The organism is Morganella sp. EGD-HP17 (assembly GCF_000512315.2).
In the GTDB taxonomy this organism is placed as follows: domain Bacteria; phylum Pseudomonadota; class Gammaproteobacteria; order Enterobacterales; family Enterobacteriaceae; genus Morganella; species Morganella morganii.
Map to the genome: position 1 here is coordinate 173,015 of NZ_AZRH01000002.1, position 57,671 is coordinate 230,685.

A 57,671-nucleotide genomic window follows, 5' to 3' on the forward strand; every position below is an offset into this window, starting at 1 on the left:
TTTTATCCTCTGTGATTCTGCCTTTTATGTCCGCACTGCGGATAGTCACTGAACCATTGGTGCGGACTACCGCACAAATCGTCACAACATTCTTTTCTATCCGTTATGATACAGGCATAATTTATCCCATTAAAGCACCACTTCCGGTGTTACTGATGAATGAAGGAGCTTTTCATGTATACCGTTATTTTTGGCCGTCCGGGTTGTCCTTATTGTGTTCGTGCGAAAGAACTCGCAGAAAAACTGAAAAATGAGCGTGATGACTTCGATTATCGCTATATTGATATTCACGCTGAAGGCATCAGCAAAGAAGATTTATCTGTCACTGTCGGCAAACCGGTTGAAACGGTTCCTCAGATTTTTATCGATGAAAAGCACATCGGCGGCTGCACTGATTTCGAAGCTTACGCGAAAGCCAATCTTGGTCTGTTCAGCTAAGCTATCCGGCCGTTTCCCGCCCGGGAAGCGGCTTATTTATTCCTCCCTATCCCGCTGATTTTCAACACCAAAAAATTATTTTCATTTTTTTGAATCTTTTTTCGAACTTTCTTACCGGGGCGCAGTCTGAATAAGTGCCACTGCTTTTCTTTGAATATCCCCAAGATTGAGGAAGCCCGATAGTCACCAATTTGGTTTTAACTATCGGGTTTTTTATTGCCTGCTGTTTATCCCGCCTGTTGTTATTTCAGATTTTGTCAGTTTTCTGCAATGTTACGTAATAGCACGATTAACCAAGACATTTTTACTTTACCTTGATGCACAAGACGGCTACCCTGACCCGTCATTTTATTACCGGGTATATACAGGTGTGTTTTTTAAGGAGTCTGCTGTGCTGGAAAATCTGAATCATTCGCTTTTTCTCCTGATTAATGCCACGCCGGAAACGTCTCATGCCATGATTATTGCCGCCACTTTCGCGGCTAAATATCTGGTTCTGCTGTTTCCGGTTGTCGCCGCAGGGTTCTGGCTGCGGGGAACACCGGAGAATATGGTCCGCCAGCGCCGCGCTGTCTGCAAAAGTGCCATTGCTCTGCTGATTGGTTTCGCGGCCTCCTGGATTATCGGCACACTCTGGCCGCATGCCCGTCCGTTTGCCGAACCGTTCGGCCACAGTTTCCTTGATCACGCACCGACGGCCTCATTCCCGAGCAACCACGGCATTATCGTGTTTACCTTTGCACTGGGCTGCCTGTTCTGGTGCAATGTCCGTGCAGGATTGCTGCTGATGATCCCGGCACTGATTGTTGTTTGGTCGCGGGTTTTCCTCGGCGTTCACTGGCCGGTGGATATGCTGGGTGCCTTTATCACTGTGCTGATTGCCTGTGCGCTGACAGAGCTGCTCTGGAGCCTGTTCGGCCCGGCACTGCAAAACCGGCTGCAGGTGCTCTACCGGCACTGTTTTGCCATGCCTATCCGTAAAGGCTGGGTGCAGGGATAACAATACAAAGGTAAATCAAACAATACCGGCCGTGTGCCGGTATTTATTTAACATTTCTGTTTTATTCTTCATCAATATCACTCAGGCTACTTAATTCGCGATTAAAAAAATTATTTTAATCATCAGGGATATACAATGGGCTCATTATATAATCCCTGTTTTATACTATCGGATTCCCCGCATTCTCTCTTAATCACCACAAACTCAAAAGCACAGTAATTTATCGTTAAAAAACAATGAATAACATAATTATTCATATTCCTGAAATGATTTTCACCCAGTGATAAACGTTTTTATCTCTGTTCTGTAATAATGCGATATTGTGCAGCACATATACTAATTCACATCTGAATAAATAAATTTGTTTAAATAAAAAACAGGCGAAAACGATATTATTGCAGAATATCTGCTCTCCTATGCCGTTTCGGCATACATCATTCCTCAAAAACCGATTAACATCATTATTAAATGTTGCAACATAACCACTTTTAATGATATTTATAGCAATTGAGATACAGATCACAGCGTTTTTCACTATAAAACGGTACATTTTCACTACAAAAAGATAGTTATCAATCTCAGATTCTTTTGAATATGAATTAATGCAGAGACCTTATTTGCCCGGTGCAGATATCAGGTCGCTGCTGTTTATTATTTTTACCGGTAAGCAATTACAGGTAATTTTCCCGTTTTACTTATTTTTATCCGGTTGCGTACATAGACCCTGCTTCAGAGACACATTTTGTGCACAGCTCACCGTGCAATTTTTCGTTGTTATTTGTTGCAAATTTGGAGACATCTATGGAAACAACACATCCGCAGGCTGTGGTCAGCAAGACTGACACCGGCAATGATTACCGCAAATGGCGTAAATCCGATACCGTCTGGATGCTCGGACTGTACGGCACAGCCATCGGGGCCGGTATCCTGTTTCTGCCGATTAACGCCGGTATCGGCGGGCTGCTTCCGCTTATCATCATGGCGGTACTGGCCTTCCCGATGACCTTTTTCGCGCACCGTGGTATGTGCCGCTTTATATTGTCCGGTAAAAATCCGGGTGAAGATATTACTGAAGTGGTGGAAGAGCATTTCGGCGCCAAAGCGGGAAACCTTATCACCCTGCTCTATTTCTTTGCTATTTATCCGATCCTGCTGGTCTACAGTGTGGCTATCACCAACACCGTGGAAAGTTTTATCGTTAACCAGATGCATATGACGGCGCCGCCGCGCATTATTCTGTCCCTGGTACTGATTGTCGGGATTATGTGTATTATCCGCTTCGGTGAAGCCGCGATTGTCAAAGCGATGAGTGTGCTGGTGTTCCCGTTTGTGGCCGTTCTGATGGTGCTGGCGCTGTATCTGATCCCGCACTGGAATACCGCGATATTTGATACGCTATCTTTCAGCAGTCACTCTGCCGGTGATACCGGACGCGGTCTGATGGTCACGCTGTGGCTGGCGATTCCGGTGATGGTATTTTCGTTCAACCATTCTCCGATTATTTCAGCATTCAGTGTCGCAAAACGTCAGGAATATGGTGATAACGCAGAGAAAAAATGCTCCCGCATTCTGGCATGCGCCCACATTATGATGGTACTGACAGTGATGTTCTTTGTGTTCAGTTGTGTACTGAGCCTCTCCCCGCAAAATCTGCAGGAAGCAAAAGATCAGAACATCTCCATTCTGTCTTACCTGGCAAACTTCTTCCATAATCCGATGATTGCCTATATCGCACCGTTAGTCGCCTTTATTGCGATCACCAACGCGTTCCTGGGTCACTATATGGGTGCCCGTGAAGGCTTTAATGGTCTGGTTAACAAAGCACTGCGCGCCAAAGGTAAAAGCATTGCACCGTCTAAGCTGAATAAACTGACTGCACTGTTTATGCTGGTGACCTCCTGGATTGTTGCCACACTGGACCCGAGCATCCTGGGCATGATTGAAACCCTGGGCGGCCCGATCATCGCCATGCTGCTGTTTATCATGCCGATGTACGCTATCCGCAAAGTCCCTGCGATGCGTAAATATGCCGGTCACCTGAGCAACCTGTTTGTGGTTGTGATCGGTCTCATTGCCATTTCAGCAGTGTTTTACAATCTGTATCAGCTGTTTTTTGGCTGATAAATACATGACTGTTGCCCTCTCCGGCGGGCAACCTGCCGGGTTCTGTTGGTACCGGCGCGATACCGGCCTGCACGCCGGTATTTTTTTATCGCTGTTTTATTTCTGCCGCCGGCGATTTTTTTAACCGCATTTTTCACTGCCGGCAGTATTATTTTTGTTCACAGAATATTATTCTGGTATTTATTTAACATTTCTGTTTTATATGACACCAGTATCACGCAAGTGACTTAATTCGTGATTAAAATAATTATTTTAATCATCTGAGACAGACAATGTGATCATTATATAAAGCCATATTTTATACTGCCTGCCTTTCAACATACTTCCGGTACAGTCACATACTTAATCAGAAAATATTTTTTACATTAAAAACAACAGATAACACAAATAAACCATACTTTAAACAGGGTCTTTAATCCTGTAAAAATCAGGCTTGCCACTATTTTTAAATAATGCGGTTTGTGCGGGTGATATATTTATTAATATATGAATAAATTAATTTAATTAAATAAAATACAGACAAAAACCGCATTATTACAGAGCACACAATCCCTCTATGCCGTTTCGGCATACTCCATTCCGTAAACCCGGATTAACAATTTTATCAAATCTTGCAACAGAGCCTGTTTTACTGTGATTTATAGCATTTGAGACTGTGATCACGGTGTTTTCCACTGAAAAACAGTATATTTTCACCATCAGAAAGAGAGTTATCAATTTCGGGTACTTTTGAATATGAATTAATGCAGAGACCTTTATTTATCCATTACAGATATCAGGTCGCTGCTGTTTATTATTTTTACCGGTAAGCAATTGCCGGTGACTTTTTAGCTTTACTTATTTTTTATCTGGTTACGTACATAGACCCTATTTCAGAGACGAATAAATGCACAGATCAGCGTGCAAAATTTTAATTGTTGTTATTGTTGTACATTTTGGAGACTTCTATGGATACAACACAACCGCAGGTTGTGGTCAGCAAGACTGACACCAGCAATGATTATCGTAAATGGCGCAAATCCGATACCGTCTGGATGCTCGGACTGTACGGTACCGCTATTGGTGCAGGCGTACTGTTTCTGCCGATTAACGCCGGTATCGGCGGGCTGATCCCGCTTATCATCATGGCCGTGCTGGCCTTCCCGATGACCTTTTTCGCACACCGCGGTATGTGCCGCTTCGTGCTGTCCGGTAAAAATCCGGGCGAAGATATTACTGAAGTGGTGGAAGAGCATTTCGGCGCCAAAGCCGGCGGCCTTATCACCCTGCTCTATTTCTTTGCTATCTATCCGATCCTGCTGGTCTACAGTGTGGCAATCACCAACACCGTGGAAAGCTTTATCATTAACCAGATGCATATGACAGCGCCGCCACGCATTATTCTGTCACTGGTACTGATCATCGGGATTATGTGTATTATCCGCTTCGGTGAAGCCGCGATTGTCAAAGCCATGAGCGTGCTGGTATTCCCGTTTGTGGCGGTTCTGATGGTGCTGGCGCTGTATCTGATCCCGCACTGGAGCACTGATGTATTCAAAACCCTCACTTTCGACAGCAATACGGCCAGTGTCACCGGTCATGGTCTGCTGATAACGCTGTGGCTGGCGATTCCGGTAATGGTGTTCTCCTTTAACCATTCCCCGATTATCTCTGCCTTTGCTGTCGCCAAGCGTGAAGAGTACGGCGAAAATGCGGAGAAAAAATGCTCCCGCATTCTGGCGTACGCTCACATTATGATGGTACTGACTGTGATGTTCTTTGTGTTCAGCTGCGTGCTGAGCCTCTCCCCGCAGAACCTGCAGGAAGCAAAAGATCAGAACATCTCTATTCTGTCTTACCTGGCAAACCACTTCCAGAACCCGATGATTGCCTATATCGCACCATTCATCGCGTTTATTGCTATCACCAAATCATTCCTGGGTCACTACTTGGGTGCCCGTGAAGGCTTTAACGGTCTGGTTAACAAAGCATTACGCGCCAAGGGCAAAAGCATTGCACCGTCTAAACTGAATAAACTGACTGCACTGTTTATGCTGGTAACCACCTGGATTGTTGCCACATTAGACCCGAGCATTCTGGGTATGATTGAAACCCTGGGCGGCCCGATCATCGCTATGCTGCTGTTTATCATGCCGATGTATGCCATCCGCAAAGTACCTGCGATGCGCAAATATGCCGGTCACCTGAGTAATCTGTTTGTGGTTGTGATGGGTCTCATTGCAATTTCAGCGGTGTTCTACAATCTGTATCAGCTGTTTTTTGGTTAATAAATAAATAAATGACTGTTGCCCTCTCCGGCGGGCAACAGCAACAACAATAATCAGCCGGAACTGAAAAGTAACGGCTTCGTGAATCTTCACGACACTATTAATCCACGCCTTAACATAGGGGGCGAGCAATATGGTCAGTGTATTTGACATCTTCAAAATTGGTATTGGTCCGTCGAGTTCTCACACGGTCGGTCCGATGAAAGCAGGTAAACAGTTCGCTGATGATCTTATCGCGGCCGGACTGCTGGAAAAAACCACCCGCATTCAGGTTGATGTGTACGGCTCTCTGTCTCTGACAGGGAAAGGTCACGCAACAGATATCGCTATCATTATGGGTCTTGCGGGTAACCTGCCGGATTCTGTTGATATTGACGCGATACCGGGCTTTATCAGGGATGTTGAAGAACGTGAACGCCTTTTGCTGGCAAACCAACGCCATGAAGTGGATTTCCCGCGCGATAACGGGATGAACTTCCATAAAGAAAACCTGCCGCTGCATGAAAACGGCATGTCCATCAGCGCATTCGCCGGTGATGAATTACTGTACAAGAAAACCTATTACTCCGTCGGCGGTGGTTTTATCGTCGATGAAGAGCATTTTGGCCAGGCTGCGGACAGCGAAACCAAAGTGCCTTATCCGTACCAGTATGCAGCTGATCTGCAGAAACACTGCAATGAAACCGGGCTGTCTCTGTCAGCACTGGTTATGCAGAATGAATTGGCGCTGCACAGCAAGGAAGAGCTTTCTGCTCACCTGGCGGCAGTCTGGGACGTGATGAAAGCCGGTATCGAGCGTGGTGTGAACACCGAAGGTCTGCTGCCGGGGCCGCTGCGTGTACCACGCCGTGCCGCTGCACTGCGCCGTCAGCTGGTTACCAGTGATAACACCTCCACTGACCCGATGCAGGTTGTTGACTGGATCAACATGTTTGCCCTCGCCGTTAACGAAGAAAACGCCGCCGGCGGCCGTGTTGTTACCGCACCAACCAACGGTGCCTGCGGGATCATCCCGGCAGTACTGTCGTATTACGATAAATTCATCCGTCCGGTGAATGAAAACGCCTATACCCGCTATTTCCTGGTATCCAGCGTGATCGGTTCACTGTACAAAATGAACGCCTCTATTTCCGGTGCGGAAGTGGGTTGTCAGGGTGAAGTCGGTGTTGCCTGCTCCATGGCGGCAGCCGGCCTGACCGAACTGCTGGGCGGCAGCCCGATGCAGGTCTTTATCGCGGCGGAAATCGCGATGGAACACAACCTCGGTCTGACCTGTGACCCGGTCGCCGGGCAGGTACAGGTACCGTGCATCGAGCGTAACGCCATTGCCGCTGTTCAGTCTGTCAACGCCGCCCGTATGGCGCTGCGCCGTGTCAGCGAACCGCGCGTTTGTCTCGATAAAGTTATCGAAACCATGTATGAAACCGGTAAAGATATGAACGCCAAATACCGCGAAACCTCACAGGGCGGCCTGGCAATCAAAGTGATCCCGTGTGACTGATTAACCCCGGTCTCCGGAAAGTCAAAAAACCCCGCATATTGCGGGGTTTTTTGTATCAGGACATCAGCAGCAGTGTTTTGGGTCCGAACCCGAACAGCCCGGCCACCAGGGTGTCCGGATAGTGCTGAACCGCAATATTGTACTGAAGTACCGCCTCATTAAAAGCACGGATGCCGGGATTCAGGGCATCCTCAACATCACATATCCCCAGCTGAATACGGACAAACTGCGGATCCGCAATCAGCACCGGGAATGTCTCTGTCAGCGTCATAATATGATAAAAAGCACTGCTGATATCATTTGCGGCACTGACACTCTCATCCAGTGTCGCCGCCTCTGTATAGCGCGGATACGCATCCTGCCAGGAATAAAACAGCGTTGCATCCCGGATACCGGCTTTTTCCGTCATATCCACCAGCTGGCCGATCCTCTCCGCCCGCTGATGCAGCATGCCGTCAATCGCCGCATAAGCTTCGGTGATTGGTGCCTGAAGGCGGTTTATCCGGAGATATACCCGCCGGATCCATACAATTCCGGCCACGGCAATGACCAGTGCGATAAACACAATTGTCCCCATATCTTTAATCCTTTATTGACCGGTGTGTAAAAATACCGGTCCTTTTTTATAAAAAAATCCGATATCAGGATGTAATATCGGATCTTATACGGATTTCAACAGGGTAATTCAGCAGACAGCATGATAAATTGCCGCCTGAAAGGGGAATAACCTTATGATGATAGCGGCATTTGCGCCATTTCCTCCCCGAAATCCATCATCTGCACCACCTTAAAGCCGAAACGCTGATAAAAGTGTTTTACGAATTCATTTTCCGGCTCATAACTCAACCGCAGCCAGGGCAGCGGCTGCTCCCGGGCGTTATTCATCGCGGTGATTTTTTCCAGTAAAGCAGCAAATGCGGCTTTACCCAGCCCTTTGCCCTGAAACTGTGCATCCAGCATAAAGCGCCAGATCCAGAACATGCCATCATCGTCATCAATACCGTACATGGCAAAACCGATCATGGTTTCATCGTCATAAATCACATCGGCACTGAAATTATTCACAAACTGAAGCTGTGCCAGGGAATACACATTGGAGGCCACAAAATCCTCCTGATCCTCCCGCACTTCCAGATCCACACACGCTTCCCAGTTATCTTTACTGACCGGACATAAACGAATCATCGCCTCTCCTGTTGTTACCGCTGTTTTTTTCTGCCTGTCTATTATTGCCGCTCTGATAAAAAATAGCCGCACGGGATGGTGCATTCCGTGTTTTTCTTTCTTAATTCAGATTAAATTCCGCAGGAAGATACCTTCGCGGGTCACTGAGGTTACATACAACAATGGCAGCAGTAAGAATGGAGGCGTGATTTCAGGAGTACTGTCTGAACGTGATACCGGAATTACCGGTAAACGGAGAGAAAACCTGCCGGTCAGTTAACCGGCAGGCTGTTGTGATTAACCGAAGACGGAATGCCACAGTCCGGCAAAGAAGCGGACAATATAATCCCAGATACGGCCGAAGAAACCGGCTTCCTCAACCTGCTGCTGAACTACCAGCGGACGCTGTTCAACGACTTTATCATCAAGGATAAAGTTGATTTTCCCGACCACCTGGTTTTTCGCCAGCGGCGCTTCCAGCGTGGTGCTGTCCAGCTCAAAAGTGGCTTTCAGATCTTTGAGTTTGCCTTTCGGGATCGTGACATAAATGTCTTTTTCCGCGCCCAGCGGCACTTCTGAAATATCCCCGAACCAGACACGCTCAGTGGTCAGCGGGGTATCGGCTTTCACCGGTGCCACGGTTTCAAAGAAACGGAAGCCCCAGGAGAGGATTTTTTCGCTTTCAGCAAAGCGGACACGGTCACTCGGTGCACCCAGTACCACAGAAATCAGACGCATCGGACCGTCGGTCGCGGAAGCCACCAGGTTATGTCCCGCACCGCTGGTGTGACCGGTTTTCACACCATCCACATTGAGATTAGTGCTCCACAGCAGGCGGTTGCGGTTCGGCTGACGGATCTTATTAAAAGTAAATTCTTTCTCTTTATGGATAACATATTCATCCGGCACATCGGTGATCAGCGCCTGGGTCAGCAGCGCCATATCTTTGGCGGTACTGTACTGCCCTTCGGAATCAAGCCCGTGAACCGTTTTAAAATGGGTATTTGTCAGGCCAATCTGTTTGGCATAACTGTTCATCTGCGAAACAAAGGTTTCCTGGCTGCCCGCGACATATTCCGCCAGCGCAATACTGGCGTCATTGCCGGACTGAATAACCATCCCTTTGTTCAGATCGATTAATTTTACGCGGTCATCGGGCTTGAGGAACATCAGGGAAGAGCCTTTCAGCACCGGGTTACCGGTTGCCCAGGCATTGATGCCGACGGTGACGATATCATCCGGTGTCACTTTTCCGGCTTTAATCGCCTGTCCGACCACATAACTGCTCATAATTTTTGTCAGTGACGCCGGGTCAAGGCGCTCATCCGCATTCGCGGATGCCAGGATTTTCCCGCTGTTGTAGTCCATCAGCACATACGCTTTTGCATCCACCTGCGGTGCAACCGGTGTTTCCTCCGCAAACGCGTGGCCGATGCTTAAGAATCCGAAAGCAAGCCCGCCGATTAAACCGGTTACCCGTGAACTGATTACTGTCTGCATTACTCTTCCCTCTTTAAACCCGGTACATCGTGACAAAAATAAGAGTGATAACTCTGTGATAATGAATACTATATTCATTTCATGAATGGTAAGCCAATGACACTTTAACGCGATTCTTCCTGTTACGGGGATTTCGTGTAAAAATTTACACTTCATGACACAAAATAACCGACAATACGCACACGTCATCGCATATCTATCAACAGGAGTCACTATGATAACCGTCTGGGGCAGAAAAAACTCGTCTAACGTCAAGAAAGTCTTATGGTGTCTGACTGAACTGGGGCTGACTTATCAGCAGAAAGATGCGGGCGGGCCATTCGGCGGTCTCGATACCCCGGAATACCTCGCCATGAACCCGAATAAAACTATTCCGACCTATCAGGACGGTGAATTTATTCTCTGGGAATCCAATGCCATTCTCAGTTATCTGGCGGATAAATATGATGACGGCACACTGCTGCCGCACAATGCGGAATTTCGCGCCCGGGCGGCACAATGGATGTACTGGTCAGACGGCAGTCTGTTCCCGTATATCAAAGCGATGATGGGACTGCTGGTCAGAACTCCGGCAGAGCAGCGCGATCCGGCGCGGGTGGAGGAGCTGAAACAATCTCTGAATCGCCTGATTGCCATGCTCAATGATGACCTTGCACAGCGTGATTATATCGCCGGTGATACCTTCAGTATCGCGGATATGGCACTGGCGCCGCTGCTCTATCCGTGGCGGGAAGTGTGTCATGACCGACCGGACTTCCCGCATATCGAGCGCTGGTTTGCACTGATTGAAACCCGCCCGGCGTACCGCGATATCGTGGCACTGCCGGTCAGTTAATACTTACTCCGTCATCGGCATCCGGCCGGGATCAGGGTACTGATACTCAAAGCCCAGTTCCCGGCAGATGCGGCTGCCGTCAATCTCTTTTCCTTCAGTGATATCTTCTTCTCTGAACACCGGCGGCAGCAAATTAATCTGACGGGACATATCCGGATAAAATTCAGCCCGTGACGGGTGCTGCGGCGCACACAGATTATACAGATGACCGCCGTGCGGACGCTGGATCAGCAAACGGATCGCGGCAATCACATCATCCTGATGCACCAGATTGACCGGCTGATTCGCCCCTTTCACCGCCGTTTTACCCGCAAGGAAACGCCCTGCATGACGGGATTCCCCCACCAGCCCGGCCAGACGCAGAATATCCGCTGAAACACCCGGCAGCTCATTCAGCCAGTGTTCAATCTCAACAATCGCTTTGGCGGATTCTGTCACCGGATCGACCTGCGAGTTCTCTGTCAGCTTACCGGTCTGATTACCGTAAACCGCTGTTGAACCGGTAAAAATCACCCGCGACACACCGCGCGCCGCCGCCAGATCCACCAGATTCTGCACCGCCTTCACATACAGGTAACCACCGCCCGCCGTTCTTGATGCCGGTAGTGTGATCACCAGAATATCTGTCTGCAAAAAAGCATCCAGATCATCAGCGTTACATTCCGGCTCTGGTGTCAGATTCAGCATATAACACTCAATACCGCACATCCTCGCCGCCTCTGTGCCGTCCGGCGTGGTTTTGGTACCTTTGACACGGATACCGATATCCGCAAGATGCAGTGCCAGCGGCATTCCCAGCCAGCCCAGCCCCGCGATGGAAACTGTTTTCATCGTGCATGACCTCTCTGTGGCTTATTTTTCTTTAATTTCAGTAAATTATCTTAATTTCTGTTTTCTTTGCAAAAAAGGGGTTGCAAAGTCAGGGTGAGTTCTATAGGTTGAAAGACAAGCAATTTATAAACATCGTTATCACCATAATGACAACATTATCCGTGATAGCAACAGGCAGATAAACGACGAGAGATTATCATGACACGCATCCAGTTCAGCCATCACCACCACCATCACCCTGACTAGTCTTTCAGGCGATTGGTGCCGGAAGACGTTCAGAGCTTCCGGTGGCATGCGTGCTAAGAGAGAACCCCCGGAAGAATCTTTTTTCCGGGGGTTTTTTTATACCTAAAGAATTATAAAATCAAAGGATAATCAAAATGTTAGATAAAACGCGCTTACGGATAGCCATTCAGAAATCAGGTCGCTTAAGTGAAGACTCCCGCGAGTTGCTCGCGCGCTGCGGCATAAAAATCAACTTACAACAGCAGCGCCTGATTGCTTACGCAGAGAATATGCCGATTGATATCCTGCGGGTCCGTGATGACGATATTCCCGGTCTGGTGATGGACGGCGTGGTTGACCTCGGTATCATCGGCGAAAACGTACTGGAAGAAGAGTTATTAAGCCGTCAGGCACAGGGACAAAACCCGCGTTACTTCACGCTGCGCCGCCTGGATTTCGGTACCTGCCGCCTTTCGCTGGCCGCCCCGGTGGATTTCAGCTACAGCGGCGCGGAATGTCTTCAGGACAGCCGTATCGCGACTTCCTATCCATTCCTGCTCAAGCGCTATCTCGATCAGAAAGGTATCCGCTTTAAATCCTGTCTGCTCAACGGCTCGGTGGAAGTGGCACCGCGCGCCGGTCTGGCCGATGCCATCTGTGACCTGGTCTCCACCGGTGCCACGCTGGAAGCCAACGGTCTGCGCGAAGTGGAAGTGATTTACCGCTCCAAAGCCTGCCTGATTCAGCGCGACGGTGACATGCCGCCCGCTAAACAGCAGCTTATCGACAGAATGATGACCCGTATCCAGGGTGTTATCCAGGCACGTGAATCCAAATACATCATGATGCACGCCCCGTCAGAACGTCTGGACGAAGTGATCGCCCTGCTGCCGGGCGCAGAGCGTCCGACCCTGCTGCCGCTGGCCGGTGAGCCGGAACTGGTGGCGATGCACATGGTCAGCAGCGAAACCCTGTTCTGGGAAACCATGGAGAAACTGAAAGCCCTCGGTTGCAGCTCCATTCTGGTTCTGCCGATTGAAAAAATGATGGAGTGATGACAATGACCGCAATGACCTTTAATACCTTGATCCGCTGGGAAAACCTTGATGCACAACAGCAGGCGGATGCCCTGATGCGCCCGGCGATGGCGGCATCCGGTGATATCAGCCGCGTTGTCAGTGACATCATCCGCGATGTGCGGGAAAACGGCGATGATGCCCTGCGCGCGCTGAGTGCCCGCTTTGACAAAACACAGGTGACAGAACTGCAAATCAGTGCTGCGGAGATTGCCGCCGCCGCTGACCGACTGCCGGATTCGCTGAAATCCGCCATGGCGACTGCGAAAGCTAATATCACCCGCTTTCACGAGGCGCAGATCCCGGATGTGATTGATGTGGAAACCCAGCCCGGCGTCAGCTGCCAGCTGGTGACCCGTCCGGTGGACAGTGTCGGGCTGTATATCCCGGGCGGCAGCGCGCCGCTGATTTCCACTGTCCTGATGCTGGCTGTCCCGGCAAAAATCGCCGGTTGCCGCCGGATCATCCTCTGCTCGCCGCCGCCGGTGGCCGATGAAATTTTATATGCTGCGCAACTTTGCGGTGTGGAGACCATTTATCAGGTGGGCGGTGCCCAGGCAATTGCCGCGATGGCATTCGGCACAGAAACCATTCCCGCCACCGACAAAATTTTCGGGCCGGGCAACGCCTATGTGACCGAAGCGAAACGTCAGGTCAGCCAGACTATCGGCGGTGCAGCCATTGATATGCCTGCCGGGCCTTCTGAAGTACTGGTGATCGCCGACAGCGGTGCCAACCCGGCCTTTGTCGCAGCAGACCTGCTCTCCCAGGCCGAACACGGCCCTGATTCTCAGGTGGTGCTGGTCACCCCGGATGAAGCAATGGCACAGCGCGTGGTAGCGGAAACCAATTCACAACTGGAATTATTATCACGCAAAGAGATTGCCCGTCAGGCCCTGTCCGCCAGCCGCATTATTATTGCCCGCGACCTGGACACCTGTGTGGCGATCAGCAATCAGTACGGTCCGGAGCACTTAATTATCCAGACCCGCGACCCTGATGCCCTGCTGCCTGCTATCAACAGTGCCGGTTCCGTGTTCCTCGGTGACTGGTCGCCGGAATCGGCGGGTGATTATGCCTCCGGCACCAACCATGTTCTGCCGACTTACGGTTATACCTCGACCTATTCCAGCCTCGGACTGGCGGATTTTATGAAACGGATGACCGTGCAGAAGCTGACCCCGGCCGGGTTATCCGGTCTGGCAGACGCGATTGAAACCCTGGCGGCGGCAGAACTGCTCACCGCGCACAAAAATGCCGTGACACTGCGGATGAATGCCCTGAAAGCGGAGGAAAACAACCGATGAACAAACCATTCAGCGCGATGGCACTGGCCCGCGAAAACGTGCAGTTACTGACGCCGTATCAGTCGGCACGCCGTCTCGGCGGTAACGGGGATGTCTGGCTGAACGCCAACGAATATCCGCAGGCACCGGATTTCACCTTTACGGATCGCAACCTGAACCGCTATCCGGAGTGTCAGCCTGCGAACGTGATCAACCGCTATGCGGCTTACGCCGGTGTCAGTCCGGAGCAGGTTATCGCGGGGCGCGGCGCAGATGAAAGCATTGAATTACTGATCCGTGCCTTCTGCGAACCGGGAAAAGATGCCGTGCTGTTCTGCCCGCCGACATACGGTATGTACAGCGTCAGTGCGGAAACCTTTGGTGTCGCACAGAAAGTGGTGCCGGCACTGGATGGCTGGCAATTGGATCTGGACAGTATCGCGGCCAGCCTTGATAACGTCAAAGTGCTGTATGTCTGCCACCCGAATAACCCGACCGGTAACCCGATCCGCGAACAGGATCTGCGTTATCTGTTTGATATCGTTGATAACCGCGCACTGATTGTGGTCGATGAGGCCTATATCGAGTTCTGCCCGGAGTTCAGTGTGGCATCGTGGCTGAAAGAATACCCGAACCTGGTGATCCTGCGCACGCTCTCCAAAGCATTTGCTCTCGCCGGACTGCGCTGCGGCTTCACACTGGCCTCTGCGGAGATTATTAATGTGCTGATGAAAGTGATCGCGCCGTATCCGCTGTCATCCCCGGTGGCCGCCATTGCCGCCGAAGCGCTGCTGCCGGAGGGCATTGCCGTCATGCAGGCACGCGTCAGCGAAATCCGCAGCAACCGGCAGATGCTGTGTGATGAGCTGGGCAAACTGCCGCTGACGGAAACCGTTTTCCCGAGCGAAACCAACTACATTCTGGTGCGTTTCCGTGACGCGGAACGGGTTTTCCGCAGCCTGTGGAATGAAGGAATTATTTTACGCGACCAGCGTAAACAACGCGGACTGGAAAACTGCCTGCGTATTACTGTCGGCACCCGGGCAGAATGCCTGCGGGTGATCGCCGCCATCGCCGCGCTTGAAATGCCATAATCTGAGGACAACGGATATCATGACACAGAACGTTTTATTTATTGACCGCGACGGCACCCTGATCACCGAACCACCGGTGGATTTCCAGGTGGACAGATTAGACAAGCTGGCCTTTGAGCCGGATGTGATCCCCGCACTGCTGAAGCTGAAAAAAGCCGGATACCGCTTTGTGATGGTCACCAACCAGGACGGGCTGGGCACAGACAGTTTCCCGCAGGCGGATTTCGAGGCACCGCACCAGCTGATGATGCAGATTTTCACCTCTCAGGGCATTACCTTTGATGAGGTCCTGATTTGTCCGCACAAACCGGCGGATAACTGCAACTGCCGCAAACCGAAAATCACGCTGGTGGAAAAATACCTGCTGCCGGATGTCATCGACATGCAAAACAGCTATGTGATCGGTGATCGTGAAACCGATATTCAGCTCGCGGAAAACATGGGGATTACCGGGCTGCGTTACGGCCAGCCGGACACTGACTGGAACAGTATCGCAGAGCAGCTGACCCGCCGTGACCGTTACAGCCGCGTGGAGCGCAAAACCAAAGAGACCGATATTCTCACCGAAGTGTGGCTCGACCGTGAAGGCGGCAGCACTATCCGCACCGGAGTCGGCTTTTTCGACCACATGCTGGATCAGATTGCCACCCACGGCGGTTTCCGCCTCAATATTCAGGTCAGCGGCGACCTGGTGATTGATGATCACCACTCCGTGGAAGATACCGGGCTGGCGCTGGGCGAAGCCCTGAAACTGGCACTCGGCGATAAGCGCGGCATCACCCGTTTCGGTTTTACCCTGCCGATGGATGAGTGTCTTGCCCGCTGCGCTCTGGATATCTCCGGCCGTCCGCACCTGGAATACAAAGCCGATTTTAAATATCAGCGTGTCGGCGACCTGAGCACCGAGATGATTGAGCACTTCTTCCGCTCGCTCTCCTACACCATGGGCTGCACGTTACACCTGAAAACCAAAGGGAAGAACGATCACCACAGAGCTGAAAGTCTGTTTAAAGTGTTCGGACGGACACTGCGCCAGTCCATCCGTGTGGAAGGTAATGTTCTGCCGAGTTCAAAAGGGGTACTGTGATGCGCATCGTGATCACCGATACCGGCTGTGCCAATATCGCCTCCGTCCGCTACGCGGTTGAGCGTCTGGGTTATCAGCCGCTGGTCACCGCCGACCCTGATCTTATCCGTCAGGCAGATAAAGTGTTTCTGCCGGGGGTCGGGACAGCGGGTGCGGCCATGCAAAATCTGACAGCTCGCGGCCTGGTGAGCACTATCCGCTCCCTGACACAGCCTGTTCTGGGGATTTGCCTCGGCATGCAGCTGCTCGGCACCACCAGCGAAGAGGGAAATATCGGTCTGCTCGGCCTGATTGATACCCCCGTACAGAAAATGACGCCGGATGGTCTGCCGGTGCCGCACATGGGCTGGAATACCGTGGAATTTACCGCCGATCTGCCGCTGTTCCGTGATATCACACCGCAGAGCTATTTTTACTTTGTTCACAGTTACGCCTGCCCCGTCAGTGAAGCCACAGCAGCCACCACCACGTACGGTGAAGCTTTCAGCAGTGTTCTCTGCCGCGATAATTTTTACGGCGTGCAGTTCCACCCGGAACGTTCAGGTAAAACCGGCATCACACTGATTAAAAATTTTCTGGAGATGAAAGCGTCATGATCATTCCCGCACTGGATTTAATTGACGGACAGGTAGTGCGCCTTCACCAGGGCGATTATGCAAAACAGCGCGATTACGGCGCGGATCCGCTCAGCCGTTTACAAGCTTATGAGCGCGAAGGGGCGCAACTGCTGCACCTCGTGGATTTAACCGGTGCCAAAGACCCGGCGAAGCGCCAGATCCCGTTGCTGAAAACACTGCTGGCGGGTGTGCGCGTGCCGGTACAGATCGGCGGCGGGATCCGTACTGAAGAGGATGTTGCCGCCCTGCTTGATGCCGGTGCCGCCCGCGTGGTGGTCGGCTCCACGGCGATCAAATCCCCGGAAGAAGTAAAACGCTGGTTTGCCCGTTGGGGGGCAGAACGCATCGTGCTGGCGCTGGATGTGCGCATCGGCGCAGACGGTAAAAAACGGGTTGCGGTCAGCGGCTGGCAGGAAGATTCAGAGCAGACCATCGAAGACGTAATCCGCGGTTTCGCCTCTGCCGGGCTGCGCCACGTATTATGTACCGATATCTCGAAAGACGGCACCCTGGCCGGCTCCAATGTGGCGCTTTATCAGGAAATCTGTACCGCGTTCCCGGAGATTGCCTTCCAGGCCTCCGGCGGTATCGGCGGGCTGAATGATATCGCCCCGCTGCCTGCCACCGGTGTGGCGGGCGTGATCGTCGGCCGGGCGCTGCTCGACGGCAAAATGACATTACCGGAGGCTATCGCATGCTGGCAAAACGCATAATTCCCTGCCTGGACGTCCGTGACGGACAGGTGGTCAAAGGGGTTCAGTTCCGTAATCACGAAATCATCGGCGACATTGTCCCCCTCGCCCGCCGTTATGCCGAAGAAGGCGCGGATGAGCTGGTATTCTATGATATCACCGCCTCCTCTGATGGTCGCGTGGTGGATAAAAGCTGGGTAGCCAAAGTAGCAGAAGTGATTGATATTCCGTTCTGTGTGGCAGGCGGGATCCGCAGTACCGAAGATGCTGCCGCGATCCTCAGTTTCGGGGCGGATAAAATCTCCGTTAACTCCCCGGCGCTGAGTGACCCGACCCTCATCACCCGGCTGGCTGACCGCTTCGGCGTGCAGTGCATTGTCGTCGGGATCGATACCTGGCACGATGCGGAAAGCGGAAACTATCAGGTCTATCAGTTTACCGGTGATGAAAAACGCACCATCGCCACTTCCCGTAACACCCTCGACTGGGTACAGGAAGTGCAGCAGCGCGGTGCCGGGGAGATCGTCCTCAATATGATGAACCAGGATGGTGTACGCAACGGCTACGACCTGGAGCAGCTGAAAAAAGTGCGTGAAGTGTGTCAGGTGCCGCTGATTGCCTCGGGTGGTGCCGGTCATCCGGATCACTTCCGTGATGCGTTTTTACAGGCCGGTGTTGACGGCGCGCTTGCCGCCTCTGTCTTCCACAAACAAATTATTAATATCGGCGACCTGAAACGCGGACTTGCCCGCGACGGGATCGTTGTCAGAATACAGGAGTAACACACGATGCTCACGGAACAGGAAATCGCACAACTGGACTGGCAGAAAACCGGCGATCTGCTGCCGGTTATTGTGCAGCACGCCGTCTCCGGTGATGTGCTGATGCTGGGCTACATGAACCGCGACGCACTGGACAAAACGATCAGCGAAAAACGCGTGACGTTTTATTCCCGCACCAAACAGCGGTTGTGGACCAAAGGGGAATCGTCCGGGCATTTCCTTAATCTGGAAGACCTGTTTAAAGATTGTGATAACGACACGCTGCTCGCGCTGGTCACCCCGATCGGCCCGACCTGTCATCAGGGTACCAACAGCTGTTTTGCGCCCGCACAGACAGCCCAGGGTTTCCTGTATGAACTGGAGTCTGTTATAAAATCCCGCAAAACGGCGGATCCGGACAGCTCTTACACAGCACAACTCTATGCCGCCGGGACCAAACGGATTGCCCAGAAAGTGGGCGAGGAAGGCGTGGAAACCGCACTGGCCGCCACTGTCCGCGATAAGGCGGAACTGACCTCAGAATCCGCGGATCTGCTCTATCACCTGCTGGTACTGCTCCAGGATGCCGATCTGGATCTGGCCGCTGTTATTGAAAAACTGCGTTCCCGTCACCGTTAATCCGAAAGCGGGGGAAATCCTTTTTTGTCCGCTGTTTTTGTTGCCGTAACCTTCTATAATAGGCAGGATATTGGCAACAAATGCAGAGACTATGAGTGATATGACCCCGATTTTTGAGAAACTGACCGCCCGGCTGGATGAACATAATGCCCGCTACCGTGTGGTACATCATGCCTCCGCCGGGAAAACCGAAGAAGTCGCCAGAGTGCGCGGCACACACCACGGTCAGGGTGCCAAAGCACTGGTTTGTCATATCAAGGGAAACGGTGTACGTCAGTATGTTCTTGCGATTCTGCCTTCTGATCAGCAGGCGGATTTACAGGCACTGGCAAAAAAAACCGGCGGCACCCGCGCCTCTCTCGCCAGCCCTGCAGAAACAGCTGAACTGACACAGTGTGTGTTCGGTGCTATCCCGCCGTTCAGCTTTCACCCTGATCTCCGTCTCGTTGCCGATCCGATGTTATTTGAACGTTTCAGTGAGCTGGCCTTTAATGCCGGCAGCCTGGAGTGCTCCATTATTCTGAATACAAAGGACTATCAGCGGATTGCCGATCCTGAAACAGTATCGTTTGTCCGCCGTGAACTCTGATTTTTGCTTGGGAAGGCGCTTATGCAGGACGAACTTTTAGACTCGCTTTATTATCTGCTGTTACTCAGCCTGCTGCTGTATCTGTCGCGCCACCGCTGGCGCCGCTGGTTCAAAACACAGAAATCCCGCAGGCGTTTTGTCTCCTCGCCGGAGGAAGATGAGCAATCCCTGCGGCAGCAGTTGAGTGCGCCGTATCTCAACGGCAGCCAGTTTCATAAAACCGACCACTTTTTTGCGGTCAGCGCCCTGCTGCGTGAAGTCCTGATGCATTATGAGGAAAAGCAGATCCGGCTGAATGACAGTCTGTTTACCCGGGAAGACAGTTATGAGTTTACCTGTCTCGGTACCCCGCTGCCCGCACCTGAAACCGCCACTCTGGCAGAGCGGATGGCACTGCGGGATGATTTTCAGTATACCGCTGCTGAACGGCTAAACCGCTACTGCATCACCTCTCCGGCCGGAAAACCGCTGAATCAGCAAATCGGCCTGTGGATTGATATGATCCAGTCCCTGCTGGATACCGAACTGGTGCTGCTGCTGGAAGAGAACAACCAGAAGGACCGGGATTGCCCGTCACTGCAGTTATCCGCTGAGCAGGTTCATCACTGGCTCGATGAAATCAACGATACCATGACACAGACCGCCTCACGGGTTCTGCAGGCACATACCCGCAGCAGTGTTGTGATGTAAAAAAAGACCCGCACTGCGGGTCTTTGATTTTTGTTCTGTTACTGTCAGTGCAGCGCCAGTTTCAGCGCCTCTTCTTTCAGATCCAGCTCCTGCACCAGCCGGGTGTAAGTGTGCTCACTGATATTCTTACTTTTACGCAGCTGTTTGAGGGCATCCCGCTCCGCCTGAAGCGCTGTCAGTGACATCCGCCGTTCCATGCGGATCACATTATGCCAGTCAAATCCGGCAGTCTGGTCATCACTGTTACTGTCAAGATGACGGCCGTAGATCTCCAGCAAATGAGTCCCCACTTCTGTGCGCAGTGTCATTTCATCAATATCTTCCAGCGGCTCCGCCATCTGCACACGCAGATTGCTCATTGCGGCTTCATTCAGGGTGAAACGGGCATTCAGCTCTTCATTATCATGCGGTAAGTCCGTATTCAGCCCTCTGGTCAGCACCGGCAGTGCAACTGCTGCAATCACCAGTGAAAACAGAATTACCCCCATGGCGAGGAAGATAGCCAGATCCCGGTGCGGAAACGGTGAACCGTCATTCATCAGCATCGGCAGTGTCAGGATACCGGCGAGGGTAATCGCCCCGCGCACACCGGCGGTTGCCATAATCGCCATCAGGCGCAGATGCGGCATATCAGACTGCTTACCTTTGCGGCGCTGGCGGAAAACCGTCAGTGTCATGGCAATCCATACCCAGGCAAAACGCAGCACCGCCAGGCCAAAGGTGATAATCACCACGTACAGCAGCAGTACCCACGGCGCGGAAGCCCCGGCATCTGCCGCCACCTGCGGCACTGAGCGCCACATACCCGGTAACTGTTCACCCAGCAGAATAAAGATCATTCCGTTCAGCGCGACCTGCACAGTGTCCCAGACCGCCTTGCTCTGCATGCGGGTGGCAGACTGCATACGGCCGACAATACGCTCATAGTGCATGGCGATACCGGCCGCCACTGCGGCCAGGATCCCGGACACACCCAGGTGCTCTGCCGCCAGATAAGAGACAAACGGGATCAGCAGGCTGATCATAATCTGAATCGCCGGGTCTTCCCCGGTGCGCTGCACCAGGAACTGGTTCACTTTCCCGATAAACATGGCAATCAGCAGGCCAACCATAATCCCACCCAGCGCCACCACCATAAACTTCCCGGCAGCCGACGGCAGAGAAAACGTCCCGGTCAGTGCCGCACCTACCGCAAAACTGAAGCACACCAGGCCGCTGGCATCATTAAAGAGGGATTCCCCTTCCAGAATATGAGCCATACGGGACGGCAGCGGCGCATTGACCGTCATTGCCGCCACAGACACCGGGTCTGTCGGTGACAAAATCGCCGCCAGTGCAAAAGCAACCGCAAGAGAAACCGCCGGGATCAGCCAGTGGATAAACAGCCCCATGCCGACAACGGTGAAAAACACCAGACCGATGGCCAGCGAGAAAATCGGTTTGATATCACTGAACAGCGCTTCCTTCGGAATACGCCAGCCGTCAAGAAACAGCAGAGGCGGGATAAAAAGGAACAGGAACAGATGCGGCTCAAACGCCACATCAAAACCGAAGAGTGATAACCCCGCGCCAATGGCAATCTGAATAAAAGGCAGCGGAATTTTGTCCCCCAGCAGACGGGAGATAAACACACTGGCAATCACAGCCAGCAAAAAAACAAGGATCAGTGTCACAACAGACATAGGCGGTTTTTTATCCCTCAGGAAATCTGATACATAACCATAATTCAGGAATTGCAGGGTATACAATTAAAGATAAAAATAAAGCAGATAAATCAGTAATTGTAAAATTATTGTGTGTCAAAATCTGAATACCCCGTTACCGGCCACCCTGACAGATATCTTAAATGAAAAAATACTACTGGCCGGTGTGATTACCGCCTGCTCTGCTTATGCAGTCCCTGATACCTGGTCAATGGGCGCTGCCCGGGGATTTACTGAATACTGCATCAGTAACGGATCCGGTGATCGCGTGATTATTACCTGTAACTAACAAACCAGCCGGAAAATTTAAACCCCGCGCCAAAAACAGCCAGAAAATCTTCAGTGATTTTGAATGTGCCCCGGTTGAATAACCTGCACAGAAATGAGAATAACGCCGCCGTCTCCGGCGGCGTTATTGTTTTAACCCTTAGTAATCATCACGGTCTTCCGGATTCTCCGGCAGTGTGATTTTCACACGGTTAATACGGTGATTCTGAATTTCCAGCGGCTCAAACAGGCAGCCATCAATGTTAATCTGCTCACCGACTTTCGGCAGACGCTGCAAATGCTCCATCAGCAGACCGGCCACCGTTTCATACTCGCGTTTTTCATCGAGTGTCAGCGGAATATAGTTGATTAAATCCTCCAGCGGCATAAAGCCGTTGGTGATCCAGCTGTTATCATCCGTAAACTGAATGTCATGGCGGGCATCATTCTCAACACCGCTGACCGGCAGATTACCGGCAATGGTTTCCATCACATCTGTCAGTGTCACCACCCCTTCGACATACCCGAACTCATCGGCCACAAAGGCAAAGTGTGTCTGCGCCTGACGGAACTGCTCCAGCGCTTTCAGTAATGACAGCTGTTCAGGGAAAACCAGCGGCTGTTTGATCAGCGCATGCAGATCCAGCGTATCCTGTTGTAAACGCTGATGCAGCAGGTCGATCACATGCACCACACCCAGCAGTTCATCATCATCCGCCGAGCCTTTGATCACCACGCGGGTGTGCGGATTTTTAATCAGCAGCGCCGCGATTTCATCACTGGTCGCATCAATCCGCAGCATCTCCACATCATGACGCGAGGTCATAATACTGTTGACGTTACGCTGCGACAGCCCCAGCACGCGGACAATCATCTGCCGCTCTTCCGGGTCAAAAATTTCCTGATTATCCGAAATCAGATCCGCCGTGCGGTTATCCAGCTCTGAAGATTCGCGCTTGCCGCTCAGAATACGCAGTACCGCTTCCGCCGTGCGCTGGCGCAGAGAGTTTCTCCCGCGCAGGAATTTACGGCGGTTAAACATTGCCACCTGGTTGAGCATCTCAATCATGATGGAGAAACCGATCGCCGCGTAGAGGTAACCTTTCGGAATGTGATAGCCGAACCCTTCCGCCACCAGGCTGAAACCGATCATCAGCAGGAAGCTGAGACACAGGATAACAATGGTCGGGTGCTCATTGACAAAGCGGGTCAGCGGACGGCTGCCCCAGATCATCAGCAGCATGGCAATAATCACCGCCGTGACCATCACACCGATGTGGTCCACCATCCCGACTGCCGTGATCACGGAGTCCAGCGAGAAGACGGCGTCCAGCACAATAATCTGTGCCACCACCGCCCAGAATTTTGAGGTTTTCCGCTGCTGCCCGTCGTTATGCTCACCGCCTTCCAGCCGTTCGTTCAGCTCCATTGTGGCTTTGAACAGCAGGAACAGACCCCCGATCAGCATAATTAAGTCACGCGCACTGAACGGATGGCCGAACATCGTAAACATCGGTTTGGTCAGCGTGATAAGCCAGGAGAGGCTGAACAGCAGAATAATACGCATGACCAGCGCACACAGCAGACCGGTTATACGGGCTTTGTCACGCAGTGCAGGAGGAAGTTTATCGGCAAGAATGGCAATGAAAACAAGGTTATCAATACCAAGAACAATTTCGAGTACGATTAATGTGGCCAGGCCGGCCCAAATCGACGGATCAGCGATCCATTCCATACGGTTAGTTTTACCTTTTATTCACACAGCTTATGCTGCATCCGGAATAATGCGGATTGTGCGGCCAAATAGCAATAAAAAATTCCGTACTTTGCCGCTGTTCCTGTTGTGCGCTATGACGAGACCGTTTGCATCAATCGCTACCACGCAGCCTTTACATGCGTTAAACTGTGACGAAATTAACAGTCAGCTAACGAAATCGTCGTTAGTCACGGGTCAATTCCTGAAGGAGTCTTCATGTCCAAACAACAAATTGGTGTTGTCGGTATGGCCGTTATGGGCCGTAACCTCGCACTGAATATTGAAAGCCGCGGTTATTCTGTTTCTGTTTTTAACCGCTCTTCAGATAAAACCGATGAAGTGATTGCTGAAAACCCGGGAAAAAAACTGGTTCCCAGCTACAGCATTGAAGAGTTTGTTGACTCCCTGGAAAAACCCCGCCGTATCCTGCTGATGGTCAAAGCCGGTGAAGCCACCGACAAAACCATCGCGTCCCTCACTCCGCATCTCGATAAAGGCGACATTCTGATCGACGGCGGTAACACCTTCTTTCAGGACACCATCCGCCGTAACAAAGAGCTGTCCGCACAGGGCTTTAACTTTATCGGCACCGGCGTTTCCGGTGGTGAGGAAGGCGCACTGAAAGGGCCGTCCATTATGCCGGGCGGACAAAAAGAAGCTTACGAACTGGTTGCCCCGATCCTGAAACAGATCGCGGCACAGGCCGAAGGCGAGCCGTGTGTGACCTATATCGGTGCTGACGGTGCCGGTCATTACGTCAAAATGGTTCACAACGGTATCGAATACGGCGATATGCAGCTGATTGCGGAAGCTTACTCCGTCCTGAAAAATGCCCTCGGCATCAGCAATGATGAACTGGCTTCCGTCTTCAGTGAGTGGAACAACGGCGAACTGAGCAGCTACCTGATTGATATCACAAAAGATATCTTCCGCAAGAAAGATGAAGACGGCAACTATCTGGTGGATGTGATCCTTGATGAAGCCGCCAACAAAGGTACCGGTAAATGGACCAGCCAGAGCGCGCTCGACCTCGGCGTGCCGCTGACACTGATCACCGAATCCGTATTTGCCCGTTATATCTCGTTTCTGAAAGACCAGCGCGTTGCGGCTTCCAAAGTACTGAAAGGACCGAAAGCAGCTGTGTTCAGCGGTGATAAAGCAGAGTTTATTGAAAAAGTCCGCCGCGCCCTGTATCTGGGTAAAATTGTCTCTTATGCTCAGGGCTTCTCACAGCTGCGCGTTGCCTCTGATGAGTACAACTGGGATCTGAACTACGGCGAAATCGCGAAAATTTTCCGCGCCGGTTGTATCATCCGTGCCCAGTTCCTGCAGAAAATCACTGACGCATATGCGGAAAACCCGGCACTGGCTAACCTGCTGCTGGCCCCTTACTTCACACAGATTGCCGATGAATATCAGCAGGCACTGCGTGATGTGGTCTGCTACGGTGTTCAGCACGGTATCCCGACACCGACCTTCTCTGCCGCTATCGCCTATTATGACAGCTACCGCAGCGCGGTACTGCCGGCGAACCTGATCCAGGCACAGCGTGACTATTTCGGTGCACATACTTATAAACGTACTGATAAAGACGGCGTGTTCCACACCGAATGGCTGGAAAATAATTAATTCCTGCCGCTATCCGCATTTGTCAGAGCCGGGATAATTATCCCGGCTTTTTCCTGTTTACAGCCTGCCTGCCCCTCAAATAGACTTAATCAAATCAAATTATCCGCAAAATAATAATGAATAACATAAATCCCTGGGGTGATGTGGTTCTGCCTTCACGGCCGGAGTACCGGCTCTCAGCCATGCTGCTCACCTTTTTCCTCGCCCTGCTCAATACCGGCGTTTATATCTGGCAGGTGAATTACGCTTCGCCGCTGGCAGACCAGGTCTACAATATGCTGCTGGCGGGCGGCAGTGTGTATCAGTTATCACTGACCGGCGACTGGTGGCGCTATATAACCAGCATCCTGCTTCATTCCGATCCGTTTCATCTGGGCGTCAATCTCATCGCCCTTCTGGTGTTCGGCATTAACTGTGAAGCGCTGACCGGCAAAATGAGAATGCTGTTTATCTATCTGTTTACCGGTATTTCCGCATCCTTTGCCAGCGCGCTCTGGCAGGCCACTCAGAACGATATGTCTCCGCTGTCCGGCATTCCGGTGACTGTCGGTGTCGGGGCCTCCGGCGCCATTATGGGGCTTGCCGGTACCACCGTGATGTATCTTATCCGGGCCCGGAAAGATCCGTCCGTGTCGGTGGCGGACAGCCTGCGTTATAAAAATCTGCTGATCACCATGATTGTCCTGATCGTACTGTCGGTACTCAGTGCAGTGCCGGATGATGAGGAGCCGGTGACGGATAATGTGGCCCATTTCAGCGGGCTGATTTGCGGTGCCGTTCTGGGATGGCTGTATTCCGCTGCCTCCGGTGTCCGTAACCGCAGAATGGATCGCCGTTCATGGCTGATTTCCGCCGCCGCAACCGGTCTGCTTATCCTGCTTCTGTTCACCTGCTCTTCAAGCCGTGAACAACAATTGCTCTTTGAACGGGAAACGATTCTGGAAGATATCGCGGCTCAGGCTGATGCGCTGCCGTCCGGACAGAAAAACAATTAAATGATTGATTCCGGTCACATTAATCAGTGACGTAAACCGCTATGGTGATTAAACGATTAATGACAGAAGCAGGTGATGATATGGATTATTGGTTTGTATCGTACAAAGTGCGTGCCCGTAACGGAGACACTTTACAGGGACATCAGATCACAGAAACCGAAGCCGGTGTGTCACCCCGGGATGCATTAGAACAAGCTACTCAGAAAATTGCCGACGAGTCTCAGGCTGACCTGCGTTCAGTCCGTATTCTTGCCTTTAACCGTGTGTAATTAACGCCCCTCACAGAACAAAAACCCCGTCAGATACGGGGTTTTTTTTATATCATCAGACCGCCACTCTTTCGATATTGACCTTATCACCCGCAGCCAGCCGCCCGAGCGCGGTTTTCAGCAGGGTATCGGTGAAAAGATAAAACCCGACATGGCTGTTATCAATCGCTGCGACAGTCAGGCAGCAGCCGTTATACGATACGGAATCACCAATCGCCAGCCCCGTTAACAACTCCTCCGGAAACTGCACAATATGAATCAGATGATCATTGTTTTCTTCAATTTTTAGAATCAGCGCCGTGCCCTGCACCACACCGGTAAAAATCTTATCCAAAGCCAACCTCACACTTTCCGTACTGATACAAAAAAGCCGCAGCGGATAACCGGTGCGGCCCGTGTTGTTTTACAGTGTTACCGGCACCAGGAACTCAGTGGCGACAATCACCACCAGCAGGCCGACAAGCACCGGAACGGATGTCCGTTTCACCACTTCAAACGGTGAAATTTTCGCCATACCGGCAACCGCCACCACCACACCGGAAACCGGTGACATGGTACGGCCGAGGTTGGATGCCTGTAACATCGGGATCACCAGGTACGCCGGGTTGATACCCATCTGCTGTGCCAGGCGCGGGATCAGCTCCACAAACGCATAGAACGGCGCATTACCGGAACCGGTAGTCATCGCCGCCAGCATGGTAATAATCACCAGAGCAATCATCATGATAATCGCGCCGGAACCGAAAGACTGCGCCAGGCTGATCAGACCGGAGATAAAGCCGACGGTGCTCAGGCCCTGAGCGAACACACCGGCCGCCACCAGCAGCATAACCACGGTGGCAAAGGCATCCGCCATACCACGGTAGCAGACATCCAGCCCGGCATAGACTTTTTTGCCGTCAAAACCACGGACGAATTCAATGATGGCAGACAAAATAATACAGCCGACAATAATCGTGATGATGTGTAATTCAGGCAGCACGATATGGCTCAGGAAACCGATGCTGAACGGCTTACCATCAAACAGCAGTACGCCGATGATTGGCATAAACGGCAGAATGGCATAGAATTTTGGCGCATTGGTGGTGATTTCTTTGACGTCCAGGATCTCAGATTTGATATCTTCTTTACGATCAAGGAAACGCTGCCAGAAATAGTGAGCAATCGCCATAGAGACAATCGCCACGATAGAAATCGGCAGAGTCAGGCTGAACGCAAACTCTTTCAGCGGGATCATAGAGGCTTCAGCCGCAATCACCACGTCACCGGAGGTCGGTGCCAGGATAATTGCCGCCGGAGAGGCGCAGATAGCTGCCGCCGCACCACGGCTGATCCCCACGTTCACCATCACCGGGAACAGGGTTGCCATCAGTAACACACCGAGACCGGTGGCGGAGGAAACCGCCAGAGACATCAGACAGGCAATAAAGTAGGCCACAATCATCAGCAGGTACGGAGAGTTCACGACCTGTAACGGTTTGGAGACCATTTTGATGACCACGTCGTTGGCACCGATATGAGTCATATAAGCCGCAAAGCCGCACAGTACCATGATCATCATACCGAGGTCGCCGCCGCGGTTCATCAGCAGGTACTTCACATACTCAATAATGTTTGTCGGTCCCCAGCCGGTGGAGGTGGCGGCGGACGGCAGGATGTTTTTCCCCATGATGACACTGATGATCAGAAGCAGTAAGCCCCCGACCATCAGCACCCCTGTGGCTGAATACCCTTTAATAATATAGCGCCCGACGCCGACGGCGACGACAGCACCAATAAGAAGATCTAACATTTCTGCTCCTGTCTGGTATTTTTATTTATAAAAATGATTAATGCACTCTGCCGAAAACCGGGAACAGATTAAATGATATGCGTCAATGAACCTTAGTTATTACCCGTATCATTTAAGTGTTCCGGCCTCCGGCATTAAAAAAGCAGTGACAATATAAATTATCGTCACTGCTCTGTTTGTATAAATCGTCCGCGAATTTATAACCGGTTAAGCAAGGATTCCACAGCTTTGAGATCACCCCCGGTTTTTTCATTCAGCAGCTCTCCGGCTGCCTGTTTTACCCGTTGCTGTATCTGATTACGTAACAGGTTTTCCACTTCGAACTTATACTGAATATTATCCCAGTTGCCGAACAGCACCACCGGAATACGGACAGACTGCAGCCAGGTCACCAGGTCATTGGTTTTCCCCCAGCCTTTTAAGATCTGAACCCCCAGGTTCACATCCATATTCTGTTTCACCAGGTTCGTCCGGCCGCTGCCGGTGATATTAAAGGCATCGGATACCGCCAGAATTTTACTGATTTTTACTTCACCGTTATTCAGGGTACCGATAGCTTCCAGTTTTTTCGCTTCGGTCATAGCATCCATCGATTCCGGCTGCGCCACTTTATCTGTCGCCTGGGAGAGCGACTGCTGGATAAGATACGGAATATTCAGGCCGAGCAGCTTAACATCAGTGATGGTCAGTGCCACGTCACCGCGCCAGTTGTTTAAGACCGCGTCCTGGTCATAACCGGTACCACGCAGATCGCCGTCAAAACTCAGGCGTCCGGTGAATTTTTCCGGCATTTTAAACGCCGCCAGCAACGGTTTGACATCAATATTCTGTAACAGCGGTTTGATACGCAGCTGTGCCGGAACTTTTTCGGAATAAATCGTCATCGGCAGAGAGAAACGGCCGCCGAACACGTTGCCGGTCATTTTGGAGATTTCCGTGATGCTGCCCCGGTTCTCTGCTTTCACCGTCAGCTGGCCGATTTCCATTCCCTGGTAAATCAGAGAATCCACATTCAGCGCCAGAGTGGCATTGAAGTGGTTCATAAAGGTCAGATCATATTTATCCGCATCACTGCCGGTGGTAACCACCGCCGGTTTGGTGGCAACCGGGGTTTTTTCCCCGTTTTCTGCATGTACGGCACGCTCATAACCGAGCAGATTATCCAGATTCAGTTTTGAGGAGGTCAGTTGGATATCATAACGCGGGGTTTCACCGAGTGCCGCTTCCACTGTGCCGCTGAGCTGGCTTTCGTTAGCGCTCAGTTTCAGATTTTCCAGGATCAGGGACTGCGGTGCCTGGCCGACCGCTTCGTGCCAGGTATAGGTGGTCGTACCGTTGCCGTTGATGCCGTTGGCATACAGACCGGCACCGGACAGACGGTAATTCAGGCGGTTAATATTGCCGCTGACCTGCACCGGGTACTGGGAGAGGTCAATATCAGAACTCAGGCTGAAAGAGAGCTCCTGCTGATTGCGCAGAATATTACTGTTCAGCGCTATCACATAGCGTTCAGGGGTATTACGCTCAAGAGAGAAGTTAATATCGCGCATGTTGATCTGCGAACCGTCTTCTGTCTGCCAGACCAGCAGGCTGTTGGCGATACGGATGCGGTCAACATCAAACGACCATTTGTTTTCCTGTTCGACAGGCACCGGGCGGGCTTTCTGATTACCCGGCGCAACAGGAGCGCTTTTCTTCTCTTTTGATTCGGTTTCAGGCAGGATTTTCAGCAGTGCGCCGTCAAGCATCACTTCACGAACCGATAACTGATGGGACAGCAGCGGCCAGAGTTCAACGTCGAGGCGCATATTTTCGGCAGTTACCACCGGTTCGGCGGCATCGGGGGCAGTCAGGGACATTTTACCGGTGATGATGCTCAGTTTCGGCCAGACATGCCAGCGCATATCATCTTTCATCACCAGCTCGTAACCGGTGTCTTCCTTCACCTTGTTAACGATATAGTCGCGGAAATCATTCGGGTTCACCAGCAGGATTAAGGCCGCGAGGCCCGCCGCTATCACGACAAGCAGAATAATCAGCGTGGTGAAAAATCGTTTCATAATCCCTGTTCCTTTCCCATTCTCTGTTGAACCCGCTGGCGGACAGTACTGTCCGCCGTTTAATCTTCGCTGATACGGCTGCCCACAGCTCCCTGCTGATTTTTGTATTTTGCATCGCTGCGGCGGTTATACGGCCGGTCAGCGGAGCCGGATAACGGCTCAAAACTCAGGGCACCGATCACCATTCCCGGCCGCAGTGCCAAGGGTAACTTACCTGAGTTGTAAAATTCCAGTACGATTTGCCCGTGCCAGCCCGGATCGATCCGGTGTGCGGTCACGTGGACCATCAGCCCGAGGCGTGCCAGTGATGAACGCCCGTCCAGCCAGCCGACCAGGTTATCCGGCAGTGTGACAGATTCCAGTGTCACTGCCAGTGCCAGTTCACCCGGATGCAGGTAGAACACTTCATCTTCAGTCAGGGTGATTTCATCACTCATGACATTTTCCAGCGCCGCATTCACTTCTTCTTTCGGGCCGCTGAGATCAATATACGCGGCGGTATGGCCCCGGAAAACCCGGAACTGATGCCCGAGGCGGACATCGGCGGTCGCCCCGTTGATCCGCTCAACCGGCGGACGCGGGGAGATGGTCAGTCTGCCGTCATCAAGCCACTGAATAATGTCACGGTCACAAAGTCGCATGGTATCATCCTTATAAAACTCAGCGTTTATCACCGGCGGATAAACGCGGATTAATCGTTGTCGGCGGCTTACTCGCAGAACTGACTGATTTTGGCTTTCAGAATATCAATCGCTACGCGGTTTTTACCGCCCCGCGGCACTATGATATCAGCATATTGTTTTGTTGGTTCAATAAATTGCAGGTACATCGGACGGACGGTTTTATTGTACTGTGCAATCACCGAGTCCAGTGTGCGTCCGCGCTCATTCACATCACGGCGGATGCGGCGCATCAGGCAGATATCCAGCGGGGTGTCGACGAAAATGGAGAAGTCCATCTGCTCGCGCAGACGTTTGTCTGTCAGCAGCAGGATGCCCTCAAGAATAATCACCCGTTTCGGGCTGAACAAAACCGATTCCGGTTTGCGGGTATGCTCGGCGTAATCATATTGCGGTAACTGAATCGACTTACCGGATTTCAGTGTTTTCAGATGCTGTAACAGCAGTTCGTGATCCATAGAGCCCGGATGGTCATAGTTGACCTTGATGCGCTCTTCCATCGGCACATCGCTCTGATCTTTATAGTAGCAGTCTTCCGGAATCACACCGATATTGTGATCGCCCACCTGAGCACGTAACTCGTGATAAAGCGTGTTGGCAATCAGACTTTTTCCTGACGCGGATGCGCCGGTGATGCCGATGATAGTGCACTGCTGCTGTGCTGTGTCAGCCATAATTGAAATAACCCGGTTTGAAAATAGGAGAGAAAAAAACCGAAACGGTCTGCTGCGGCCTCTTTTAATGCTTATCCGGCCGTGAGTAACAAAACGTGTCCGCCCGGCGCTGAATTATAGGGAGTAACGGCGTGAGATTCCAGCATAATCGGGCATCCGGCCTCATTATTTCGGGGTAACCGCTCTTATGGCCACCCGAAAAAAAGACCAGCACATCACTGCACTGGTCTTTTTGACTTTCCGGACGTGCCGGAGCAGAAATAAATTCCGCTTAAACTGCGCGGAAAGCGATCTCTGTCGGGATTTTATCCCCTTCCCAGAACATTTCTGCCGTCACATTTACGGCGATCTCACGGTAGATATCCGCAAACTCGCCATCCGGGTCACGCATCACCGTCGGCTGGCCGCGATCGAGGTCTTCACGCAGCGAGATATGCAGCGGCACCTGTCCCAGCAGTTTGGTGTGATAGCGTTCCGCCAGTTTCTCCGCCCCGCCGGTGCCGAAAATCGGCTCGACATGGCCGCAGTTACTGCAGATGTGTGCACTCATGTTCTCCACAATCCCCAGAACCGGCACGTTCACTTTCTTGAACATGACGATACCTTTCATGGCATCCACCAGCGCGATATCCTGCGGAGTGGTCACCACCACCGCACCGGTGACAGGGATGTTCTGTGAGAGGGTCAGCTGGATATCACCGGTACCCGGCGGCATATCGATGACCAGATAGTCCAGATCCGGCCACAGGGTATCCTGTAACATCTGCATCAGGGCTTTACTGGCCATCGGGCCGCGCCAGACCATGGCGTTATCATCTGTCACCAGATAGCCGATAGAGTTAGAGGCCAGGCCGTAAGCCATAATCGGGGCCATATGCTGGCCGTCCGGTGAGGTCGGGCGCTCTTTGGTGGTGCCCAGCATGTTCGGGATGGACGGGCCGTAAATATCCGCATCGAGGATACCGACTTTCGCCCCTTCCGCCGCCAGTGCCAGCGCAAGGTTAACCGCGGTACTGGATTTACCCACACCGCCTTTGCCGGAGCTGACCGCCAGAATATTGCGGACACCGTTAATGCCCGGCAGATCATTGGCCCGGCGCAGTGTCGCGATATCATGACGCAGTTTCCAGTCCACCGCCGCCGCACCGGTCACTTTGCGTAATTCTTTGGTTTTTGCTTCAATCAGTGCTTCAAACGGGCGCTTCCAGACAAACGGCATCACCAGCTCAACATGCAGCACATCATCCAGCATTGCGCAGTGATTCAGCGCTTTGATGGCAATCAGGTTGCGTTTGAGTGTCGGATGCTCAAATGTCGCCAGTACCTGCGCGACCTGGTCGTTCAGCAATTCAGGGTTCATCTCCCCGGGGGATTTCGCATTCATCCCGGCTCCTTAAATTTATCGTTTTTATTGCCTGTAACTATCGGCTTCAATGATAGCAGAAGCCAACTGATTAATTTAGTCATTCCGCGCAAACCCGCACAAAACAAATCCCCTGCAATCAGCAGGGTTATCGCCGGATGTTCACGGCAGAAAAAAGTCCGGAAAACCACACACAAAGCCGGATTACTGCTGGCAGGGGTGGGCGGGATCGGTTAACATCAAAGACCCTTTATTATTTGAGGAAGTGAAATACTCTATGTCTCAGATCGCTAATAAAATTTTGGTAACCTGTGCGTTGCCATATGCAAACGGTTCAATCCATCTCGGTCATATGCTGGAACATATCCAGGCTGATATTTGGGTCCGTTTTCAGCGAATGCGCGGCAAAGAGGTTCACTTCATCTGCGCCGACGATGCTCACGGCACCCCGATTATGCTCAAGGCACAACAGCAGGGGCTCTCTCCTGAAGAGATGATCGCCAACATGAGCGTTGAGCATCAGAAAGATTTTGCTGATTTCGCCATCAGCTTTGATAACTACCACTCCACGCACAGCGAGGAGAACCGGGTGTTATCCGAGAACATCTATCTGGCACTGAAAAAGAACGGTCATATTGAAACCCGGACCATTTCCCAGCTGTATGATCCGGAAAAAGGCATGTTCCTGCCGGACCGCTTTGTGAAAGGCACCTGCCCGAAATGTAAAGCGGAAGACCAGTACGGCGATAACTGCGAAGTGTGCAGCGCGACCTACAGCCCGACCGAGCTGATTAACCCGCGCTCCGTGGTCTCCGGTGCCACACCGGTGCTGCGCGAAAGTGAGCATTACTTCTTTGATCTGCCGGCTTTCGCTGACATGTTACAGGCATGGACCCGCAGCGGCGCGCTCCAGGAGCAGGTCGCCAACAAAATGCAGGAGTGGTTTGATTCCGGCCTGCAGCAGTGGGATATCAGCCGTGATGCGCCGTATTTCGGCTTTGAGATCCCGGATGCACCGGGCAAATACTTCTATGTCTGGCTGGATGCGCCAATCGGCTACATGGGGTCATTCAAAAACCTGTGTGACAAACGCGGCAATCTCGATTTTAACGAGTTCTGGAAGAAAGATTCTGACGCTGATCTGTACCACTTTATCGGTAAAGATATCGTGTACTTCCACAGCCTGTTCTGGCCTGCCATGCTGGAAGGCAGCGGTTATCGCAAGCCGACCAACCTGTTTGTCCACGGCTATGTGACGGTTAACGGCGCGAAGATGTCCAAATCACGCGGTACCTTTATCCAGGCCCGCACCTATCTGAATCATCTGAATGCAGACAGCCTGCGTTATTACTACGCGGCGAAACTCTCTTCACGTATTGATGATATTGACCTCAACCTGGAAGATTTCGTTCAGCGTGTTAACAGCGACATCGTTAACAAAGTGGTCAACCTGGCATCCCGTACCGCCGGATTTATCAAAAAACGCTTTAACGGCCGCCTGAGTGCAACCCTGGCTGAACCTGAGTTATATCAGCAGTTTGTCGATGCTGAAAAAACCATCAGCGAAGAGTACACCAGCCGGGAATTCGGCAAAGCTATCCGCGAAATCATGGCGCTGGCTGATGTCGCCAACCGCTATATTGATGAGAAAGCACCGTGGGTGGTGGCGAAACAGGAAGGTAAAGATGATGAGCTGCACGCTATCTGCACCATGGGTATCAACCTGTTCCGCGCACTGATGACCTACCTGAAACCGGTGATGCCGGAACTGGCGGCCCGCAGTGAAGCGTTCCTGAATCAGGAACTGACACTGGACGGCATAGCCAAACCGCTGCTGGATCATCAGATCGCAGACTTCAAGGCCCTGTTCAGCCGTATTGAAATGGCGAAAGTGGAAGAGATGATTGAAGCTTCCAAAGAGGATATCAAAGCGATGTCAGCCAAACCGGTCAGCGGCCCGCTGGCAGATGATCCGATTGCGGACACCATCAGCTTTGATGATTTTGCCAAAGTTGATATGCGTATTGCACAGATCATGTCTGCCGATTTCGTGGACGGCTCTGACAAACTGCTGAAACTGGTACTGGATCTCGGTGGCGAAACCCGTCAGGTCTTCTCCGGCATCCGCCAGGCGTATCCGGATCCGAAAGCGCTGGAAGGCCGCCTGACAGTGATGGTCGCTAACCTCGCACCGCGCAAAATGCGTTTCGGGATCTCTGAAGGTATGGTCATGGCCGCAGGCCCGGGCGGAAACGAGATTTTCCTGCTCAGCCCGGATTCCGGTGCACAACCAGGTCAGCAGGTGAAGTAAGTTCTTCTCTGTACAATAAACTGAAAAAAACCTGCGCTCCGGTGCAGGTTTTTTTATGTGACCTATAGCACAAATAAAAAGTTAATTGTATGATGAATAGGTTCATCCAAGAAGGAACATTATCATGAAACCAAAACAGATAGCGGAAACCGGCTGGCGCTATCTCCGGGCATTTCTGATCCTGTATCTGTGCCTGTTTGCCGGCAATATTATCGCGGTGTTACTGCCGTTTTCCGTCCCGGGCAGCATCGTTGGCATGCTGCTGCTTTTTGTGCTGCTCGCACTGCAGATTGTTCCGGCGCACTGGGTTCAGCCCGGCTGTACCTTATTAATGAAAAACATGACGATGTTATTTCTGCCGATCGGTATCGGTGTGATGAACTATTACGATACCCTCAGCGCCCAGCTGCTGCCGATCCTCATCGCCTGTGTCGTCAGTACCTTTATCGCCATGTGTGCTGTGGCGCTGAGTTCTGAATTTATTCACCGCCGCCATGTTCCGGTTCCGGAACAACAGGAAGCCGATGCGGTTGCCGCAGCAGAACACACCGAACAACAAGAGAAACGCAAATGTTAACGCATATCTGGTGGTCGCTCCCGCTTACCATCGGCGTCTATTTTCTCGCCAGAGCTATCTATATCAAATTTAAGCTGCCGGTATTAAACCCGCTGCTGATATCCATCGTGATTATCATTCCGCTGCTGATATTCACCGGAACTTCATACAACCACTATTTTGAGGGCAGCCGCATCCTCAACGATCTGCTGCAACCCGCCGTGGTGGCACTGGCGTTCCCGCTGTATGAGCAGCTGCATCAGATCCGTGCACAGTGGAAATCCATCATCACCATCTGCTTTGCCGGGAGTGTGATTGCCATGGTCACCGGTACCGCTATTGCCTTTATGATGGGCGCGACACCGGAAATTGCCGCCTCTATCCTGCCGAAATCTGTCACCACCCCGATAGCGATCGCGGTGTCCAATTCCATCGGCGGCGTGGCGGCAATCAGTGCCGTATGTGTGATTTTCGTCGGGATCCTCGGTGCGATTTTCGGCCATACCCTGTTCAGACGACTGCGGGTCACCACCAAGGCTTCACGCGGTCTGGCAATGGGTACGGCTTCTCACGCCCTCGGTACCGCCCGCTGCGCGGAAGAGGATTATGTGGAAGGCGCTTACAGTTCACTGGCATTAATGACCTGCGGGATTATTACTTCTCTGATGGCGCCGTTTATCTTCCCGGTACTGCTGGCATTATTCGGCTGACCTGAAAATTTGAGCCCCATCTCGCAAATTCAATATTTGTTTCATTCGTTTCATAATGAACGTGATAAAAATCACGTTCATTATGTATAACTACCCGCTAGAATGATCTCATTGATAATGGAGGTCATTTTATGCAAAACCGCTTTCATGCAGCCCTGAACACGCTCCCTTCCCCGTTACAGACCCAGCTGACAGACATTGTTTGTGCTGATACGTTCCCGGGATACTTATCGGCCAAACAGGTCAGCGCACTCTGCAACGCCACAGATACTGATGAGGATGCACTTGCACTGACCATGCTGCCGCTGGCCGCAGCCTGTGCCGTGACGCCGGTATCCAGGTTTAATGTCGGCGCGATTGCACACGGATTGAGCGGTAACCTCTATTTCGGCGCCAATATGGAATTCTGCCATGTGCCGTTACAACAGACAGTGCATGCAGAACAGAGCGCGATCACTCACGCCTGGCTGCGCGGCGAGAAAGGTTTGCGCAAAGTCACTGTCAATTACACTCCGTGCGGCCACTGCCGTCAGTTTATGAATGAACTGAACAGCGGTACAGAACTGCTGATCCAGTTACCGGAACTGGCCGCTATGCCGCTGAAAACGCTGCTGCCGCATGCTTTCGGGCCGGTGGATCTGGGAATTGAAACCCGGTTATTTGACCAGGTGCATCACGGTTATCATTTCCTCGCCACCAATGCAGTGGTCGGAAAAGCACTCGAGGCAGCCAACCGCAGCCATGCACCGTATTCTCATTCCCACAGCGGTGTGGCGCTTCAGGACAGCCGCGGACGCATCTACAGCGGTGCTTACATTGAAAATGCCGCCTTTAACCCGGGACTGCCGCCGTTGCAGGCCGCACTGATCTTTATGAATATGGCTGGCGGCAACCTTCATGATATCCACCGTGCCGTGCTGGTGGAGGGCAGCAACGCCACGCTGTCACAGTGGGAAAGTACCTCTGCCACACTGAGCGCCCTGGGGTGTCAGGATATCGCCCTGTTCAGCTATTAATTCTGTCTTCGCTGAGGCTGATACCCATCTGTTCCGGGTATCAGCCTTTACGTGATTATTAAATATAAATCTATCCCGCCTCTCACTTTCACACATCGGCATCACTAATTTCGTAACAATTACTGTACATATTTTTCAGATAACTTAGGATCAGTGCGTCCTGTCTTAAAAATGTCAATTGGCAAAGAGTAGTCATACATGGAACTGGAATACGAAAGCAAACGTGCATTATATATTCCGTATGCGGGCCCTATCCTGTTAGAATTTCCGCTGCTGAATAAGGGAAGCGCCTTCTCCGAAGAAGAGCGCAGTAATTTCAACCTCCACGGCCTGCTGCCGGAAGCGGTGGAGACCATCGAAGAGCAGACTGAACGCGCTTATCGTCAGTATTCTGATTTTAAAAACGATACTGACAAACATATCTACCTGCGTAACATTCAGGATACGAATGAAACGCTGTTCTACCGCCTGCTCAATGCTCACCTCAAAGAAATGATGCCTATCATTTACACCCCGACTGTCGGGGCGGCCTGTGAGCATTTCTCGGACAGCTACCGCCGTGCGCGCGGGCTGTTTATCTCTTATCCGAACCGCGCTTACATTGATGACATGCTGCAGAATGCCACCAAGCAGAATGTAAAAGTCATCGTGGTAACCGACGGTGAGCGGATCCTCGGTCTGGGTGACCAGGGGATCGGCGGGATGGGGATCCCGATTGGTAAACTCTCTCTGTATACCGCCTGCGGCGGCATCAGCCCGGCGTATACCCTACCTATCGTGCTGGATGTCGGTACCAATAACCAGCAGCGCCTGAATGACCCGCTCTATATGGGCTGGCGTCACCCGCGTATCACCGGCGAAGAATATGATGAATTTGTTGATGAATTTATCAATGCGGTTAAGCGCCGCTGGCCGGATGTGCTGTTACAGTTTGAAGATTTCGCCCAGAAAAACGCGATGCCGCTGCTGGAACGCTACCGCGATCAGCTCTGCTGCTTCAATGATGATATCCAGGGTACCGCATCAGTCACCCTCGGCAGCCTGATTGCCGCCAGCCGTGCCGCAGGCGGACAGCTGAAAGACCAGACTGTTGCCTTCCTGGGTGCCGGTTCAGCCGGGTGTGGTATCGCCGAGCAGATTATCGCGCAGATGAAGTCTGAAGGCCTGAGTGAAGAGCAGGCGCGTGCCCGTATCTTTATGGTGGACAGATTCGGCCTGCTGACGGACAAACTGCCGAACCTGCTGAATTTCCAGAGCAAACTGATCACCAAAAGTGACATTATTGCAGACTGGGATGTGCAGAATGATGCGATTTCACTGGAAGATGTGGTCCGTAACGCTAAGCCGACTGTGCTTATCGGGGTTTCCGGTCAGCCGGGGCTGTTTACGGAAGAGATTATCCGTGAAATGCACAAAAACTGTGCGCGTCCGGTCGTCATGCCGCTGTCCAACCCGACCTCCCGTGTGGAAGCCCGTCCGGAAGATATTATCGCCTGGACAGACGGTCATGCACTGGTTGCAACCGGCAGCCCGTTTAATCCGGTGATTTATAAGGATAAAACCTATCCTATCTCCCAGTGCAACAACTCCTTTATTTTCCCGGGGATTGGTCTGGGTGTGCTGGCCGCCGGTGCCAGACGTGTGACTGACGGCATGATGATGGCAGCAAGCCGCGCGCTGGCTGAATGCTCACCGATGGTTGTTAACGGCGAAGGCTCACTGCTGCCGGATATCGAGGACATCAAAAAAGTCTCCCGTATCATCGCCAAACAGGTTGCCAAAGAAGCACAGATCCAGGGTGTCGCGACTGTGACCTCTGACGGTGCACTCGATGAAGCTATCGAACGTAACTTCTGGCATCCGGAATATCGTGTTTACCGCCGGACATCTTTCTGACGAATAACCGGTATTCTGCCGCTGAAAACCCGCACTTGTGCGGGTTTTATTCTTTTTTTCACCCTTGCCAGCCTTTCCCCGCTCAAGTAATCTTAGCCTTATGGTAACTAATTAGTGATAAAGGTCTCAGTAATAATGGGAAAAGCCCGGATATGGAAACGGATCATTCTGTGGATGCTGGCAGGTATTATTCTGGCAGCAGCAGCGGCTATTGCGGCAGATCGCTGGATTAGCTGGAAAACCGCGCCTTATATCTATGAAAATATCAATGACCTGCCGCCGAGTGAAGTCGGTATGGTACTCGGTACCGCTAAGTACTATAAAAACGGGACAATTAACCAATATTACCGGTATCGTATCCAGGGTGCCGTGAATGCATATAACAGCGGCAAGGTGAAGTATCTGCTGCTGAGCGGCGATAATGCCCAGCACAGTTACAATGAGCCGAGCACGATGCGCAAGGATCTGGTGAATGCCGGGATCCCGGCCAGTAAAATTGTGCTCGATTTTGCCGGATTCCGCACGCTGGATTCTGTGGTACGGACACGAAAAGTCTTTGATACCAATGGCTTTACGATTATCACCCAGCGCTTCCATTGTGAACGGGCGCTGTATATCGCGATGGAAAAAGGTATTGAGGCGCGCTGTTACGCGGTTTCCTCCCCGAAGAATATGTTTACTGTCCGTGCGCGGGAAGTGGTTGCCCGGCTGGGCGCACTGGCTGATTTATATATTCTCAACCGCGAGCCGCGTTTCCTCGGCCCGCAGGAATCGATTCCGGCACCACAAACGTTACCGGAGAATGTACCGTCATATCCGGCAGTGACACCGGAAGAGCTGAATGTGCTTTATCCGGAGCCACCTGCGGCACCGGAAAAACCGGCGGATAACACACAACCGGCACCCGCCGCGCAATAATCCGGTTTCAGCGGGCTGCCAGCTTATTGGCTGCCTGCCGCCATAACCACTCCACCGGCCCCTGAGAAAAATAACGCAGCCACAGGGTTGAGAACAGGATGTTGATCAGCCACATCAGCGGCACAAATGCCAGCAGCGTCAGGCGATCAAACTGACAGAAATAACCTAGGTACTCAAACAGTATCACCCCGCACACCGATTGCAGCAGATAACTGCTCAGTGCGGTACGCCCGACCCGCTGTAAACAGGCGGCAACCGGTTTCAGCTGTGGCTGCAAACCATAAAACAAAGCAATAAGCCCGGTAGTCTGTACCGGCTGCAAAATATCCGCCAGCGGATAACCAACAGTGCCCATCCAGAAGACACTCCAGTCGTTCAGGTATTCCAGCCACATCACAACCGCCTGCAGCAGCAGTGACGGGATCAGCAGCCACGCTGCCAGCCGCCGGTAATGAGACAGCGGATATGCCCCTTTCAGCCAGCCGTTTTTCATCAGTGTTGCGCCCAGCAGCATCATTGCCAGTAACTGCCAGCCATACTGAACCACCATCATCATCAGCATACCGCTGATGGTACTGATTCTGTCCAGCATGCCGGCAATACCACCGGTGTCGGCGATCAGTACTTCATAATCCAGCATTTCCTGCGACGGCTGCCAGTACAACAGTTTCAGCTCACCACCTTCCGATAACAGGAAAAACAGTAAAAACAATCCGGTCAGGATCAGCACCGGCACCAGCTTCAGCCACCAGCGGGAGGAAACATTATGGATGATCCAGCAGGCGGCAACGCCGGTCAGGCTGTACATCAGCAGGATATCCCCGTCCCAGAGCAGAGCGGTATGCAGCAGCCCGATCACTCCAAGCACCAGTAACCGCGCCATATTCCAGGGCTGGCTGTAACGGTTGAGCATCATCAGAGTGGCACCGAACAGCAGTGCAAACATGCCGAGGAATTTCCCCTGCACCAGCACACTTAATACTGCCCAGGTGGCGATATCTGTTGCGGACGCCGCCGGGGTGTACAGCGGGTTCAGATAGGCCGCAGACGGCAGCGCGAATCCGCCGATGTTCAGAATAAAAATACCGAGGATGGCCAGCCCCCGCACCATATCGAGGACATCAATACGGGCAGAGGCAGATGTGACTGAAGTATTCATCCGTTAAATATGACGGGCCGCGCGCAGGAATTCCTGGCGGGTATTCTGGCTGGATTTAAATAACCCGCCCAGTGAGGTGGTGGTGGTGGTACTGGTTGCGTCACGGATGCCGCGCGCTTTGACACAATAATGCACCGCGTCAATGGATACCGCCACATTAGTGGTGCCGAGCAGCGTTTGCAGTGCCAGCAGAATTTGCTGTGTCAGACGTTCCTGAACCTGCGGGCGCTGGGCAAAGAACTGCACAATGCGGTTAATTTTCGATAACCCGATAACGGTGTCTTTCGGGATATAAGCAACGGTGGCTTTACCGTCGATAGTGACAAAGTGGTGTTCACAGGTGCTGGTCAGCGTGATATCACGGACCGTCACCATTTCATCCACTTTCATTTTATTTTCAATCAGGGTGATTTTCGGGAAATTGTGATAATCCAGTCCTGAAAAAATTTCATCCACATACATCTTCGCGATACGTTTCGGGGTATCTGCCAGACTGTCGTCGCTCAGGTCGAGATTGAGCAGCTTCATAATTTCTGTCATATGCGCTTCAATCTGAACCTTGCGGGTTTCCGGCGGCAGTGTCTGCTCCCGCAATGGTGTCTCCAGCCCGCGTGCGATGAGCGCGGCGTGGACAAGTTCTGCTTCCCGGCTTAATGATGACATACCTTCTCCGACTATTTTTCAGGTGACTCCCGGTGCTGTGTTGCACCCGTCGGCTGGTCAATACCCGCCGCCCTGCTATTTTAGAGCAATACGTCGTTTTGTTAATTCATTTTGTGGTTTTGGTGATGAAAAGTTTGCACCGGAAATCCCTGTTAATAATGCGGATATCAGCCGGAATATCGCTGACGGAAACATTTGCCGGAAAAATGCCGGATAAAGGATGTGTTATATAACCTCATAACGAAGACGGGAAATATCCTTATGATCAGCAAAAACAATTTCTTCGTTATTCCGGCTGATATTTGAGATCATTACAGCACTGATATCAAATGCAACACCGGCGAACATCATTCCGACAGAGATAAACCCTGCACCTGAGACGGACAATAATTGTTCCTGATTTAATTCTTTCATAATTAACCTCTCAATTATTCAAATATAAAATACAGTATCTTTTTTGTCAGAGCATAAAACCCACATAAATAACAGGGGTGAGAAAGACATCGGTCATCACATTGTCCGGTCTGACAATGCGCAGTGACGAGTGCGTTACTGTCAGAGATGTCAGTATCATGCTGATACTCATGGACCACAATCGTATATCTTTCAGATCATTGATTGCCTTCTGAAGAAAATTGTTCTTTCTCATCGGGAATAACTGCCCTGTTATATTTTAGAAAAATGACTTTATGCCCTGAAAATTAAATAAAGCATAAACAGGCTAAGTTATAAAACCGTTTTTTTAATTATCCGTTTTTTATTTTTAATGAATAATAAAGATAACAGGATTAATAAATAATAACCCTGTTATCACTGAGATAATTATTCTTTTATATCGCTGCGATCACGGAAAATCAGCAAACCACCGGTAATCAGTGCCGCAAAGGCGACCCACAGCGCCGGTTCCAGTTTGCCGGTAAAATACGCGGAGACCGAGGATACCAGCGGGCCGCCAAGCTGCCCGACGGCATACCAGGTGGTCAGCAGCCCGGCCATATAGCGGCCGTGCTCCGGAGCCAGTTCGCGCCCGCACTGAAATGCCAGTTGCACCGCAGCCATCAGGCCGCCGCCGACCAGAAAGGCACTGACCGCCAGGCCGCTGATCCCGGGCATGACTTCCGCCGCCAGAATACCCGCAGCCTGTGCCCAGAGGGTGAGTGCCAGCCGCCGCTGCGGCGTGAAAAAACGCCGCGCAGCAATGGCAGCCACGATACCGGCGACTGCCGCTATCCCGAACACCGGCCAGACAAACTGGGCAAACAGGCTGCCGGGGAAACGTGCCGCCGCCATCTGCGATAAAAACGTGGCAGGCAGAATATAGCCGAATCCGGCCAGCGCATAGCTCCACAATAAACGGCGGATTTTTGGTGTCATCACTGGTTTACTGTGCGTGGAAGAGGAGGAGCTCAGTTCCCCCGGGCGCGGCAGATAGCGGCTGACATACAGACTGAAGACCAGTGCCGCAGCACCATAGATCCACCAGCCCTGCGAGGCGGTCAGTGATAAGCCCTGAATGCCGATAGCTGCCAGTCCGCACAGCAGAATTCCGGTACCGGTGCCGCCGTAAACCGCAACACTCAGTGCCGGACGGTTAAGTTTTGCCAGTGCGTCATTGGTCCAGGCAGCCGCTAATACCAGCGTCCAGCCGCTCGCCCAGCCGATAAAAAACCGTGCGATACTGTGCAGCACCGCCCCGGAAATCACCGCTGACAGCAGTGTGATAATCACCGCGCCCCATAAACCGGTCCACAGCCGCAGCTCAATACCGCGTTTTGCCCGCATGGCATCAAAGGATCCGGCCAGATAGCCGAGATAGTTCCAGGCAGCCACAATACCGGCAGTTGTCAGGTCAAGCTGGTGCTCATCAATCATCAGCGGCACCTGCGGGGTAAAAGCAAAGCGCCCTATTCCCATGGCCACCACCAGCGCAAGAAAACCACTGACTGCAATATGAAGCGCCGTTGTCTGACGGGCGGAGTGAGATGTCGTCATATGAAATGCAATATGTTAATAATTTGTAACTTCGTTATACCAAAAGAAGCCTTTAAAATGCAATAATGACTTCCGGAATCAGATCTGTTGCTCACGCTTTTGTGCCACATCATTCAACTTGTGCTGTAAGTCTGCCATAATGCCCTTCTCTTTATTATCCGTTTTATCTGCGCCCAGCAGGCGCCGGGAGTGAAACAGCATCATGGCTAATCCGACAGAAAGTTACACCTCTTCGTTAATCTCTTTACAGGAAGCACTGGATAAGCTGCTCGCGACCCCGGCCGCGATCACCGGTACTGAAACAATCGCGCTGACGGATGCCGCCGGGCGGATCACTGCCACCCCGGTTATTTCGCCTATCAATGTACCGCCGTTTGATAATTCCGCAATGGATGGTTACGGATTTCGCCTGTCCGACTGGGACGGAAAAACCCCGCTGCCGGTTGCCGGTCGCGCTCTGGCGGGTGTTCCATTCAAAGGTGAATTACCGGCCGGACAATGTGTCCGTATTATGACCGGCGCACCGGTACCCAAGGGTGTGGATACCGTGGTGATGCAGGAAGAAGCGAAAGTGTCGGATGCCGGAATTACCTTTACCGCCGGAATTACCGCCGGGCAGAATATCCGCCGTACTGGTGAGGATATCGCGCAACACAGTGAAGTTTTACCGGCAGGCACCAAACTGGCCGCCGCCCAGCTGCCGCTGATTGCCTCCCTCGGTCTGGCGGAGCTGTCCGTGGTGCGCAAACTGAAAGTGGCGGTGTTCTCCACCGGTGATGAATTGCAGGCGGTCGGCCAGCCGCTGGGTGACGGACAGATTTATGATACCAACCGCTTTGCGGTTCGTCTGATGCTGGAAAAGCTCGGTTGTGATGTGATTGATCTCGGCGTGATCCCGGATAATCCGGATATTCTGCGCACCACTTTTGAGAAAGCCGATGCACAGGCGGATCTGGTGATCAGCAGCGGCGGCGTGTCTGTCGGCGAAGCGGATTACACCAAACAGATTCTTGATGAAATCGGCAAAATTAATTTCTGGAAACTGGCGATCAAACCGGGCAAGCCGTTTGCTTTCGGTAAGCTGAATAACGCCTGGTTTTGCGGTCTGCCGGGTAACCCGGTCTCCACCACCGTTACCTTTTATGAGCTGGTGCAGCCGCTGATCGCCCGCCTGTCCGGTTTCAGCCAGTGGCAGCCGCCAATGCGGTTTAAAGCCGTCACCACCACGCCACTGAAAAAATCCGCCGGTCGTCTGGATTTCCAGCGCGGTATTGCCGGGGTGAATGAATCCGGTCAGATGGTGGTAAAAACCACCGGCGACCAGGGCTCGCATATTTTCAGTTCATTCAGCCTCGCCAACTGCTTTATTGTGCTGGAGCGTGAGCGCGGTGCGGTTGCCGCCGGTGAAACCGTTGAAATCGAGTTTTTTAACCATTTACTGAAGAATGACTGATGGCGACTGAACCCGGACATATTGAGCTCAGTGATGAGGAAGCGCTGCGTTATAACCGGCAGATCGTGCTGCGCGGCTTTGATTTTGATGGTCAGGAAGCGCTGAAAGCCGGGCGGGTGCTGATCACCGGCCTCGGCGGACTCGGGTGTGCGGCAGCGCAGTATCTGGCGGCGGCGGGCGTGGGGCATCTTACGTTGCTGGATTTTGATACCGTGTCGCTCTCCAATCTTCAGCGTCAGATCCTGCATACCGATGCCCGTATCGGGATGGCAAAAACAGAATCCGCCGCGATTGCGCTGAAAGCCGTCAATCCGCATTGCCGGACTGAAACCGTTACCAAACAGCTGGATGATGATGAGCTTACCGCTCTGATCCGGTCTCACCATGTGGTGCTGGACTGCACTGATAATGTCGCCGTCCGCGAACAACTGAACCGGGCGTGTCATCAGCTGAAGATCCCGCTGGTGTCCGGTGCCGCTATTCGTATGGAAGGACAGATTGCTGTCTTTACCTGGCAGGAGGGGGAACCCTGTTACCGCTGCCTGAGCCGGTTATTCGGGGAGAACAGTCTGACCTGTGTGGAAGCGGGTGTGATGGCACCGCTGGTCGGCACCATCGGCACCCTGGAGGCGATGGAGTGCATCAAACTGCTCACCGGCTACGGGCAGGTGAGCAGCGGAAAAGTGGTGCTGTTTGATGCGATGCGCATGCAGTTCCGCACCATTAATCTTAAGCCTGATCCTCAGTGCGAGGTGTGCGGCTGTAACGGATAGTCTCCGGTTTATCCAGGTGGATCTGTGTGACGGCAGGCTGTGTTTCTGCTATCACACGGCCGTCACGGACAGAGTAACGCACCGGCACCTGACGGCGGACGGCATCAAACCCGTTTTCCGCCGGCAGGATCAGCAGGCTGGCGCGTTTGCCTTCCGCTACGCCGTAATCCTGTAAGTTCAGGGTACGCGCACTGTATTCCGTGATCAGTTTCAGCCCGTCATTAATCTGACCATATCCCATCAGCTGACAGACATGCAGCCCCATATGCAGTACCTGGAGCATATTGGCGGTGCCCAGCGGATACCACGGGTCAAACACGTCATCGTGACCGAAGCAAACATTAATATCCGCCGCCAGCATCTCTTTGACACGGGTGATCCCGCGGCGCTTCGGATAGGTATCGAAACGCCCCTGTAAATGAATATTCACCAGCGGGTTCGCCACAAAGTTAATGCCGGACATTTTCAGCAGACGGAACAGGCGGGAAGTATAAGCGCCGTTATAAGAATGCATCGCCGTGGTGTGGCTGGCGGTAACACGCGCGCCCATTCCCTCACGGTGTGCCAGCGCGGCAACGGTTTCCACAAAACGGGACTGTTCATCATCGATTTCATCACAATGCACGTCGATCAGGCGGTCATATTTCTGTGCCAGCGCAAAGGTTTTGTGCAGGGATTCCACGCCGTATTCGCGGGTAAATTCAAAGTGCGGGATAGCCCCCGCCACATCCGCGCCCAGGCGCAGTGCTTCTTCCAGCAGTGCCTCACCGTCCGGATAGGACATGATCCCTTCCTGCGGAAACGCAACAATCTGTAAATCCACCCACGGCGCGACTTCCTGTTTCACTTCCAGCATCGCTTTCAGCGCGGTCAGGGTGGCATCGGAGACATCAACGTGGGTACGGACATGCTGGATGCCGTTAGCAATCTGCCATTTCAGGGTCTGCCGGGCACGGGTTTTCACATCATCATGCGTCAGCAGCGCTTTGCGTTCCGCCCAGCGTTCAATGCCTTCAAATAAGGTACCGGACTGGTTCCACGCCGGTTCCCCGGCGGTCTGGGTGGTATCGAGGTGAATATGCGGCTCGACGAACGGCGCGGTGACCAGGCCGCCTTCGGCGTCCAGGCTCTCCGGCAATATTTCACCTTCCGGCTGCGGCACAATCGCGGTAATGCGCTGATTATCGATGTCGATACGCCACAGGCCAGCACGATCCGGCAGACGGGCATTAAAAATATGTTTTACGGTTTGATTAAGCACGGGTCATCTCCGGGTTGGTTGTACGACGACGGTTAAGTAACGGATTGAGGACAGCATAGCTTAATGCCCCGCCGAGAACTGCGTTCACCGGCACAATCCCCGGCAGCCAGTGCCCAGCAATCACACCTGCCGCCACGGCCAGCAGTGCGCTGACATTCACATCGCGCATTTTGCTGCGGTCAAAGGTTTCATAACGGTGACGGTACATCAGGTAATCGGCAATAATAATGCCCCCGATTGGCGGGATAGCGGCAGATAAGAAGGTCAGCCAGCCGACAAAATTATTGTAGAGCCACAGAGCGCACAGTGTGCCGATAAGCCCGTTGACGATAGATAAGGTTTTGCTGGAAAGCCCGGTGATATTGGCAAACCCCAGGCCGGAGGCGTAAAGCGCGTTATCATTGGTGGTCCAGATATTCAGACCGAGAACGATAATCGCCGGTAATAACAGTCCCTGGGCAATCATCACATCAGAGATATCCGCCATACCGAGAGACGCCGCCCCGGCCGCCCCGAAGATAAACATCAGTGAATTACCGAGGAAGAAGGCGATAATCGCCACCAGCACCGCAATTTTCGGCTTGCGACCGAAGCGGACAAAATCCGCCGTCAGCGTACCGGCACTGACAAACGAACCGACCACCATGGCGAGCGCCAGATTAAAATCAATCGGCTGTGCCGGGATCACATCACGCAGTGCGCTCATGCCGCCCATACCGGTTACCGCGAGGTAAACAGAATAGCTGCCGAGAATGGCAATCGCCGGAACCGCAATCACCGAGAGTACGGTCAGCGCAGAGATACCGAAGAAAACGGTAATGGTCATCAGCACTCCGGAGATGCCGATCAGCCAGTTGATATCCCAGCCCGTTGCTTTGCCGACCGGAATGGCAAACATGGCCACACCGACGCCGAACCAACCGACCTGTGTGCCGCCGAGTAAGAATGAAGGGAGCCAGGAGCCTTTAATACCGAAGGAGTAACGCGCGAGAAGATGGGTTGTTAAGCCGGTTTTGGAACCAATGAAACCAAGAAAAGCGGTGTAGACACCAAGAAGAAGATTACCGATAAGAACTGCGAGGAAGAAATCATTAAAACTGAGACCGGTACCGAGAGCACCTCCGGTCCACATACTGGCGGAAAAGAAGGTCAAACCCAGCATTACAAAGGTTAATGCCAGCCCGCCTTTCCGCGCGGATATGGGCACAGGCCCATGACTGTAATTTTTATCCCCGGACACAATTACCTCCTGTTGCTTTTCTCAGGCCAAAAAAATCTGACGAATTCTATAGCCGCAAAAAACAAAAGCAAACGATTTCGTTCACACTTTAAGAGAATTAACGCATCGTTAATATCCCGGTAAAAAAGCATTTTGACCAAACGAACAGGACAAAAATGCGGAGAAATCGTTCCTGATTGCTGTACCCGTTATTGTCAGACGGAGAGGCTACTCCTGTTATCAGGATATGAACATGAAGTGCTTGAAATACGCTTCCGTCCGTCAAAAAATCAAAAAAATCACATAAAAATCAATTTATTAATATTTTAATTATTTACTGTCGCAGTAAGTGACGATAAACATTGCACGCCTGCCGGGAAATAACACCTGACATCAGAAAATAATATTCTTCTCCCGGGAGCTCTTTTATTTCCCCGGATATTCCGCCGGGGATGTTGTTATTTTTTATATTTTCTTTCTGACACGCGATTACTTTATCTTTATTTATCGGTTACCCACCGTTTTACGGCGATGAAAAGCAACAGCCCGGGACTTATCCGTCACCCTCCCGGTTCAAAAATACCCGGGTTATTCTCTTTTGCAGCCGGATAACGAATTACGTTATGTCACGTAATGTATTGCCGGTAACACCGGCTTATTACTTAAAACAGGTATCACAATGAATTTACTGAAAAATATATCAGGTTATGTTGTTTTCGGTATGCCTGATAATAAGCCGGAAAAGCACGACCGGTAAGGATGGTTTATCCTTATTATTATCCTGTTCAACTTCTGTTGCCAAATACAGATAACTCATATATTGTACGCCGCCTGCATTTACCCCAGCGTGTGGTGATGGCCCGTTTATCACTGACGTTTCAGTAAAGTGCGCACGATGCAGACGCAAGGTGCGAGGTTTATTGAAAATAAATGCAGACTGACCGTCATCCGCTGACGGCCGGAAATATATATTGTGCCCGGATGCGATATCCGCGGCATGTTTCAGGCTATTGGGAAGGGCTGTAAAAATGCAACAGAATACTGTGCAGATGAAACGCGTCTTAAATACCCCCGCGTTGGTTTTCTTCGGGCTCGCCTATATGGTGCCCCTTGGTATCTTCACAACTTACGGACAGGTTACCGTCCTCAGTGAAGGTCATTTACCGGTTGCTTATATTATTACTCTGACAGCCGTCCTGTTTACCGCACTCAGCTATTGTAAAATGACCAGCACACTGCCGCTGGCCGGCTCTGCGTATTCCTATGTCCAGAAAATCTTCGGCGGGAATACCGGGTTTCTGGTCGGCTGGGCGCAATTGCTGGATTATCTATTTCTGCCGATTATCAACTATATCGCCATCGGTATTTTTGTGCATGAAGCCCTGCCGTCGGTGCCGATGGAGCTGATTATCGTCTCCACCATTGTGATTGTCTCTGTGCTGAATATTCTCGGGATCAAACTGGTCACCTCGATGAATATGCTGATCATTGTGATGCAGCTGATATTTATCACGCTGTTCCTGTATCTCAGCTTCAGTTCCGCGTTCACAGTGGATAAAGAGGCGCTGCTCGCCCCGCTGACGGTGATGTCTGATCAGGTGTCCGGGCTGTTTGCCGGTGCGGCGGTTCTGTGTCTCGCATTCCTCGGGTTTGATGCCATCTCCACCATGGCGGAAGAGACCAAAGACGCCAAACGGGCGCTGCCGAAAGCAATCCTCTATACCGTGTTTATTGCCGGGACATTATTTATCATTATCTCTTACGCCGCACACCTGAGCTATCCGGCGTGGCGTGATTTCCTGCCGAACACCGATATCGCCAGTATTCAGGTGATGGAAAAAGTCGGCGGTGCACTGATGGCGTCCTCCTTTATTACCGCCTATGTGATCGGCGTGTTTGCTTCCGCGATGACATCCCAGGCCAGTATTGTGCGGATTTTCTATGCCATGGGCCGTGAAGGGGTGCTGCCGCGCTCAGTGTTTGCCCGTCTGCATGCCAGATTCAACACTCCGGTACTGTCGATCCTGTTTGTCGCCCTCGCCTCACTGATGGCGCTGGTGCTCTCCCTGAGCCTGGTGGCGTCCATGATAAGCTTCGGCGCACTGATTGCGTTTACCTTTGTAAATCTGTGTGTTATCAAACACTTTATTATTGACCGGAAAGAACCGCTGACGGCTGCCGTGATCCTGCGTTGTCTGGTGGTACCGGCTATCGGGGTGCTGCTGACCCTGTGGCTGTGGACCAGCCTGGATGCGCAGGCACTGACTGTCGGCCTGATCTGGCTGGGGATCGGTGTGGTATACCTCGGTGTGATCACCCGCTTCTTTACCCGCCGTCCGCCGTCAATCACGGAAGAAGAAACTCACTTAATTATCAATTAACTCTGTTGATGAGGATTGGAGAGCATAATGAAAATGACTGCCGCTGATATTATTTATCACAACGGTTATATCTATACTGCGGATGCGGAAAACCGCGTCGCCGGGGCCATCGCCATTGCTGACGGCCGTATTCTTGCCTGTGGTGATAATGATGACATGGCAGCATTCCGTGGTGAGCATACACAGTTTATCGACCTCGACGGCAAAATGATGATGCCGGGGATTATTGATGGTCATATGCACCCGTTCTGGGGCGGTATTCAGCTGTTCGGCTGCCATCTGAATTATGAATCCCTGACCATTGATGAGATCCTCGCCCGTGTGCAGGCGCATCTGGATAATGATCCGCGCACCGGCGAAAATGACTGGCTGAAAGTGACCGCCTGGCTGCGTCAGGGCATGTTACCGGCCGGTATTGATATGTACCGCGAAGACATGGATAAGCTCAATACCCGCCGCCCTGTCGTGCTGTTCTCCAATGACTGCCATACCCTGCTCGCCAACAGCCGTGCGCTGGAGCTGTTCGGCATCACCAGAGAAACCCCGGCACCGAGTGACGGTAAAATCGGCAAACACGCCAATGGTGAACTGAACGGTATCCTTGAGGATGCCCCGGCCATGCGTGCGGCGGACAGTATTCCCTCCATTCAGGCTGACCGCGCAGTGGATGTCGCCCGTCTGGTGCAGAAAGTCCTCAATGAACAGGGCGTCACCATGGTCATGGATGCACGTGTGGCAGAATTACAGCTGGATGCGTTCCGTGCATTACAGGAGCAGGGTGAACTGACACTGCGTGTGCAGGCTGCCCGTGAAATCACGCCGGATGATGCGCCGGATGTGGCATCCGTGCCGCAGGCCGTGCAAAACGCCGTTGCCTTTGCGGAGCGCTATCATCAGCCTGAATGGGGCCCGGAACCGGGCATCGCGGTAAAAAACATTAAAATGTTTGTTGATGGTGTGCTTCAGTTCCCGACCATGACCGCCTCCCTGCTGAAACCGTACCGCATCAATCACGGCACCCCGGCACAACCGGACTGGCGTGAGACAGAAAATTACGGTGATCTCTATTTCACTTCAGAGGTGATCGATGCCCTGCTCGAACGTATCGCAGCTGCCGGGTACGATCCGCATCTGCATACTGTCGGTGAAGGTGCGGTTGATATGGTGCTCAACGGCATCGAAAAAATGCGGGCTGCGCATCCGGGCAAAGATATCCGTCCGGGACTGGCTCACAATGAGCTGGTGGATGCCAAAGATTACGCGCGTTTCGCCAGACTCGGCACCATTGCCTGCCTCTCCTTCCAGTGGGCGGCACCGACTGCGGAACTGGCGGAATTCACCCGCAATATGATCGGTGAAACCCGTTTTCAGCAGCTGGAGCCTATCGGTAAGTTTATTGATGCCGGTGCGGTCGTTGCGTTCGGCAGTGACTGGCCGATTGATGATTTTGATGAATGGTATGATCTGAAAGTGGCCGCCACCCGCCGTGGTCATCCGGTCAACGGTCAGCCGGCACAGCGTCTGGACACCGACCGTGACCTGACTGTCACGGAAGTGCTGCGTGCCGCCACGATTGACTCGGCTTATGCTCAGCACCGGGAAGATATTCTCGGTTCCCTGGAGCCGGGCAAACTGGCTGATATGATCGTGCTGGATCGCAATGTGTTTCAGATACCTGCTGATGATATTGCCAATGTGAAAGTACTGCGCACCATTGTCGGCGGTAAAACCGTTCATCTGACCAACTGACGGTAATCCGCAGTCTGATAAACCAAAACCTCATCCTGCGATGAGGTTTTTTTATCTCAGTGCTTAATCGCCAGTGTGTGGATCACCGGCTGATAGCCTTCGCGCTCATATAAACGCATGGCACCGGTGTTTTCCGGCAGCACTGACAACTCCAGATGCGTATGGCCCTGTGCCTTTGACCAGTCTTTAACAGCATCCAGTAATTTTTTTCCGGTGCCCTGTCCGCGTACCGCCGGATCAACCACAATATCAAAGATATAACCGAAACGACGCGGCACCACACAGGTATAAGGTGAGGTAACCTGCGTCTGCGCAAAGGCGAACCCGGCAATATGCCCTTCCGTTTCCGCCACCAGCAGACAGAACTTTTCATCTGTCACAGCGTTTTCGATAAATCCGCGATCCTGCTGCGCCGGGCGCCAGCGGTCGGGCTGATATTCCGCCATCAGAGTAAATAACTGCTGATAAAGCTCAGCAATGCGATCAGTGTCATTCAGTGCGGCAGGGCGGATTATCATAGTATTCTCCGGTTAATCGTAGGTTTTGACCGCAGGTGCCTCATAGTCACGGAAGCGGCGGATAAGCGCGTTACCGTCAGTTTCGACTACCGCCATATGGCGGTATTTTTCCTGCATAAACTGCTCATCGGTCATTTTGCTGATCAGAGACAGCAGCGGGTCATAATAATTATTGATATTCATCAGCCCGACCGGCTTCTGATGCAGCCCGATCTGACTCCAGGTAAAGACCTCAGCAAACTCATCCAGGGTACCGAAGCCGCCCGGCAGCGCGACAAAGCCGTCCGCCAGTTCAATCATTTTGCTTTTACGTTCATGCATGGTGCTGACGCGATGAAGCTCAGTCAGGTTTTTATGAGCAATCTCCCGTCCTTCCAGCAATGCCGGGATCACGCCGATGGCCTTCCCGCCTTCGCGGAGTACGGTATCCGCCACCGTCCCCATGATCCCCACACTGGCACCACCGTAAACCAGGGTAATTCCCTGCTCAACCAGAATCCGGGCAAATTTCACGGCCTCAAGGCGGTAAATCTCTGATGCACCTGCAGCTGATCCGCAATAGACTGCTATTCGTTTAATATCCCGCATATCTGCCCTGTCCTTATCGTGATGAAATGAAAATCCGGCAGTCAGTATACGCAAGCGGTCTGAAGATAGCACTCGTCAGATTTTGCTATATTACCCGGCAATCGCTGTCTGCGGATTAATATCCTCTTAAATCAGTAATTGCTATCCGTCAGCCGCCCCGCTAAGATTGCAGGACGAGTTCTGCCTTTTGCATGCAATTCAACATAACTAATTGTCTCACCGCATTTTTATTGCTCCCGAGGTTCTTCATGTCTGCGTCTCCCCGCCAGCAAAGTGGTTCTCCGTGGTTACCGATCGGCTTATTGCTGCTGTCGATGATCTCTATTCAGAGCGGTGCCTCACTGGCAAAAACCCTGTTTCCGGTTATTGGTGCCCCGGGTGTGACCGCCCTGCGATTACTGCTGGGTACAGCGATTCTGCTGGTGATTTTTAAACCCTGGCGGCTGCGTTTTACCCGTGAGTCTTTGCTGCCGATGCTGGGATACGGCCTCTCGCTCGGGGCGATGAACTATCTGTTCTATCTGGCGCTGTCCACCATTCCGCTCGGGATTGCAGTCGCCCTGGAGTTTACCGGGCCGCTGGCGGTTGCTATGTTCGGGGCACGGAAAATAACGGATTATCTCTGGATTATTCTGGTGATCGCCGGTCTCGCCTTTCTGCTGCCGCTCGGTGAGCAGATCGGACAGATTAATCAGCTGGATCCGGTGGGGATGCTGTATGCCCTGGGTGCCGGGGCGGGCTGGGCACTCTATATTATCTTCGGCCAGCGGGCCGGACGGTTTTACGGCGCAGCCACGGTTTCCGTCGGCTCGCTTATCGCCGCACTGATTTTTTTTCCGGTAGGGGCTTATCACAGTGATCTCAGTGTGATGTTCAGCTGGGCGGTACTGCCGGTCGGGGTGGCGGTAGCTATCTTATCAACAGCCTTCCCGTACTCGCTGGAGATGGTGGCACTGACCCGCCTGCCGACACGGACATTCGGCATACTGATGAGCCTTGAGCCGGTAATTGGCGCAATGGTGGGTATTATCTTCCTGAGCGAGCATCTGTTATTCACACAATGGCTGGCGCTGAGCTGCATTGTCATCGCCTCCATGGGCGCGGCACTGACCATCAAACCAAAGTCAAAAATCAAAGCTGTTGAGTAATCACCCGCCATACTGAAACCGGCCTCGTGCCGGTTTGCCTATCGATTCTATAGATTTAATCGAATTTAACTATCATCTGCGCTGCTCTATAGTAACCCCATCGAAACAAAGATGTTTAACGGAATAAATAAGGGGAACAATAATGAGCACCGCGAAATTAGTGAAAACCACAGCTTCTCACTTAGTGTACACCCGTAACGATGTCACTGATGATATTAAGCAGGAAACCATTGATGAACTGAATCATCAGGTTCTGCAGTTTATCGACCTGTCGCTGATGACCAAACAGGCGCACTGGAATCTGCGCGGCCGCAATTTCATTGCTGTACATGAAATGCTGGACGGCTTCCGTGACAGCCTCAACAGCCACCTGGATACCTTTGCCGAACGCGCTGTTCAGCTCGGCGGTGTGGCACTCGGTACCTCACAGGCTGTCAGTAAAGCCTCTGCTTTACCGGCTTATCCGACCGATATCCACACCGTGCAGGATCACCTGAAAGCACTGGCCGACCGTTATGCCATCGTCGCCAACGATATCCGCCGTGCCGTCAGCCGCGTTGAGGATGAAAATACCGCAGATATGTTTACTGCCGCCTCCCGCGACCTCGACCAGTACCTGTGGTTCATCGAAGCCAATATCGAATAATAGTCAGAAATACGGCACCGCAGCCGGCGGGTTACGGTGCTGAAATAAACATCTCATGTGTGAGTATGTGTCGCAGACAATAAAAACAGTAAGACCTAGTGAGTCAATCCTACCCTTTATACCGCCTCCGGGCGGTTTTTTTTTGCTTATTATTTTTCGGTATTAACGGTATTCCGTAATAAACAAAACCAAGAAAACATACGTATTTCAAAAACAAAAAAAACGCATAAAATTAAATGAAATAAAGGGAATACGTTAATACGTAATCATGGCAGGTAATTTTCTCAGTAATAATACCTGTCTGTGTATTTCTTCGTGCACAGCGGGGAAATAAAATGAAATCATATCTGTTATTTATCGGGTATTTTATCAGTGCCTTTTCTTTCGCTGACGGTATCAGTGCGAATAGCACACGGTATATTTATCCGAAAGGTGCTCACGATATTACGGCACGGATAAATAATGAATCCGCCACTGCGGCATTTGTTCAGTACTGGCTTGACCCGGGCGATTCCGAGGCTCTGCCCGCGAAATTGCCGGTCACGCCGTTTGAGCTGACCCCGCCTGTTTCATGCATCAATCCCGGAGCAGAACAGATTTTACGTATACGGCTGACAGATAAAAACAGTATGCCGTCAGACAGAAAAAGCCTGTGGCGGCTGAATATTCTTGATATTCCGCCGGTCAGTGAAACATCATCGCTGAAGGAAAAAAACTCAGGACAACTGGCCGTCCGTTCACGGTTTAAAGTCTTTTACCGCCCTGCCGGATTAAGTGACAGAAACACTGCCTCACAGCGGGTGTCATTTCAGTCCGGCAGTCATTCAATACGGGTCAATAATACATCGCCGTACCACATTACCATTACGGAAATCACCCTGGCGGATAAAAAACAAATACTGCATAAATCCTTTATGCTGCAACCGAAAAGCAGTTCGGAAATAGTGGTAAAAAGAACGGTTAAACGCGGTGACCATCTGACTGTCAGTAATATCAATGATCAGGGCGGTAACGTAACCTTTACCGCCACAGCAGAATAACGCTCACCCGTTTAATTATTTTTCAGGTTCAATATCCGGCCGCACAATCGGAAAGACCGGTAATGCATTA

General features: G+C 52.0%; 57 protein-coding genes and 1 other annotated feature (2 of these 58 running past the window's edge). Of the genes, 34 read left to right on the forward strand and 23 right to left on the reverse strand.

Features of this window, described 5'->3' with window-relative positions; translation table 11 throughout:
- Position 1: a 1-nt sliver of a YbjC family protein gene (locus tag X965_RS03200; protein ID WP_004235785.1), read on the reverse strand. The gene continues 311 nt to the left of window position 1, outside the view; a 1-nt sliver of its 312-nt coding sequence is all that appears in the window; its start codon straddles the left edge of the window (only 1 of its three bases is visible, at position 1); its stop codon lies off the left edge, out of view.
- Between the two features lie 173 nt (positions 2-174).
- Here X965_RS03200 and X965_RS03205 point away from each other — a divergent pair, with 173 nt between their 5' ends.
- The 5 genes from X965_RS03205 to X965_RS03225 all read left to right on the forward strand — a co-directional run bounded on the left by X965_RS03205 (position 175) and on the right by X965_RS03225 (position 7,330).
- Positions 175-438, forward strand: a complete 264-nt coding sequence (locus X965_RS03205) for a GrxA family glutaredoxin (RefSeq protein WP_004235784.1) — start codon at positions 175-177, stop codon at positions 436-438.
- Between the two features lie 391 nt (positions 439-829).
- The gene (gene ybjG / locus X965_RS03210) at positions 830-1,438 is read left to right on the forward strand and encodes an undecaprenyl-diphosphate phosphatase (RefSeq protein ID WP_004241735.1); all 609 of its coding nucleotides are present in this window, start codon (positions 830-832) and stop codon (positions 1,436-1,438) included.
- Positions 1,439-2,239: 801 nt separating this feature from the next.
- Positions 2,240-3,559 carry an HAAAP family serine/threonine permease gene (locus tag X965_RS03215; RefSeq protein ID WP_004235781.1) on the forward strand — a complete coding sequence of 440 codons (1,320 nt, stop codon included), beginning with the start codon at positions 2,240-2,242 and terminating at the stop codon, positions 3,557-3,559.
- A gap of 950 nt (positions 3,560-4,509) precedes the next feature.
- Positions 4,510-5,829 carry an HAAAP family serine/threonine permease gene (locus X965_RS03220; RefSeq protein WP_036417019.1) on the forward strand — a complete coding sequence of 440 codons (1,320 nt, stop codon included), beginning with the start codon at positions 4,510-4,512 and terminating at the stop codon, positions 5,827-5,829.
- Positions 5,830-5,962: 133 nt separating this feature from the next.
- Positions 5,963-7,330: an L-serine ammonia-lyase gene (locus X965_RS03225; protein WP_015422567.1), complete on the forward strand. Its 1,368-nt coding sequence runs from the start codon at positions 5,963-5,965 to the stop codon at positions 7,328-7,330.
- 55 nt (positions 7,331-7,385) lie between these two features.
- Here X965_RS03225 and X965_RS03230 read toward each other — a convergent pair whose 3' ends face one another.
- The 3 genes from X965_RS03230 to X965_RS03240 all read right to left on the reverse strand — a co-directional run bounded on the left by X965_RS03230 (position 7,386) and on the right by X965_RS03240 (position 9,994).
- Positions 7,386-7,907: a LemA family protein gene (locus tag X965_RS03230; RefSeq protein ID WP_004235777.1), complete on the reverse strand. Its 522-nt coding sequence runs from the start codon at positions 7,905-7,907 to the stop codon at positions 7,386-7,388.
- 152 nt (positions 7,908-8,059) lie between these two features.
- Positions 8,060-8,515, reverse strand: coding sequence for an N-acetyltransferase (locus X965_RS03235; protein WP_036417020.1), 456 nt, complete (start codon positions 8,513-8,515; stop codon positions 8,060-8,062).
- A gap of 276 nt (positions 8,516-8,791) precedes the next feature.
- Positions 8,792-9,994, reverse strand: a complete 1,203-nt coding sequence (locus X965_RS03240; RefSeq protein WP_004235775.1) for a serine hydrolase — start codon at positions 9,992-9,994, stop codon at positions 8,792-8,794.
- 214 nt (positions 9,995-10,208) lie between these two features.
- On the opposite strand from X965_RS03240, the gene X965_RS03245 reads away from it, so the two are divergent.
- Positions 10,209-10,829, forward strand: coding sequence for a glutathione S-transferase family protein (locus X965_RS03245; protein WP_036417023.1), 621 nt, complete (start codon positions 10,209-10,211; stop codon positions 10,827-10,829).
- A 3-nt stretch (positions 10,830-10,832) separates the two neighbouring features.
- Here the strand turns inward: X965_RS03245 and X965_RS03250 are convergent, their stop codons facing one another.
- A complete protein-coding gene (locus X965_RS03250; protein ID WP_004235773.1) occupies positions 10,833-11,660 on the reverse strand; it encodes an SDR family oxidoreductase in 828 nt (275 codons plus the stop codon).
- 198 nt (positions 11,661-11,858) lie between these two features.
- On the opposite strand from X965_RS03250, the gene hisL reads away from it, so the two are divergent.
- The 11 genes from hisL to X965_RS03300 all read left to right on the forward strand — a co-directional run bounded on the left by hisL (position 11,859) and on the right by X965_RS03300 (position 20,416).
- A complete protein-coding gene (gene hisL, locus X965_RS19280; protein WP_101495319.1) occupies positions 11,859-11,906 on the forward strand; it encodes a his operon leader peptide in 48 nt (15 codons plus the stop codon).
- Positions 11,882-12,006, forward strand: a sequence feature (His leader region). It overlaps the preceding gene by 25 nt.
- Before the next feature lie 34 nt (positions 12,007-12,040).
- On the forward strand, positions 12,041-12,940 hold the full coding sequence (gene hisG, locus X965_RS03255) for an ATP phosphoribosyltransferase (RefSeq protein WP_036417025.1): 900 nt from the start codon (positions 12,041-12,043) through the stop codon (positions 12,938-12,940).
- Positions 12,941-12,954: 14 nt separating this feature from the next.
- A complete protein-coding gene (gene hisD / locus X965_RS03260; protein WP_032098906.1) occupies positions 12,955-14,268 on the forward strand; it encodes a histidinol dehydrogenase in 1,314 nt (437 codons plus the stop codon).
- Entirely contained in the window at positions 14,265-15,341 is a 1,077-nt protein-coding gene (gene hisC / locus X965_RS03265) for a histidinol-phosphate transaminase (protein WP_036417027.1), read from the forward strand. The genes hisD and hisC overlap by 4 nt, the downstream gene beginning before the upstream one ends.
- Before the next feature lie 19 nt (positions 15,342-15,360).
- Positions 15,361-16,428, forward strand: a complete 1,068-nt coding sequence (hisB, locus tag X965_RS03270; protein ID WP_036417028.1) for a bifunctional histidinol-phosphatase/imidazoleglycerol-phosphate dehydratase HisB — start codon at positions 15,361-15,363, stop codon at positions 16,426-16,428.
- On the forward strand, positions 16,428-17,024 hold the full coding sequence (gene hisH, locus X965_RS03275; protein ID WP_036417030.1) for an imidazole glycerol phosphate synthase subunit HisH: 597 nt from the start codon (positions 16,428-16,430) through the stop codon (positions 17,022-17,024). Before hisB ends, hisH begins: the two co-directional genes overlap by 1 nt.
- On the forward strand, positions 17,021-17,758 hold the full coding sequence (hisA, locus tag X965_RS03280; protein ID WP_004235767.1) for a 1-(5-phosphoribosyl)-5-[(5-phosphoribosylamino)methylideneamino]imidazole-4-carboxamide isomerase: 738 nt from the start codon (positions 17,021-17,023) through the stop codon (positions 17,756-17,758). The genes hisH and hisA overlap by 4 nt, the downstream gene beginning before the upstream one ends.
- A complete protein-coding gene (gene hisF / locus X965_RS03285) occupies positions 17,740-18,519 on the forward strand; it encodes an imidazole glycerol phosphate synthase subunit HisF (protein ID WP_004235766.1) in 780 nt (259 codons plus the stop codon). Before hisA ends, hisF begins: the two co-directional genes overlap by 19 nt.
- Positions 18,520-18,525: 6 nt before the next feature.
- Complete coding sequence (hisIE, locus tag X965_RS03290) at positions 18,526-19,137, forward strand: bifunctional phosphoribosyl-AMP cyclohydrolase/phosphoribosyl-ATP diphosphatase HisIE (protein WP_004235765.1); 612 nt, start codon at positions 18,526-18,528, stop codon at positions 19,135-19,137.
- A gap of 91 nt (positions 19,138-19,228) precedes the next feature.
- Positions 19,229-19,726 carry a YbaK/prolyl-tRNA synthetase associated domain-containing protein gene (locus X965_RS03295; RefSeq protein WP_004235764.1) on the forward strand — a complete coding sequence of 166 codons (498 nt, stop codon included), beginning with the start codon at positions 19,229-19,231 and terminating at the stop codon, positions 19,724-19,726.
- 21 nt (positions 19,727-19,747) lie between these two features.
- Positions 19,748-20,416 (forward strand): hypothetical protein, encoded by a 669-nt coding sequence (locus X965_RS03300; protein ID WP_004235762.1) that lies wholly within the window; start codon positions 19,748-19,750, stop codon positions 20,414-20,416.
- 44 nt (positions 20,417-20,460) lie between these two features.
- Here the strand turns inward: X965_RS03300 and X965_RS03305 are convergent, their stop codons facing one another.
- Complete coding sequence (locus tag X965_RS03305; RefSeq protein WP_024474090.1) at positions 20,461-22,098, reverse strand: Na+/H+ antiporter; 1,638 nt, start codon at positions 22,096-22,098, stop codon at positions 20,461-20,463.
- A gap of 112 nt (positions 22,099-22,210) precedes the next feature.
- On the opposite strand from X965_RS03305, the gene X965_RS03310 reads away from it, so the two are divergent.
- Positions 22,211-22,408 (forward strand): hypothetical protein, encoded by a 198-nt coding sequence (locus tag X965_RS03310; protein ID WP_032098883.1) that lies wholly within the window; start codon positions 22,211-22,213, stop codon positions 22,406-22,408.
- A gap of 138 nt (positions 22,409-22,546) precedes the next feature.
- Here the strand turns inward: X965_RS03310 and X965_RS03315 are convergent, their stop codons facing one another.
- Complete coding sequence (locus X965_RS03315) at positions 22,547-24,121, reverse strand: TerC family protein (protein WP_004235759.1); 1,575 nt, start codon at positions 24,119-24,121, stop codon at positions 22,547-22,549.
- Between the two features lie 237 nt (positions 24,122-24,358).
- On the opposite strand from X965_RS03315, the gene gndA reads away from it, so the two are divergent.
- From gndA to X965_RS03330, 3 genes are all read left to right on the forward strand, one after another.
- Positions 24,359-25,771, forward strand: a complete 1,413-nt coding sequence (gndA, locus tag X965_RS03320; protein ID WP_004235757.1) for an NADP-dependent phosphogluconate dehydrogenase — start codon at positions 24,359-24,361, stop codon at positions 25,769-25,771.
- 116 nt (positions 25,772-25,887) lie between these two features.
- Positions 25,888-26,766, forward strand: a complete 879-nt coding sequence (locus X965_RS03325) for a rhomboid family intramembrane serine protease (protein WP_004235753.1) — start codon at positions 25,888-25,890, stop codon at positions 26,764-26,766.
- Between the two features lie 80 nt (positions 26,767-26,846).
- Positions 26,847-27,035 carry a hypothetical protein gene (locus X965_RS03330; protein ID WP_029991050.1) on the forward strand — a complete coding sequence of 63 codons (189 nt, stop codon included), beginning with the start codon at positions 26,847-26,849 and terminating at the stop codon, positions 27,033-27,035.
- A gap of 55 nt (positions 27,036-27,090) precedes the next feature.
- On the opposite strand, the gene X965_RS03335 is transcribed toward X965_RS03330, so the two are convergent.
- From X965_RS03335 to apbC, 6 genes are all read right to left on the reverse strand, one after another.
- Positions 27,091-27,369 (reverse strand): riboflavin synthase, encoded by a 279-nt coding sequence (locus tag X965_RS03335; RefSeq protein ID WP_004241698.1) that lies wholly within the window; start codon positions 27,367-27,369, stop codon positions 27,091-27,093.
- A gap of 69 nt (positions 27,370-27,438) precedes the next feature.
- Entirely contained in the window at positions 27,439-28,827 is a 1,389-nt protein-coding gene (gene dcuC, locus X965_RS03340; protein ID WP_024474096.1) for an anaerobic C4-dicarboxylate transporter DcuC, read from the reverse strand.
- 197 nt (positions 28,828-29,024) lie between these two features.
- On the reverse strand, positions 29,025-30,887 hold the full coding sequence (gene asmA, locus X965_RS03345) for an outer membrane assembly protein AsmA (RefSeq protein WP_036417031.1): 1,863 nt from the start codon (positions 30,885-30,887) through the stop codon (positions 29,025-29,027).
- Positions 30,888-30,946: 59 nt separating this feature from the next.
- A complete protein-coding gene (gene dcd / locus X965_RS03350; protein WP_004235748.1) occupies positions 30,947-31,528 on the reverse strand; it encodes a dCTP deaminase in 582 nt (193 codons plus the stop codon).
- 68 nt (positions 31,529-31,596) lie between these two features.
- Positions 31,597-32,241, reverse strand: a complete 645-nt coding sequence (gene udk, locus X965_RS03355) for a uridine kinase (protein WP_004235746.1) — start codon at positions 32,239-32,241, stop codon at positions 31,597-31,599.
- A 271-nt stretch (positions 32,242-32,512) separates the two neighbouring features.
- Entirely contained in the window at positions 32,513-33,625 is a 1,113-nt protein-coding gene (apbC, locus tag X965_RS03360; RefSeq protein ID WP_004235745.1) for an iron-sulfur cluster carrier protein ApbC, read from the reverse strand.
- Between the two features lie 256 nt (positions 33,626-33,881).
- Between apbC and metG the strand changes: the two genes are divergently transcribed.
- The 6 genes from metG to sanA all read left to right on the forward strand — a co-directional run bounded on the left by metG (position 33,882) and on the right by sanA (position 41,011).
- Complete coding sequence (gene metG / locus X965_RS03370) at positions 33,882-35,915, forward strand: methionine--tRNA ligase (RefSeq protein ID WP_036417035.1); 2,034 nt, start codon at positions 33,882-33,884, stop codon at positions 35,913-35,915.
- 124 nt (positions 35,916-36,039) lie between these two features.
- The gene (locus X965_RS03375; protein ID WP_004241694.1) at positions 36,040-36,492 is read left to right on the forward strand and encodes a CidA/LrgA family protein; all 453 of its coding nucleotides are present in this window, start codon (positions 36,040-36,042) and stop codon (positions 36,490-36,492) included.
- On the forward strand, positions 36,486-37,181 hold the full coding sequence (locus X965_RS03380) for a CidB/LrgB family autolysis modulator (protein WP_004241693.1): 696 nt from the start codon (positions 36,486-36,488) through the stop codon (positions 37,179-37,181). The genes X965_RS03375 and X965_RS03380 overlap by 7 nt, the downstream gene beginning before the upstream one ends.
- Before the next feature lie 131 nt (positions 37,182-37,312).
- Positions 37,313-38,197, forward strand: a complete 885-nt coding sequence (gene cdd / locus X965_RS03385; RefSeq protein WP_036417038.1) for a cytidine deaminase — start codon at positions 37,313-37,315, stop codon at positions 38,195-38,197.
- Between the two features lie 198 nt (positions 38,198-38,395).
- On the forward strand, positions 38,396-40,093 hold the full coding sequence (locus X965_RS03390) for an NAD-dependent malic enzyme (RefSeq protein ID WP_004235738.1): 1,698 nt from the start codon (positions 38,396-38,398) through the stop codon (positions 40,091-40,093).
- A gap of 150 nt (positions 40,094-40,243) precedes the next feature.
- Positions 40,244-41,011 (forward strand): outer membrane permeability protein SanA, encoded by a 768-nt coding sequence (gene sanA / locus X965_RS03395; protein WP_036417154.1) that lies wholly within the window; start codon positions 40,244-40,246, stop codon positions 41,009-41,011.
- 7 nt (positions 41,012-41,018) lie between these two features.
- Here the strand turns inward: sanA and yeiB are convergent, their stop codons facing one another.
- From yeiB to X965_RS19870, 5 genes are all read right to left on the reverse strand, one after another.
- Positions 41,019-42,170 carry a DUF418 domain-containing protein YeiB gene (yeiB, locus tag X965_RS03400; protein WP_036417041.1) on the reverse strand — a complete coding sequence of 384 codons (1,152 nt, stop codon included), beginning with the start codon at positions 42,168-42,170 and terminating at the stop codon, positions 41,019-41,021.
- Between the two features lie 3 nt (positions 42,171-42,173).
- Entirely contained in the window at positions 42,174-42,833 is a 660-nt protein-coding gene (gene folE / locus X965_RS03405; protein WP_004235735.1) for a GTP cyclohydrolase I FolE, read from the reverse strand.
- 225 nt (positions 42,834-43,058) lie between these two features.
- Complete coding sequence (locus tag X965_RS03410; protein ID WP_036417043.1) at positions 43,059-43,247, reverse strand: hypothetical protein; 189 nt, start codon at positions 43,245-43,247, stop codon at positions 43,059-43,061.
- A gap of 408 nt (positions 43,248-43,655) precedes the next feature.
- The gene (locus tag X965_RS03415) at positions 43,656-44,825 is read right to left on the reverse strand and encodes a YbfB/YjiJ family MFS transporter (protein WP_036417047.1); all 1,170 of its coding nucleotides are present in this window, start codon (positions 44,823-44,825) and stop codon (positions 43,656-43,658) included.
- Positions 44,826-44,903: 78 nt separating this feature from the next.
- Positions 44,904-45,029, reverse strand: a complete 126-nt coding sequence (locus X965_RS19870; RefSeq protein WP_004241683.1) for a hypothetical protein — start codon at positions 45,027-45,029, stop codon at positions 44,904-44,906.
- On the opposite strand from X965_RS19870, the gene moeA reads away from it, so the two are divergent.
- Together moeA and moeB are read left to right on the forward strand one after the other, a co-directional pair.
- Entirely contained in the window at positions 45,028-46,278 is a 1,251-nt protein-coding gene (gene moeA, locus X965_RS03420; RefSeq protein ID WP_036417049.1) for a molybdopterin molybdotransferase MoeA, read from the forward strand. The genes X965_RS19870 and moeA overlap by 2 nt on opposite strands.
- Positions 46,278-47,051: a molybdopterin-synthase adenylyltransferase MoeB gene (moeB, locus tag X965_RS03425; protein WP_004241680.1), complete on the forward strand. Its 774-nt coding sequence runs from the start codon at positions 46,278-46,280 to the stop codon at positions 47,049-47,051. Before moeA ends, moeB begins: the two co-directional genes overlap by 1 nt.
- Here moeB and X965_RS03430 read toward each other — a convergent pair.
- Together X965_RS03430 and codB are read right to left on the reverse strand one after the other, a co-directional pair.
- Positions 47,008-48,312 carry a cytosine deaminase gene (locus X965_RS03430; protein WP_015422559.1) on the reverse strand — a complete coding sequence of 435 codons (1,305 nt, stop codon included), beginning with the start codon at positions 48,310-48,312 and terminating at the stop codon, positions 47,008-47,010. The two genes, moeB and X965_RS03430, sit on opposite strands and share 44 nt — an antisense overlap.
- On the reverse strand, positions 48,305-49,552 hold the full coding sequence (gene codB / locus X965_RS03435; RefSeq protein ID WP_004241678.1) for a cytosine permease: 1,248 nt from the start codon (positions 49,550-49,552) through the stop codon (positions 48,305-48,307). The genes X965_RS03430 and codB overlap by 8 nt, the downstream gene beginning before the upstream one ends.
- 1,007 nt (positions 49,553-50,559) lie before the next feature.
- Here codB and X965_RS03440 point away from each other — a divergent pair.
- Both X965_RS03440 and X965_RS03445 read left to right on the forward strand, forming a co-directional pair.
- Positions 50,560-51,912, forward strand: coding sequence for an APC family permease (locus tag X965_RS03440; protein ID WP_036417052.1), 1,353 nt, complete (start codon positions 50,560-50,562; stop codon positions 51,910-51,912).
- Between the two features lie 27 nt (positions 51,913-51,939).
- Positions 51,940-53,661 (forward strand): amidohydrolase, encoded by a 1,722-nt coding sequence (locus X965_RS03445; RefSeq protein WP_004235724.1) that lies wholly within the window; start codon positions 51,940-51,942, stop codon positions 53,659-53,661.
- A gap of 56 nt (positions 53,662-53,717) precedes the next feature.
- Here the strand turns inward: X965_RS03445 and X965_RS03450 are convergent, their stop codons facing one another.
- Positions 53,718-54,179 (reverse strand): GNAT family N-acetyltransferase, encoded by a 462-nt coding sequence (locus X965_RS03450; RefSeq protein WP_004235723.1) that lies wholly within the window; start codon positions 54,177-54,179, stop codon positions 53,718-53,720.
- A 12-nt stretch (positions 54,180-54,191) separates the two neighbouring features.
- Positions 54,192-54,767, reverse strand: coding sequence for a TIGR00730 family Rossman fold protein (locus tag X965_RS03455; protein ID WP_015422556.1), 576 nt, complete (start codon positions 54,765-54,767; stop codon positions 54,192-54,194).
- Between the two features lie 248 nt (positions 54,768-55,015).
- Between X965_RS03455 and rhtA the strand changes: the two genes are divergently transcribed.
- The 3 genes from rhtA (at position 55,016) to X965_RS03470 (ending at position 57,601) form a co-directional block, all read left to right on the forward strand.
- Entirely contained in the window at positions 55,016-55,915 is a 900-nt protein-coding gene (gene rhtA, locus X965_RS03460; RefSeq protein WP_004235720.1) for a threonine/homoserine exporter RhtA, read from the forward strand.
- 142 nt (positions 55,916-56,057) lie between these two features.
- Positions 56,058-56,561 (forward strand): DNA starvation/stationary phase protection protein Dps, encoded by a 504-nt coding sequence (dps, locus tag X965_RS03465; protein WP_004235719.1) that lies wholly within the window; start codon positions 56,058-56,060, stop codon positions 56,559-56,561.
- A 335-nt stretch (positions 56,562-56,896) separates the two neighbouring features.
- Positions 56,897-57,601, forward strand: a complete 705-nt coding sequence (locus X965_RS03470) for a molecular chaperone (RefSeq protein WP_036417054.1) — start codon at positions 56,897-56,899, stop codon at positions 57,599-57,601.
- Between the two features lie 15 nt (positions 57,602-57,616).
- On the opposite strand, the gene dinG is transcribed toward X965_RS03470, so the two are convergent.
- Positions 57,617-57,671, reverse strand: the 3' portion of a protein-coding gene (gene dinG / locus X965_RS03475; RefSeq protein ID WP_036417057.1) for an ATP-dependent DNA helicase DinG. The gene runs 2,054 nt beyond the window's last position; 55 of the gene's 2,109 nt are visible here — the last part of the coding sequence; its start codon lies beyond the right edge, outside the window; its stop codon occupies positions 57,617-57,619.

Bases quoted from the DNA above. Each gene is read 5' to 3' on its own strand.
- X965_RS03205 (WP_004235784.1), top strand. From the start codon at position 175: ATGTATACCGTTATTTTTGGCCGTCCGGGTTGTCCTTATTGTGTTCGT.
- X965_RS03215 (WP_004235781.1), top strand. From the start codon at position 2,240: ATGGAAACAACACATCCGCAGGCTGTGGTCAGCAAGACTGACACCGGC.
- X965_RS03220 (WP_036417019.1), top strand. From the start codon at position 4,510: ATGGATACAACACAACCGCAGGTTGTGGTCAGCAAGACTGACACCAGC.
- X965_RS03225 (WP_015422567.1), top strand. From the start codon at position 5,963: ATGGTCAGTGTATTTGACATCTTCAAAATTGGTATTGGTCCGTCGAGT.
- X965_RS03230 (WP_004235777.1), bottom strand. From the start codon at position 7,907: ATGGGGACAATTGTGTTTATCGCACTGGTCATTGCCGTGGCCGGAATT.
- X965_RS03235 (WP_036417020.1), bottom strand. From the start codon at position 8,515: ATGATTCGTTTATGTCCGGTCAGTAAAGATAACTGGGAAGCGTGTGTG.
- X965_RS03240 (WP_004235775.1), bottom strand. From the start codon at position 9,994: ATGCAGACAGTAATCAGTTCACGGGTAACCGGTTTAATCGGCGGGCTT.
- X965_RS03245 (WP_036417023.1), top strand. From the start codon at position 10,209: ATGATAACCGTCTGGGGCAGAAAAAACTCGTCTAACGTCAAGAAAGTC.
- X965_RS03250 (WP_004235773.1), bottom strand. From the start codon at position 11,660: ATGAAAACAGTTTCCATCGCGGGGCTGGGCTGGCTGGGAATGCCGCTG.
- hisG (WP_036417025.1), top strand. From the start codon at position 12,041: ATGTTAGATAAAACGCGCTTACGGATAGCCATTCAGAAATCAGGTCGC.
- hisD (WP_032098906.1), top strand. From the start codon at position 12,955: ATGACCTTTAATACCTTGATCCGCTGGGAAAACCTTGATGCACAACAG.
- hisC (WP_036417027.1), top strand. From the start codon at position 14,265: ATGAACAAACCATTCAGCGCGATGGCACTGGCCCGCGAAAACGTGCAG.
- hisB (WP_036417028.1), top strand. From the start codon at position 15,361: ATGACACAGAACGTTTTATTTATTGACCGCGACGGCACCCTGATCACC.
- hisH (WP_036417030.1), top strand. From the start codon at position 16,428: ATGCGCATCGTGATCACCGATACCGGCTGTGCCAATATCGCCTCCGTC.
- hisA (WP_004235767.1), top strand. From the start codon at position 17,021: ATGATCATTCCCGCACTGGATTTAATTGACGGACAGGTAGTGCGCCTT.
- hisF (WP_004235766.1), top strand. From the start codon at position 17,740: ATGCTGGCAAAACGCATAATTCCCTGCCTGGACGTCCGTGACGGACAG.
- hisIE (WP_004235765.1), top strand. From the start codon at position 18,526: ATGCTCACGGAACAGGAAATCGCACAACTGGACTGGCAGAAAACCGGC.
- X965_RS03295 (WP_004235764.1), top strand. From the start codon at position 19,229: ATGAGTGATATGACCCCGATTTTTGAGAAACTGACCGCCCGGCTGGAT.
- X965_RS03300 (WP_004235762.1), top strand. From the start codon at position 19,748: ATGCAGGACGAACTTTTAGACTCGCTTTATTATCTGCTGTTACTCAGC.
- X965_RS03305 (WP_024474090.1), bottom strand. From the start codon at position 22,098: ATGTCTGTTGTGACACTGATCCTTGTTTTTTTGCTGGCTGTGATTGCC.
- X965_RS03315 (WP_004235759.1), bottom strand. From the start codon at position 24,121: ATGGAATGGATCGCTGATCCGTCGATTTGGGCCGGCCTGGCCACATTA.
- gndA (WP_004235757.1), top strand. From the start codon at position 24,359: ATGTCCAAACAACAAATTGGTGTTGTCGGTATGGCCGTTATGGGCCGT.
- X965_RS03325 (WP_004235753.1), top strand. From the start codon at position 25,888: ATGAATAACATAAATCCCTGGGGTGATGTGGTTCTGCCTTCACGGCCG.
- X965_RS03330 (WP_029991050.1), top strand. From the start codon at position 26,847: ATGGATTATTGGTTTGTATCGTACAAAGTGCGTGCCCGTAACGGAGAC.
- dcuC (WP_024474096.1), bottom strand. From the start codon at position 28,827: ATGTTAGATCTTCTTATTGGTGCTGTCGTCGCCGTCGGCGTCGGGCGC.
- asmA (WP_036417031.1), bottom strand. From the start codon at position 30,887: ATGAAACGATTTTTCACCACGCTGATTATTCTGCTTGTCGTGATAGCG.
- dcd (WP_004235748.1), bottom strand. From the start codon at position 31,528: ATGCGACTTTGTGACCGTGACATTATTCAGTGGCTTGATGACGGCAGA.
- udk (WP_004235746.1), bottom strand. From the start codon at position 32,241: ATGGCTGACACAGCACAGCAGCAGTGCACTATCATCGGCATCACCGGC.
- apbC (WP_004235745.1), bottom strand. From the start codon at position 33,625: ATGAATGCGAAATCCCCCGGGGAGATGAACCCTGAATTGCTGAACGAC.
- metG (WP_036417035.1), top strand. From the start codon at position 33,882: ATGTCTCAGATCGCTAATAAAATTTTGGTAACCTGTGCGTTGCCATAT.
- X965_RS03375 (WP_004241694.1), top strand. From the start codon at position 36,040: ATGAAACCAAAACAGATAGCGGAAACCGGCTGGCGCTATCTCCGGGCA.
- X965_RS03380 (WP_004241693.1), top strand. From the start codon at position 36,486: ATGTTAACGCATATCTGGTGGTCGCTCCCGCTTACCATCGGCGTCTAT.
- cdd (WP_036417038.1), top strand. From the start codon at position 37,313: ATGCAAAACCGCTTTCATGCAGCCCTGAACACGCTCCCTTCCCCGTTA.
- X965_RS03390 (WP_004235738.1), top strand. From the start codon at position 38,396: ATGGAACTGGAATACGAAAGCAAACGTGCATTATATATTCCGTATGCG.
- yeiB (WP_036417041.1), bottom strand. From the start codon at position 42,170: ATGAATACTTCAGTCACATCTGCCTCTGCCCGTATTGATGTCCTCGAT.
- folE (WP_004235735.1), bottom strand. From the start codon at position 42,833: ATGTCATCATTAAGCCGGGAAGCAGAACTTGTCCACGCCGCGCTCATC.
- X965_RS03410 (WP_036417043.1), bottom strand. From the start codon at position 43,247: ATGAAAGAATTAAATCAGGAACAATTATTGTCCGTCTCAGGTGCAGGG.
- X965_RS03415 (WP_036417047.1), bottom strand. From the start codon at position 44,825: ATGACGACATCTCACTCCGCCCGTCAGACAACGGCGCTTCATATTGCA.
- moeA (WP_036417049.1), top strand. From the start codon at position 45,028: ATGGCTAATCCGACAGAAAGTTACACCTCTTCGTTAATCTCTTTACAG.
- X965_RS19870 (WP_004241683.1), bottom strand. From the start codon at position 45,029: ATGATGCTGTTTCACTCCCGGCGCCTGCTGGGCGCAGATAAAACGGAT.
- moeB (WP_004241680.1), top strand. From the start codon at position 46,278: ATGGCGACTGAACCCGGACATATTGAGCTCAGTGATGAGGAAGCGCTG.
- X965_RS03440 (WP_036417052.1), top strand. From the start codon at position 50,560: ATGCAACAGAATACTGTGCAGATGAAACGCGTCTTAAATACCCCCGCG.
- X965_RS03445 (WP_004235724.1), top strand. From the start codon at position 51,940: ATGAAAATGACTGCCGCTGATATTATTTATCACAACGGTTATATCTAT.
- X965_RS03450 (WP_004235723.1), bottom strand. From the start codon at position 54,179: ATGATAATCCGCCCTGCCGCACTGAATGACACTGATCGCATTGCTGAG.
- X965_RS03455 (WP_015422556.1), bottom strand. From the start codon at position 54,767: ATGCGGGATATTAAACGAATAGCAGTCTATTGCGGATCAGCTGCAGGT.
- rhtA (WP_004235720.1), top strand. From the start codon at position 55,016: ATGTCTGCGTCTCCCCGCCAGCAAAGTGGTTCTCCGTGGTTACCGATC.
- dps (WP_004235719.1), top strand. From the start codon at position 56,058: ATGAGCACCGCGAAATTAGTGAAAACCACAGCTTCTCACTTAGTGTAC.
- X965_RS03470 (WP_036417054.1), top strand. From the start codon at position 56,897: ATGAAATCATATCTGTTATTTATCGGGTATTTTATCAGTGCCTTTTCT.